48 protein-coding genes and 1 tRNA gene (1 of these 49 only partly in view) are annotated in these 57,444 nt (G+C 54.9%); 9 read left to right on the top strand and 40 right to left on the bottom strand.

Translation table 11 applies throughout. From position 1 onward, the window contains the following. From VNZ60_RS03505 to epsL, 17 genes are all read right to left on the bottom strand, one after another. A partial coding sequence (locus VNZ60_RS03505) for a phosphomannomutase/phosphoglucomutase (RefSeq protein WP_325657025.1) occupies nt 1–1,119 on the bottom strand: 1,119 nt, incomplete at its 3' end. Nucleotides 1,120–1,193: 74 nt separating this feature from the next. Continuing rightward, nucleotides 1,194–2,630: a mannose-1-phosphate guanylyltransferase/mannose-6-phosphate isomerase gene (locus VNZ60_RS03500; RefSeq protein WP_325657024.1), complete on the bottom strand. Its 1,437-nt coding sequence runs from the start codon at nt 2,628–2,630 to the stop codon at nt 1,194–1,196. Next, nucleotides 2,627–3,793 carry a nucleotidyltransferase family protein gene (locus VNZ60_RS03495; protein WP_325657023.1) on the bottom strand — a complete coding sequence of 389 codons (1,167 nt, stop codon included), beginning with the start codon at nt 3,791–3,793 and terminating at the stop codon, nt 2,627–2,629. The genes VNZ60_RS03500 and VNZ60_RS03495 overlap by 4 nt, the downstream gene beginning before the upstream one ends. Before the next feature lie 100 nt (nt 3,794–3,893). Continuing rightward, nucleotides 3,894–4,640 carry a WecB/TagA/CpsF family glycosyltransferase gene (locus tag VNZ60_RS03490; RefSeq protein WP_325657022.1) on the bottom strand — a complete coding sequence of 249 codons (747 nt, stop codon included), beginning with the start codon at nt 4,638–4,640 and terminating at the stop codon, nt 3,894–3,896. Between the two features lie 95 nt (nt 4,641–4,735). Next, nucleotides 4,736–6,217: a lipopolysaccharide biosynthesis protein gene (locus VNZ60_RS03485; RefSeq protein WP_325657021.1), complete on the bottom strand. Its 1,482-nt coding sequence runs from the start codon at nt 6,215–6,217 to the stop codon at nt 4,736–4,738. 70 nt (nt 6,218–6,287) lie between these two features. Beyond that, entirely contained in the window at nt 6,288–7,124 is an 837-nt protein-coding gene (locus VNZ60_RS03480; RefSeq protein ID WP_325657020.1) for a glycosyltransferase family 2 protein, read from the bottom strand. Between the two features lie 53 nt (nt 7,125–7,177). Continuing rightward, the gene (locus VNZ60_RS03475) at nt 7,178–8,257 is read right to left on the bottom strand and encodes a glycoside hydrolase family 5 protein (RefSeq protein ID WP_325657019.1); all 1,080 of its coding nucleotides are present in this window, start codon (nt 8,255–8,257) and stop codon (nt 7,178–7,180) included. Then, entirely contained in the window at nt 8,254–9,348 is a 1,095-nt protein-coding gene (locus tag VNZ60_RS03470) for an acyltransferase family protein (RefSeq protein WP_325657018.1), read from the bottom strand. Before VNZ60_RS03470 ends, VNZ60_RS03475 begins: the two co-directional genes overlap by 4 nt. A gap of 61 nt (nt 9,349–9,409) precedes the next feature. After that, nucleotides 9,410–10,531 carry a glycosyltransferase family 4 protein gene (locus VNZ60_RS03465; RefSeq protein WP_325657017.1) on the bottom strand — a complete coding sequence of 374 codons (1,122 nt, stop codon included), beginning with the start codon at nt 10,529–10,531 and terminating at the stop codon, nt 9,410–9,412. A gap of 13 nt (nt 10,532–10,544) precedes the next feature. Continuing rightward, nucleotides 10,545–11,828 (bottom strand): polysaccharide polymerase, encoded by a 1,284-nt coding sequence (locus VNZ60_RS03460; RefSeq protein WP_325657016.1) that lies wholly within the window; start codon nt 11,826–11,828, stop codon nt 10,545–10,547. 16 nt (nt 11,829–11,844) lie between these two features. After that, entirely contained in the window at nt 11,845–12,720 is an 876-nt protein-coding gene (gene epsG, locus VNZ60_RS03455) for a chain length determinant protein tyrosine kinase EpsG (protein ID WP_325657015.1), read from the bottom strand. A gap of 28 nt (nt 12,721–12,748) precedes the next feature. After that, nucleotides 12,749–14,140 carry a chain length determinant protein EpsF gene (epsF, locus tag VNZ60_RS03450; protein ID WP_325657014.1) on the bottom strand — a complete coding sequence of 464 codons (1,392 nt, stop codon included), beginning with the start codon at nt 14,138–14,140 and terminating at the stop codon, nt 12,749–12,751. A 103-nt stretch (nt 14,141–14,243) separates the two neighbouring features. Next, nucleotides 14,244–14,981 (bottom strand): polysaccharide export protein EpsE, encoded by a 738-nt coding sequence (gene epsE / locus VNZ60_RS03445; RefSeq protein ID WP_325657013.1) that lies wholly within the window; start codon nt 14,979–14,981, stop codon nt 14,244–14,246. Between the two features lie 101 nt (nt 14,982–15,082). Continuing rightward, nucleotides 15,083–16,051, bottom strand: coding sequence for an EpsD family peptidyl-prolyl cis-trans isomerase (locus VNZ60_RS03440; RefSeq protein WP_325657012.1), 969 nt, complete (start codon nt 16,049–16,051; stop codon nt 15,083–15,085). Between the two features lie 122 nt (nt 16,052–16,173). Beyond that, nucleotides 16,174–16,707, bottom strand: coding sequence for a hypothetical protein (locus VNZ60_RS03435; RefSeq protein WP_325657011.1), 534 nt, complete (start codon nt 16,705–16,707; stop codon nt 16,174–16,176). A gap of 40 nt (nt 16,708–16,747) precedes the next feature. Then, entirely contained in the window at nt 16,748–18,130 is a 1,383-nt protein-coding gene (locus tag VNZ60_RS03430; RefSeq protein WP_325657010.1) for an undecaprenyl-phosphate glucose phosphotransferase, read from the bottom strand. 11 nt (nt 18,131–18,141) lie between these two features. Next, a complete protein-coding gene (gene epsL, locus VNZ60_RS03425) occupies nt 18,142–19,368 on the bottom strand; it encodes an XrtB/PEP-CTERM-associated polysaccharide biosynthesis outer membrane protein EpsL (protein WP_325657009.1) in 1,227 nt (408 codons plus the stop codon). Between the two features lie 1,616 nt (nt 19,369–20,984). On the opposite strand from epsL, the gene VNZ60_RS03420 reads away from it, so the two are divergent. Beyond that, nucleotides 20,985–21,668: a phosphatase PAP2 family protein gene (locus VNZ60_RS03420; RefSeq protein WP_473964749.1), complete on the top strand. Its 684-nt coding sequence runs from the start codon at nt 20,985–20,987 to the stop codon at nt 21,666–21,668. Nucleotides 21,669–21,782: 114 nt separating this feature from the next. Here VNZ60_RS03420 and VNZ60_RS03415 read toward each other — a convergent pair whose 3' ends face one another. After that, nucleotides 21,783–22,199 carry a 4-oxalocrotonate tautomerase gene (locus VNZ60_RS03415; RefSeq protein WP_325657007.1) on the bottom strand — a complete coding sequence of 139 codons (417 nt, stop codon included), beginning with the start codon at nt 22,197–22,199 and terminating at the stop codon, nt 21,783–21,785. A gap of 184 nt (nt 22,200–22,383) precedes the next feature. On the opposite strand from VNZ60_RS03415, the gene VNZ60_RS03410 reads away from it, so the two are divergent. Then, nucleotides 22,384–22,965 (top strand): TetR/AcrR family transcriptional regulator, encoded by a 582-nt coding sequence (locus tag VNZ60_RS03410; RefSeq protein ID WP_325657006.1) that lies wholly within the window; start codon nt 22,384–22,386, stop codon nt 22,963–22,965. 33 nt (nt 22,966–22,998) lie between these two features. On the opposite strand, the gene VNZ60_RS03405 is transcribed toward VNZ60_RS03410, so the two are convergent. Further along, nucleotides 22,999–23,718 carry an SDR family oxidoreductase gene (locus VNZ60_RS03405; protein ID WP_325657005.1) on the bottom strand — a complete coding sequence of 240 codons (720 nt, stop codon included), beginning with the start codon at nt 23,716–23,718 and terminating at the stop codon, nt 22,999–23,001. A gap of 164 nt (nt 23,719–23,882) precedes the next feature. On the opposite strand from VNZ60_RS03405, the gene VNZ60_RS03400 reads away from it, so the two are divergent. After that, complete coding sequence (locus VNZ60_RS03400; RefSeq protein WP_325657004.1) at nt 23,883–24,836, top strand: LysR family transcriptional regulator; 954 nt, start codon at nt 23,883–23,885, stop codon at nt 24,834–24,836. A 241-nt stretch (nt 24,837–25,077) separates the two neighbouring features. Here VNZ60_RS03400 and VNZ60_RS03395 read toward each other — a convergent pair whose 3' ends face one another. Together VNZ60_RS03395 and VNZ60_RS03390 are read right to left on the bottom strand one after the other, a co-directional pair. After that, on the bottom strand, nt 25,078–25,623 hold the full coding sequence (locus VNZ60_RS03395; protein WP_325657037.1) for a TetR/AcrR family transcriptional regulator: 546 nt from the start codon (nt 25,621–25,623) through the stop codon (nt 25,078–25,080). Between the two features lie 431 nt (nt 25,624–26,054). Next, entirely contained in the window at nt 26,055–26,741 is a 687-nt protein-coding gene (locus VNZ60_RS03390; RefSeq protein WP_325657003.1) for a DUF2076 domain-containing protein, read from the bottom strand. Between the two features lie 345 nt (nt 26,742–27,086). Here VNZ60_RS03390 and VNZ60_RS03385 point away from each other — a divergent pair, with 345 nt between their 5' ends. Continuing rightward, entirely contained in the window at nt 27,087–28,400 is a 1,314-nt protein-coding gene (locus tag VNZ60_RS03385; RefSeq protein ID WP_325657036.1) for a glycerophosphodiester phosphodiesterase family protein, read from the top strand. Between the two features lie 144 nt (nt 28,401–28,544). Here VNZ60_RS03385 and VNZ60_RS03380 read toward each other — a convergent pair whose 3' ends face one another. The 10 genes from VNZ60_RS03380 to VNZ60_RS03335 all read right to left on the bottom strand — a co-directional run bounded on the left by VNZ60_RS03380 (nt 28,545) and on the right by VNZ60_RS03335 (nt 44,456). Next, complete coding sequence (locus VNZ60_RS03380; RefSeq protein WP_325657002.1) at nt 28,545–30,950, bottom strand: TonB-dependent receptor; 2,406 nt, start codon at nt 30,948–30,950, stop codon at nt 28,545–28,547. Between the two features lie 360 nt (nt 30,951–31,310). After that, nucleotides 31,311–32,915 carry a flavin monoamine oxidase family protein gene (locus tag VNZ60_RS03375; RefSeq protein ID WP_325657001.1) on the bottom strand — a complete coding sequence of 535 codons (1,605 nt, stop codon included), beginning with the start codon at nt 32,913–32,915 and terminating at the stop codon, nt 31,311–31,313. Nucleotides 32,916–33,028: 113 nt separating this feature from the next. Next, a complete protein-coding gene (locus tag VNZ60_RS03370) occupies nt 33,029–34,966 on the bottom strand; it encodes a thiamine pyrophosphate-binding protein (protein WP_325657000.1) in 1,938 nt (645 codons plus the stop codon). Nucleotides 34,967–35,437: 471 nt separating this feature from the next. Further along, nucleotides 35,438–35,695, bottom strand: a complete 258-nt coding sequence (locus tag VNZ60_RS03365; protein WP_325656999.1) for a PAAR domain-containing protein — start codon at nt 35,693–35,695, stop codon at nt 35,438–35,440. Between the two features lie 21 nt (nt 35,696–35,716). Beyond that, nucleotides 35,717–36,793, bottom strand: a complete 1,077-nt coding sequence (locus VNZ60_RS03360; protein ID WP_325656998.1) for a DUF6708 domain-containing protein — start codon at nt 36,791–36,793, stop codon at nt 35,717–35,719. Nucleotides 36,794–36,812: 19 nt separating this feature from the next. Further along, nucleotides 36,813–37,880 carry a DUF6708 domain-containing protein gene (locus tag VNZ60_RS03355; protein ID WP_325656997.1) on the bottom strand — a complete coding sequence of 356 codons (1,068 nt, stop codon included), beginning with the start codon at nt 37,878–37,880 and terminating at the stop codon, nt 36,813–36,815. A 3-nt stretch (nt 37,881–37,883) separates the two neighbouring features. Beyond that, nucleotides 37,884–40,376 (bottom strand): T6SS effector BTH_I2691 family protein, encoded by a 2,493-nt coding sequence (locus tag VNZ60_RS03350; RefSeq protein ID WP_325656996.1) that lies wholly within the window; start codon nt 40,374–40,376, stop codon nt 37,884–37,886. Continuing rightward, nucleotides 40,376–41,275, bottom strand: coding sequence for a DUF4123 domain-containing protein (locus tag VNZ60_RS03345; RefSeq protein ID WP_325656995.1), 900 nt, complete (start codon nt 41,273–41,275; stop codon nt 40,376–40,378). The genes VNZ60_RS03350 and VNZ60_RS03345 overlap by 1 nt, the downstream gene beginning before the upstream one ends. A gap of 28 nt (nt 41,276–41,303) precedes the next feature. Continuing rightward, on the bottom strand, nt 41,304–43,784 hold the full coding sequence (locus VNZ60_RS03340) for a type VI secretion system Vgr family protein (protein ID WP_325656994.1): 2,481 nt from the start codon (nt 43,782–43,784) through the stop codon (nt 41,304–41,306). A 180-nt stretch (nt 43,785–43,964) separates the two neighbouring features. After that, nucleotides 43,965–44,456: an Hcp family type VI secretion system effector gene (locus VNZ60_RS03335; RefSeq protein ID WP_325656993.1), complete on the bottom strand. Its 492-nt coding sequence runs from the start codon at nt 44,454–44,456 to the stop codon at nt 43,965–43,967. 578 nt (nt 44,457–45,034) lie between these two features. Between VNZ60_RS03335 and VNZ60_RS03330 the strand changes: the two genes are divergently transcribed. Beyond that, nucleotides 45,035–45,313, top strand: a complete 279-nt coding sequence (locus VNZ60_RS03330) for a type II toxin-antitoxin system Phd/YefM family antitoxin (RefSeq protein WP_325656992.1) — start codon at nt 45,035–45,037, stop codon at nt 45,311–45,313. Continuing rightward, nucleotides 45,313–45,633, top strand: a complete 321-nt coding sequence (locus VNZ60_RS03325) for a type II toxin-antitoxin system RelE/ParE family toxin (protein ID WP_325656991.1) — start codon at nt 45,313–45,315, stop codon at nt 45,631–45,633. Before VNZ60_RS03330 ends, VNZ60_RS03325 begins: the two co-directional genes overlap by 1 nt. 118 nt (nt 45,634–45,751) lie before the next feature. On the opposite strand, the gene VNZ60_RS03320 is transcribed toward VNZ60_RS03325, so the two are convergent. The 9 genes from VNZ60_RS03320 to VNZ60_RS03280 all read right to left on the bottom strand — a co-directional run bounded on the left by VNZ60_RS03320 (nt 45,752) and on the right by VNZ60_RS03280 (nt 55,445). Then, a tRNA-Ser gene (locus tag VNZ60_RS03320) sits at nt 45,752–45,841 on the bottom strand. A gap of 147 nt (nt 45,842–45,988) precedes the next feature. Continuing rightward, entirely contained in the window at nt 45,989–47,290 is a 1,302-nt protein-coding gene (gene serS, locus VNZ60_RS03315; protein WP_325656990.1) for a serine--tRNA ligase, read from the bottom strand. 106 nt (nt 47,291–47,396) lie between these two features. After that, nucleotides 47,397–48,401: a peptide ABC transporter ATP-binding protein gene (locus VNZ60_RS03310; RefSeq protein WP_325656989.1), complete on the bottom strand. Its 1,005-nt coding sequence runs from the start codon at nt 48,399–48,401 to the stop codon at nt 47,397–47,399. Further along, nucleotides 48,398–49,435 carry a dipeptide ABC transporter ATP-binding protein gene (dppD, locus tag VNZ60_RS03305; protein ID WP_325656988.1) on the bottom strand — a complete coding sequence of 346 codons (1,038 nt, stop codon included), beginning with the start codon at nt 49,433–49,435 and terminating at the stop codon, nt 48,398–48,400. Before dppD ends, VNZ60_RS03310 begins: the two co-directional genes overlap by 4 nt. An 11-nt stretch (nt 49,436–49,446) precedes the next feature. After that, nucleotides 49,447–50,376 (bottom strand): ABC transporter permease subunit, encoded by a 930-nt coding sequence (locus tag VNZ60_RS03300; RefSeq protein ID WP_325656987.1) that lies wholly within the window; start codon nt 50,374–50,376, stop codon nt 49,447–49,449. Next, nucleotides 50,373–51,383, bottom strand: coding sequence for an ABC transporter permease subunit (locus tag VNZ60_RS03295; protein ID WP_325656986.1), 1,011 nt, complete (start codon nt 51,381–51,383; stop codon nt 50,373–50,375). Before VNZ60_RS03295 ends, VNZ60_RS03300 begins: the two co-directional genes overlap by 4 nt. A gap of 140 nt (nt 51,384–51,523) precedes the next feature. Further along, a complete protein-coding gene (locus tag VNZ60_RS03290) occupies nt 51,524–53,131 on the bottom strand; it encodes an ABC transporter substrate-binding protein (RefSeq protein WP_414648766.1) in 1,608 nt (535 codons plus the stop codon). Nucleotides 53,132–53,256: 125 nt separating this feature from the next. Further along, complete coding sequence (locus VNZ60_RS03285; RefSeq protein ID WP_325656985.1) at nt 53,257–54,645, bottom strand: aminopeptidase P family protein; 1,389 nt, start codon at nt 54,643–54,645, stop codon at nt 53,257–53,259. Between the two features lie 185 nt (nt 54,646–54,830). Then, nucleotides 54,831–55,445, bottom strand: coding sequence for a helix-turn-helix domain-containing protein (locus VNZ60_RS03280; RefSeq protein WP_325656984.1), 615 nt, complete (start codon nt 55,443–55,445; stop codon nt 54,831–54,833). A gap of 367 nt (nt 55,446–55,812) precedes the next feature. On the opposite strand from VNZ60_RS03280, the gene VNZ60_RS03275 reads away from it, so the two are divergent. The 3 genes in view from VNZ60_RS03275 to VNZ60_RS03265 are tightly spaced (at most 48 nt apart) and all read left to right on the top strand, a layout consistent with a single transcriptional unit that may run on beyond the window. Continuing rightward, a complete protein-coding gene (locus tag VNZ60_RS03275) occupies nt 55,813–56,649 on the top strand; it encodes a transporter substrate-binding domain-containing protein (RefSeq protein WP_325656983.1) in 837 nt (278 codons plus the stop codon). Nucleotides 56,650–56,697: 48 nt separating this feature from the next. After that, complete coding sequence (locus tag VNZ60_RS03270; protein WP_325656982.1) at nt 56,698–57,366, top strand: amino acid ABC transporter permease; 669 nt, start codon at nt 56,698–56,700, stop codon at nt 57,364–57,366. A gap of 2 nt (nt 57,367–57,368) precedes the next feature. Then, a protein-coding gene (locus tag VNZ60_RS03265; RefSeq protein WP_325656981.1) for an amino acid ABC transporter ATP-binding protein crosses the window boundary here: on the top strand, nt 57,369–57,444 show its start. The gene runs 695 nt beyond the window's last position; the window shows 76 of its 771 coding nt (coding positions 1–76); its start codon is at nt 57,369–57,371; its stop codon lies off the right edge, out of view.

Genomic DNA, 57,444 nt, shown 5'->3' with positions numbered 1-57,444 from the left:
CAATTCGGGCGTACTGATCGATTGCGGTAATGCATTGAGCAGCGCCGACGGATCGCTTTCGCGGCTCAGCAGCTCCAGCAGACGGACGCCTGCATACAAGCCATCGTCAAAGCCGTACCAGCGATCCTTGAAAAACACGTGCCCGCTCATCTCGCCGCCTAGCGGCGCTGCGGTCTCACGCATCTTGGCCTTCACCAGCGAATGGCCGGTCTTCCACATCAACGGCTTGCCGCCGTGTTTGGCAATCCATGGCGCCAGATGGCGAGTGCATTTGACGTCGTACAGGATTTGCTGGCCAGGATGGCGGGTCAGCACGTCGGCGGCAAACAACATCAGCTGACGATCCGGATAAATGATCTGGCCGTCTTTGGTGACCACGCCGAGGCGATCGCCGTCGCCATCGAAGGCCAGGCCAAGTTCAGCATCGCTGGTTTGCAGGGCGCGAATCACATCCTGCAGATTCTCGGGATGGGCCGGGTCGGGATGATGGTTGGGAAACGTCCCGTCGACTTCACAAAACAACTCTTGCACCTCGCATCCAAGTGCGCGATACAAGTCTCCCGCAAAAGCGCCGGCGACACCGTTACCGCAATCCAGCACGATCTTCATGGGCCGCGCCAGTTTGACGTCGCTCAGGATGCGTTCGAGATAAGCATTCCTGATGTCGTGAGTCCGGTAGGTTCCAGCCTGAGCCAGCGTCGGCCCGGCGCTGGCATTGACGATTTCCTGATATAGCGCCTGTATCGTCTCGCCATGAATCGCTTCGCCAGCCAACACCATTTTGAAGCCGTTGTAGTCAGGTGGATTATGGCTGCCAGTCACCATCACGCCAGATTGGGCGCCAAGCACATGGGTAGCAAAATAAACCATCGGCGTGGCGAGCATTCCCAGATCGATCACATCGACACCGGCTTGCAGCAACCCGTCTGCCAGTGCGGCCGCCAGTTCGGGTCCGGACAAACGTCCGTCGCGGCCGATGACCACCGTGTTTTCGCCTTTAGCGCGGGCAGCAATCCCGAAAGCGCGGCCGATTTGATGCGCAATACCGGTATCTAGCGAAGTGCCGACAACGCCGCGGATGTCATAAGCCTTGAATATGGATTTTTGAAGTGGGAGCATGGTTTTAATCTGAGTGAGAAATAAATTTATCGGGGCTCGCCTTGGTTGCGCCTTGGTTACGCCTTGGTTGCACCTTAGTTGCGTTTGTATATATCGTCGAAACGCACGATATCGTCCTCTCCCAGATAACCACCTGACTGCACTTCGATCAGATGCAGCGGCATTTTTCCGGGATTTTCCAGGCGATGCTTGACCCCGATCGGTATATAGGTGGATTCATTCTCGGTAAGCAGTTTTTCCTCGTCACCGCAAGTAATCCGCGCGGTTCCGGTGACCACTACCCAGTGCTCGGCGCGGTGATGATGCATTTGCAGCGATAATTTGCCGCCGGGATTAACCGTAATGCGCTTGACCTGGAAGCGGTCGCCGGCATCGATGCCTTCATAATTGCCCCAAGGCCGATACACCCGCATATGATCCATGTGCTCGGTGCGGCTGTTTTTCTTGAGGTCTTCGACGATTTTCTTGACGCCCTGCACCTGGTCTTTGTGCACCACCAATACCGCATCCTTGGTTTCCACCACCACCAGGTCATCGACGCCGATCACCGCGACGAAACGATTTTCTGCCCGAATCATCGAATTCTGGACATTGTCCGTATACACGTCGCCGCGCAATACATTACCGTCGGCGTCGCCCTCTTCGCCCTTCAGTACCTGCCACAGCGCAGACCAGGAACCGACATCGCTCCAGCCGATGTCGGCCGGCACCACCACTGCGTGCCGGGTATGCTCCATCACGGCGTAATCGATCGATTCCGCGGGGCAGACGGCAAAGGAAGCTTCGTCCAGGCGGCAAAAATCGAGATCGTGATAAGCGCCGTCGAAAGCCTTTTGGCAGCTGTCTGCAATCGCCGGGCGAAACTCGCGCAATTCCTCAAGGTAACGCTGCGCCTGGAATAAAAACATGCCGCTGTTCCAGCTATATGCCTTATCTGCGACAAAAACCTCCGCAGTAGCGCGATCAGGTTTTTCGACGAATTTTTCGACCGCATAACAGCCATCGCCGCCTGCTCCTGGCACGGCCAGCTTACCCCGGCGGATATAGCCGTAGCCGGTTTCAGGGCCGGACGGCACGATGCCGAATGTCACCAGCGAGCCGTTCTCGGCGGCCTGGATCGCGCGCTGAACGGCGGCATGGAAGGCTTCCACATCGCCGATCACATGATCGGCCGGCAGCACCAGCATCACCGCGTCTTTATCCTGCTGCAATAAATAATGCGCCGCCACCGCCACCGTCGGCGCGGTATTCCTACCCTCAGGCTCCAGCAAAATACCGAGCGGGGCGACGCCGATGGCGCGCAATTGTTCTGCCACCAGGAAACGATGTTCGTTGCCGCAGGTCAGCAGCGGCGGCATTAGTTCGGGCCAATCCGCCAGGCGCAGCAACGCTTCTTGCAACATCGAACGGTCTGAGCATAGCGGCAGCAGTTGTTTCGGCAATGCCTCGCGTGACAGCGGCCACAAGCGCGTGCCGGAACCTCCGGCAAGGATAACGGGATATATTTTCATAGGTTGCTCAATGCTAAAGATGCTGCGCGTTCAGGGTCACTTTCCGAATCTCTTTCCGGCAGACGATCGCGGGCATCGCCCCAGTCATCGCTGCCGGCATCCGGCAATTTGCGCATGTTGCCGGCGCGGTCCACGCTATATTCCTTGACCACAATCATTTCATCCAGGTGGGCGTTTTCGTGTATCCGGGTATATTCAAACAGCACGCTGCGCACCACTTCAGCGCCGGCGCACAGATGGCTGCCATGTCCGATCCAGGTCGGGCCGACGATTTTGCAACCGGCCTCGATCTTGCATCCGGAACCGATATACACCGGGCCTTCGATGGTCGTCCCGTCCCAGTCGATGCTGGTGTTAAGACCAACCCACAGCCCATCGGCGATTTGCGTGCCGGGAACTTCCAGTTGCGCTACCTCACCCAGCAATACGCTTTGCAGGACACTCCAGAAATCGGTCACGGTGCCGATGTCGATCCAGTTGAAAAATCGTTGTTGCGCATAAAACGGCAGGCCTTTTTGCGCCATCAGGGGAAACAACTCGGAACCGATGTCGAACGTGGTGTCGGCAGGAATCAGGTCGATGACTTCCGGTTCGAAGATATAAATGCCGGTGCTGGCAAAATTGGATAGCGCCACATCCTTGCTCGGCTTTTCCTGGAACGATTGCACCCGTCCATCCTGATCCGTCACGACTACACCGTAGTTGTGCACTTTGTCCCACGGCACTTCTTTGGTAATGACACTCGCCAGCGCCCCTTTGCGCTTGTGTTCGAACAAGGCGGAGGTGAGATCGAGATCGATCAGGGCGTCGCCGCATATCACGATGGTGGTTTCATCGAAGAAATTCGCAAACTGCTGGATCTTCTTGATGCCGCCAGCCGAACCCAAGGGCTCCGGCACCACTTCGCCGCTGTCATTGACATAGCCTTCGAAGGAATAGCCGATCTGTACGCCGAACTGATTGCCGTCGCCGAAATATTCTTCGATTTTGTGATGCAGGTAACTGACATTCACCATGATGTCGCGCACCCCGTAGCTGGCGAGATACTCGACCAGGTAAGCCATTACCGGCTTGCCCAGGATTGGAATCATCGGCTTCGGCAGATCGTAGGTCAATGGCTGGACACGGGTGCCCTTGCCGGCGGCTAAAATCATTGCTTTCATGTTTCCTACCTCATAAGAATTAGTCAAAAATAAGTAATCAAAAGTAAGGTCGGGCGCCGCAGCCTGTCGTCGTTCGCCAGCGGGCACCCGATCGGCGGCCTCAGTTCTGCCGGTTTCCTTCGCGATACTTGTTGCACAAAACCAGGAATGCCATGATATCGACGGTGTAGCGGCGCAATAATCGGCGCGGCTCAAGGCATAGCCGGTACAGCCATTCGAGCCGGGCACGCTGCACCAGAAGCGGCGCACGCGGCTTGTCGCCACTCCAGAAATCGAACAGGGCGCCGACGCCGATAACCACATTTGCATTCAGCGCTTCGCGATTGGCGAGTATCCATTCTTCCTGGATCGGGTTGCCAAGCGCCACCAGCACAACCTCTGCCTGTGAGCGATTGATCGATTCAACCAGTGTTGCGCGATTGAGCGCCATGCCATCGTAACCGTCGCAACTGCCGACCACTGTCTGTTGCAGCACATTGGAGACGTGATCTGCGGATTTTTTTAATACCGCCGGCTTGCCGCCCAGCATAAACACGCGCATCGGCATCCTCGCGCCGGAAAATAACTGTGGTATGAAATCGGTGCCATTCAAATTTTCCTTGAATGCTTCCCGGCGAAACAGGAACGCCGCGATATCCATGCCGACGCCGTCGTTCACAATCGTCACGGCGCCTCTCTTGATCTTGTCAAGCAGATGACGGCATTGAACAATGAAATTGGTATTAGCAAAGAACAATGTTGCCTTGTGATTGGCCCGCACCGTTCGCAACAGATACCTGCTCAACACCGGCGAAGTGGTTTTGACCACTGGAAAACCAGCGATCGGAATGATATTTTCTGCATTCATGGACAACTCCTTCTTAACAGCAATACCTAAATAAAAGATGCAAAAATCTTGGTCGGCGCATGTTTGACCTCGAACCGTCATGCCGCCACCGCAACTCATCGCGCAAAGAAGCGGCGACGCAGCCGATCCACCGACAGCAACAACGCCTGCCAGGAACCATTCACCGCTCTGACGCGCCAGCCTGTGACGATCACCATGAACGGATACAGCAGGCAGGCAACAAAAATCCCGCCGCCGACCAGGGTCACATTGGTGAAATGCTGCGGCATCAACCACAGATAAGCGCCTAAACCCAGAAACAGAATGACGCTACCCACCACCGGCGGCGCCAGCGCATACCACACCATGCGCAGGCTCAAGCCAAGCGCCCGGTTCAGCAGCATTTGCGAGACCGGAAACACCAGCAGGTAAGCAGCGCAAAACGACAGGCTCATGCCGAGCAGGCCGAAGCGGTAGAAAATCGCAGCCAGCCCGGTTGCCAGCGTCAGTTGCGCGATGCCAAGCAGCACCGGAACGCGGTTTCTTCCCAGCGCGAAAAACAAGTAATCATTCAATTGCACAATCGACGAGATCAGGTACAGCAGCGCCAGGGCGCCGACCGTAGGTGCTGCGGGCAACCATTTTTCGCCGAAAACAGTGACTACCAAAGGCGTTGCCAGTACCGCCTGAAAACACAGCAAGGGAGCGACGCAAAACAGCGTGATGCCGAGGATTTTCAAATAACCGCGACGCAGCGCCGCCAGATCCGTCCCGGCGTTGGAGAACACCGGCAACGCAACCCTGTGCATCGAGGCGGAGATGACCAGATACACGGATGAAGTCACACGCTTTGCCAGGTTGTACAAGCCGGTGGCGTACGGCCCCAGAAAAATGCCGACCAACAGGGAGTCGCCATTGGTGTTGGCAAATCCCAGCACGCCGGTCAACCCCACTTGCCGGATATCGTTCCAGTATTTGCGCGTCAGAACGCCGTCAAAAACCACGCGCGGCAGCCAACGGCTCTGCATTACGACCAGCAGCAACGCCAGGCCCGACGCTGTGACCTGCTGCACCACCAGGGACATCGCACCCCAGCCGCTGGCGGCAAGCACGATGCCGATAGCGCCACCGATGGTGACCGAAAAAATCGAACGGATGGCCAACTGCCGGAACATCATGTTGCGCACCAGCCGCGCCTCATAGGCGCGCACCATGCCAAAGAACAGAACCGAAACGCTCATGCCCTGCAACACCGTTTTCAGCTCCGGTGCACGAAACAGCGAGGAAACCGCTCCCGCAGAAAAAAACATCGCCCCGGCCAGCAGCAAGCCGACAGTCGTGCAACACGTGAATACCCAGGAATAGAGCCGGTCGTCTGGTATGGCGGTGCGGACGACGGGCATGGCAATGGCGTCGAATACCACCAGCCGGGTAAACAAAATGAACAGGTGTGCAATCGTCAGCAAGCCAAATGCGTCCGGCGTCAGAAAGCGCGCCAGAACCGCAAACACCGCGAATGACAAGACTTGCTGCGCGAGGTTATCCACGATCGACCAGATCGATCCGGATGCCAGGCCACCGCCGCTGTTCTGACTCATTGCGCTCCCATTCTTGTAAAAAATTCAAGCATGAACATTTCCTTCAATCGCATCGGAGGTTATGCCGAGCTCAGCCACGCCAGCCCTGCACCCGTGCCAGCACGCTGGCGTATTTGAAGCGCGCCTTCGGCAAATCACCCTTCGCCATAGCAATCAAAATGCCGACGCAAGTGCGCAGGCAAGTGCTCGGAAAATACCAGAGCGGATAGTCGTTGATCCGCATCACGTGGCCGATGCCAGTCTCATATTTCTGCTGGCGGTCGCAGGCGCTGGCGTCGAAATTGCTGGTCTTCACCGGATGGTGCAAGACCATGTCGCTCATGAATTTCAACTTGAAACCATGGCGCAGACTGCGCAGCAGATAATCGGTACCCTCCGCCGCTCCCCACACCGTGCCGGCGCCGACTCCCAGCGATTCGTTGAACTGGCCGATGGTGTCGACCACGCGGCGGCGCAGGAAAATACTGAACTCAATCGCTCCGCGCCATACGTTATAGCGGTTCAGCAAGGCGCTGTTTTGCAGCCAGCGCCCTTCGGTGCGGCCGTCGCCATCGGTAAAACGTCCGGTAATACCATCCAGTTCCGGATGGTTCTGCAATACAGTGGCGACCTTTTGCAACAAGCCGTCCGGGTACCAGCAATCGTCGTCGGGAAAGGCAATCACGTCGCCATCCGCGAGTTCCAGGCCGCGATTGCGCGCGCGCGACACGCCACGCGCTGCCGAGCGCACATGCACCAGCGAAAATTTCTGGCGATACGAGGTCAACATCGGCACCAGCCTGTCGTCGCTGTTTTGATCGACCACGATCAATTCGAAGTTCCGATAATCTTGCGCGTCCAGCGATGCTAAAAGCCGGGCCACTTCGTCAGAGCGCCCTACCGTGGCCAACACCAGTGAAAATTTCATTTACTTTTCCTTTTACTCATCTTGCACATCGGGTCCATCACGCAATGTGGCTTTCAAGGCGTCATGTAATTTTTCAAAATCGCCATTTGCGGCTTGTCGCCGTTGTCGTCTGGCTCGAGACTGTACGGATAGCCACCCAGCCACTTACCGGCGGTCCAATAAGTCCAACCGCCCCAGGCGCCACTGCCTTTCATGCCATCCATGATTGCTGTAAGCGCCTTCATGCAAGGGTCATTGACGGCCACACCGAATTCGCCGAGAAACAAGCGTTGACGGGTCTGGTTGGCCCATAGCGTGACGTTGGCCATGATCGTGCTCAAGCGCGCGGGATCGATGCAGGTGTTGGCGGTTCCGGAGAAATCAGAGTCGGCGTATTGATGCACTTCAATCATGTAATTGTTTGCAGGATCGCGAAACGAGCGGAACGCATCCGCGTTCGAGACGCCGTTATCTTTGGCGTCCCAGGAATGGGCGCCGCTCCAGCTGCCGCCGGCAACCAGGATCAGATGTTTCGAGCCGCGCCTGCGCAGCACGCGCAGCGTTTCCTGCGCAGTTGAGGCCCAGGCCGCCACTGTCATTTTGGCGGGTTCATTCATCAGGTCGAACGCGGTATTGGCCGGGTCCTTGAACTCCGCCAGCAAGCGTTCCCACAAATCGACAAACGCCGCACGCGGCACCGCGGACGAACCGATAGGATTGCCACGATATTGACCGAAATTGTGAACATCGAGAACAATGCAGACACCCAACGATTGGGCGGCGGCGACACTATCTTTCATTCTTTGCAATTCCGCCGTATCAAGTGCGCCGAATAATTGCGGTTGTATCCGCTCCCATAGGAATGGCATGCGAAAGGTATTCATGCCGAGCGATTGAAAATGGCGCATGTCGGCCAGATCGGGATAGACGTAATCCCTGAAGATAGTCCCTGGCAATTTATCCGCAGCAAATTCAGCGCCGCTCAGATTGACGCCGACCATGCGTTTGCCGTCCAGGCAATTGGCAGCCGCCAGATCACTAAACAGCAGGCATCCGGCAGCCAGCGCAATGGCTAGCGCCCGGCGCCAGATTCTCGGGGGCCGATGGGCGCGGCCAGGCGCCGGGCTTAGCAAGGAAGGCAGGAAGTTAGTCATCTGGTTTCACTTTCAACGGAGAGAGGTTGGGCGCTGGGCGCCAGCGGAAAGAGCGGAATGAATTTCCGTTTGAATGCACTGCCGATGGATTTGATCAGCCGCGCTCCGGGCTTTTCAACCAGTTGATAGTTGAGCCACGAAAACAGCAGCACAAGAAGCACAAAGGGAGGCAGGAAGGCCAGCTGGAACAGGGGCGTGGACAGCGGTGGGAAGAATTTGTGACAGAGATAAATAATCGGCATGTGCAGCAAATAGATCGAAAAACTGCATTCGCCGCATAAAACGATCAGCCTGTTGCCGAAGAAAAATTTGCCAAGCGCGGATGGAAACGAAAAACCGAATACCAGGAAGGAGCCGAAAACGGCTGTCAAAATACTGTCATAAAAATCCTTGTTGCTGGAAAAAGGAAGGCTTACCCACCCGCTTTCCATCAACACCATCGAGACCAGCAGCAAGCCATGCAGGATGGTGAGCGAATTGCGACCCTGGTTTTCGGTCTTGACTCTCGAACGAATGATTCCGGCAATCACGCCAAATAAAAAATAATGAAGTTTGGCGCCGACGAAGGTACCTGGAAATACATCTCGGTACGACAAGACAATCAGGCTGCCGAAGGTCAGGAATACCAGGCCGACGATATCCGAACGGGTCAGGTAGCGGCTGCTTGCGGCCCAGGCCAGGACGAACAGAAAATAGAATTCGACTTCGGGCGTGATGCTCCAGAACACCGATACATTGCCGGAGAACAGAATGTGGCGCAGGATGTTTTGGCTCGAAATGCCATACACGAAGTTCGGGTCGATGCTGGTATAGATGAAATAGGAAAACAAGAGGATGACGAGATAGGCCGGTGCAATCCTTGAAAACCGGGATATCGCATAGTCGGTCACGCTCAGGAGCGAGAATTTCTTTCCAAGATAAAGATAAGCCATGAGAAAACCGCTCAATGAAAAGAAAATCATCACGCCGATCTCACCGGAAAAATTGATTTTCCAGGGCAGAGAAAACCATGTCACCGAATGGCCGTACACAACCAGCAGCGCCGCCAGTCCGCGCAAGCCTGTGATTGCATCGATTCTTGTTTTTTCCATGACCCGTATCAACTATTCTTAAGAATGACTATCAATGTGTGTATCCTCTTTTCCGTCAAAACTAAGCCATCAGTCTTTTGTAGACATCGACATATTTGTCCGCAATATGACGCCAGTTATAGCGATCCGCGAACTGCTGCAGCTGCACCCGTCTGTGCGCATATTCCGCTTGCGTCTCTTCATGCAATTTCAGCAGGCCAGCTATATTTCCTTCGAGATTTTCCGCCTCCAGCAGAAGCCCGATCCGTGATTGCTCGATCAGATGGCGAAATGGCGGGATGTCGCTCAACACTGGCGTCAGCCCGGCGCTCATGGCTTCAATCGGCGCGATGCCAAAACCCTCATGCCTGGACAAACAAATGAAATAACTGGATTGCCCGATCAGGCCCGCCAGTTCGTGATCGGAAGGGTTCGGCACGATTTGCACCGAGCCGGCAAGCTGCTGCTGAGCCACCACGGTACGCAGTTCCTCTGCCGTGTGATCGTATTCACGACCGGCGATGATCAGTTTCCAGGCTGGTTCGCGCGCGACCAGTTGCTTGAATAAGGCCAGCGTTTCCAGCAGGCCTTTATTGATCGACCAACGGCCGAAATAGATCAGCGTCCGGGTCGGCGCGGATGCCGCCAGGTCACTGTATTTTTCGACATTGACGCCGTTTTCAATCACGGCCAGTTTCGGCGGCTTGACGATCTTTTTAAAAATATCGCCATCGTTGTCGCTGGTGGCAATGATCTTGTCATAGGCCATGGACGAGGCACGGGTTACCGTATTGAAGTAGATCTTTTTAAGATTCGACGCGAACTTGGTATGAAAAAATCCACCGTGGGTAGAAGCAACCAGGGGCCGCCGATGCACTGGCTTGGTGAGCGCCAGATAGTCGAAAAAGAAATCAACGCCATGCACATGAATCACATCGGCGTCCGCGACATGTTGCAGCACTTGCGGACAAAGCGGGTATCTGCTGGTGCCGTGGAACGGCAGCCGCACCACGCCAACGCCGTTGATCTGCGCTTGCGGGGCGAGAAATTCGGCAGAGTTCCTGAACAGCCGGTTGAGCGTGACGATCTTGGGAATCTGATCATGGTGCTCGCGCTGCTGCCTGGCGATATTCTGCACCACATCTTCCATGCCGCCTATGGACGGCGAATACTGGCGCACAATGTGCACGACTTTAATAGACATTTGTTGTTTCCTTTCAGGTAGCGGATGGCTGTGAGGCGGTGACCGGCGACGGCGCCGGCACATCCTTCGGGCGACCTGCGTAACAGCCCACCAGGAACCACAGAACACCGGCGGTTTTCAACGCAAACAGAGAAGTGCCGCTGACGCACAGGATGAGAGACATGTACAGCGTGATGTAAGCGCGGAAGCGGTCGCCTCTCTCGTCCGCCATTTTCAGCATCCAGAATGCGCCCCAAAGAAAAATGCATAACAGCAGGCCAAGCCGCGTTAGCAGAGAGGGATAGCCCATGTCGCCGTAGCTGGTATTGAATCCGTCCAGGCCGAATATCATTCCCAGATCCAGATTCGACAATGTCTTGCCGCTCACGAACAGCCGGCCGAGGACGCTGTCACTGTAGTGACCGCCAAACACCGTCGCCAGCAACAGCAGCAGCGCCACACTGAGCAATGGCAACACCATCGCCCAGGCGTTGGTTCTGCCAAGCGGCAGGCAGCGCAGCACGACCAGCGCGGCAACCGTGATCATGCCGTAGCGCGAATCGCTCAAGGCGATCATGATGGCGGCGGCCAGCACGAAAAAAACCATTTCCTTGATCTCGTCGCGCCGCTTGGATAAGCCCCAGGCCGCGATGATGACTGCAAAGTTGCCGAGTGAAACGGGCTCCAGGAAAATCGACGATATCCGGTGGTTGCCAATCAGCGAAGGCAGAATCGTGCGTCCGATCCCTTCCGGTCGTATCCCGTTCAACCCCAGCACGCTATCTTTGGCCCAGTTCGACCCGGCAGCCAGGCCACCCTGGTTGACGTAATAGGAAAAAATATTGAAAACCCGTGAAAACCAATCCAGGAAGAACAATTCAAAAAATCCGAAAGCCAGCACCACCAGCACCATCAGCTTAAGCAGGCGATCGGTGTATTTAACATCGCCGATTTCCCGCCCCAGTCCGTAGAACAGGATAGGAATCATCACGTCGCGGAACCCTTTCGGATCCAGCTGATTGCGCAAGATCGCCATCAGCAACAGATAGGCGACGACCACGGTTGCGACGGCAAGGAATTCAAGCCGGATGCGTTTGATCAAAACGCTAATGCAGGCGAGGTAGATGGCGGCTTCGGTGAGTCCCACGCCGGCAACGGAAATCGCATGGACATTCGTATGAATCGCGCATAAGACCGCCTGATACACCAGCGCCACCATCAGAATCCAGAACGCCATCCGTCCGTCTGGCACCGACGAACCGGCTTGATCAGCTCGGCCAGGGAAAATGAAATTCTTGATGTTGGCAAAAAATTGCATACGACTTATATCTCCATCAGAAACTGACCATCACCGAGCCGACAACTTCAGTGCCGCTGCGCCGCAGCTGATCGCTAAAGGCGGTGAGATCAGCGACCCGGGTATGATCCTTGCGGACCACCAGCAGCACGCCGCCGGCGCGCGAGGCAATGGTCAAGGCATCCGCTGCGCTTGAGAACGCCGGCGTGTCATACAAGATGATGTCGAAACGGTCGCACAGGGTTGCATTCATAGCGACGAAGCTGCCGCGATTAATCAGCTCCTGAGGATTAGGCACCAGCGATCCAGCCGGCAATAACGTCAGGTCAATGAACGATTCGGCCATCGCCAGCATGTCCAGACCGGCACGCCCGGCCAGCACATCGGCCAGCCCGTTGCTGGCGGCCAGATTGAATATCTTGTGCTGGCTCGGATTGCGCAAATTTGCATCGACCAGCAGCGTCTGCTCACCGAGTTGCGAAAACACGACGGCCAGATTGGCCGCCAGCAAACTGGTGCCGTCGCCCGGGTTGACACTGGCAATCGCCAAGGTCTTGCGCCCGGGACGGAACCAGCGCAGCATCAACTCACTGCGTACCGAGCGCAGCATTTCAACTTCCGCGCTGAAAGGCTGATAGGCAGCCATGAGCGTCGTCGGGTAATTTCCACCGCCCGCCTGCAGGTAAGGGTAATCAAACTGACGCGCCAGCACCTGTTGAATATCGGCCTCGGTAACCAGGCCCAGGCGTTGTGCCGCCTCGCCGAAGCGGAGTCCCTCTTCTTTTTGCAGATGCCGTACGCTTTCCACCTGCTCCAGCGTCAGCTTGCCCTGCTCGACCAGCATGCGGCCCATGTTGGCGTCCTTGCGGGACGCCGCGCCGGCACTGGCGATAGAACTTACGGTCTTACTCATTTGCTTGGCCTTTCCAGCTTGTACGGAATCACCGCGATAGAAACAGATTGGAGAACGTAGATCTTCGCGCGGGTTTGCCCCAGGTGATCGTGCCGAGTACCGGCGCCTTCAGCACGTTGACCAGATCGAGGCTGGATCGGACGCGGCGATTTGCCAGTTCCGCCAATACCGCCAAGGCCAGTCCAAGCATGGCGCCGAGCAGAATCGACAGCACTATGTTTAGCCGCACATTGGGGCTGGCGGGAAACATCGGCGCCACCGCCGGATTGAGCACCGAGACATCCGATTGATTCGATTGCCCTTCAAGCTCGGTCTGCGTCAGGCGCAGATTGGCGGCGTCGTATGCCTTCTGCGCACTTTCCGCATCTTTGACCAGTACCGACATTTCATCGCGGGCGCGGTTGAGTTGCAGCACCTTGGCAGTCTGCGCCGCCAGCGCAGCGCGCATCGTCGCTTCGCGCTGGCGCAAGATGCGGCCGTTGTTGGCGGCGCCGTTGTTGGTTGCGCTGATATTACTGTTGAGCTCGGCACGCAGGCGGTCGACCTCGGCTTTGGCGGCCTGGTACTGCGGATGATTTACATCCAGGTTCTTAGACAGCTGGGCAAACTTTCCTTCCGCTAGCGCCAACGACGATTTCAGATTTTGAACCAGCATGTTCGAGATCACATCCGGCGAATCCCGGCCGCCGCTGCCCATCGCCTGACTGCCGCGCGACGATGCTTCCGCCGCCTGTCCTTGCGCCAGCACCAGTTGGCTGGACAGATCGTTCAAACGCGCCGATTCGACGTCGAGATGGTTGTCGGTACTGACCAGGCCATGCTCTTGCTGGTATTTGGATAGCTTGTTCTGCGCCTGTTCCAGATCGACCCGCAAGGTTTTGACTTGCTCGGTGAAATACTTGGCTGCCTGCTGCAAGGGCTGAACCTTGATTTGCAGATTGAGTTGCTGGTAAGCTGCAGCAAAACCGTTGGCAACCTGGGCGACGAATGCAGGATCGTTGCCCTTAGCGGTGATTTCGATCATGCTGCTTTCGCGCGACGGCGACACTTCTACCATCTTCAGCAAGGAATCGGCCAGCCATTCGCGGATCGAGCCGTTGCCATTGGTGAGCTTCTGGAAGCGCTGCTTAAAGGCTGGCTGTTCCGCCAACCCAAGATTGTCGACCGTTTTCAAGGCGACGCGCCTGCTGGTGACGATATCGATCTGGGTTGCCATGTAGCCAGACACCAGCTGGGCCGGCAAGATCTGGCCGGACACCGGATCGGCGCCTTTGTAATTGAGCAGTACCGTGGTCGAGGTCTTATACACTTTCGGCAGTACTAGACTGACGGCAGCGGTGACGGCTACCGTGACCAGCAAGGCCCATACAATGACCTTGTAGCGCGCCCGCAGAATCGTGAGAAGCTGAGAAAAAGTCATGGGAACACCCCTTCAACAGTGGCGTGAAAAAACGCCAGCACATTAACAACAACAGCAGCAGTATCGGTAGCGGCGGCCGCAGAATCAGCCTGATTCAGATAGATCAAAACAGGCTCTCTTTCACGTACACGACATCGTCCGCCTGCAGCGTTTCGTCCTGCTTCGCATCTATTTCCTGCAAGTTTCCCTTGGCGTCGCGGCGCTTGATGCGCATGCCGCGCTGGGTTCCGCGCGGTGTCAGGCCGCCGCCGATCGACAGCGCCTGAATCACGGTCATATTGCGCTCCAGCTTGTAGCCGCCGGGATGCTGCACTTCGCCGTAGATATAAAACTTGGGAGCGCGCTCCACGTAAACCACGTCGCCATTGCTCAGTTCCAGATTCGTTTTCATGTCGGCGGACTGAATCATCTCGACCAGATTGACGACTTGCTTGGTGGTTTTTCCATTGCGGATACGCACGATGGTGGCGGTATCGCCGCCTTCAGGGCCAACGCCGCCGGCTACCGCCAGCATATCGGTCACGCTGCGCTTGCCGCTGACCGGATAGCGGCCCGGATGCAGCACCTGGCCAAGTATCGACACCTGCTGGCTTTGCAGTTCGGTGACCAGGATATTGACTTCGGCCTTGCGCAGAAAGCCGCCCCCTGTCAGCAGACCGGAGATTTTTTTCTCTGCGTCCGCGGTGGACAAGCCGCCGATGTTGACGTCACCGATGAGCGGGAAGGTAATGCTGCCCGCTTCGCTGACTTTGGTTTCCAGGCTCAAATCGGGGTTGCCGAACACGGAGATTTTCAAAGCATCCCCCGCCCCCAATGGCGTATCGGCAGCAATTGCGGACATTCCGTAAATTGCCAGCAACGTCGCCAACAAGCATGCGTAGACTCGTTTCATCATTATCGTCATCCTGTTAAATTATTTTTCCTGCCACATCTTCATCTTGCTCATTTGACTTCCGCCATTTCGCGCGTGCGATTCTGGCTCCCTGCGACGGCCGCTTGCTTGCCGCTCAAATTGGCGGCACCGGGGACCGGCGCTTCTTCTGCAACCACTCCAGCGCTCTTATCGACGTATTCGAGCTTCGCCGAAGAACGCAAACGGGCGATTTCTGCCGCTGCAACTTCTTGCATCTTCTTATTCAGCAGATAGCGCTCGATCTGCGCGCTAGCGATATCCCCGGTTACCGGGCTATCTCTTAATTCAGTCAGTGCGCAGAGCAGATTCTGTTGGCCGTCCTGCAAGACAAATAAATGATTCCTGCCCAGCTTCTTGATTTGTCCGATGATCTGCGCCGGCAGGTCGGCGCTGGAGTAGGTAAGCTGGGTTTTCACATAGGCGATCTTGTGCTGCTCCAGCCAGGCCGCCATTTGATTGAGCGAGGTTGCCGTATCCATCTGCGCTTTGAGCGGCTCGCTAAAATCTTGCGCGGCTATGGCCAATTGTTCGATATCAAGAACTTTGCGATGGGCGAATAATTCCGGGTGATCCTGAAAATAGGCATCGATCTCCGCTTTGGAAGGTTTAGCCAGACTCTCCCCTTTTGACTCCAGATAAGCTTGCACAATCGCTTGCGTCTTGAAGCGCTCGATAATCTGCAGCAATTTAGGATCGCGATCGATTTTTTCCCGCATCGCTTCCCCCAGCAAAACCTGACGATCAATCAACGCTTCCAGAGCCTGTTTGCGCACAGCTGGCGGCTGCATGCGGTTTTCTTCCGCTACGCCGCCTGCATGCTGCAACTCAGCTTCCAGTTGAAGCGTCGTGATTTCATCGCCGTTGACACGGGCCAGTATCTTGCCGGCCTTTTTCTTCTGGTCACCGCAGCCAGACAGGCTGATTGCAGCAAGCAACATCAGGATGCCGACGTTTTTTCCGCGCAACACGTCACTAAACGCGCCACCGATTGCAGACAAATAGTCGAATCGTTCAGAGCAACTCAAAATTCGACTCCTATAAATAAATCAGATTTCATCAATACACTTTTTATGCTGCAAGCCGCAGCAGAACCGCAGCAGAACGGCTACCTGGCCAGGCATCAGGCACTAAGATGTCCGAGCTGTCTCGACGCAGAAAAGAAACCAATAGATGTACGCATGGGACGACGGCGTACCTGATACAGCACGAAGCAGAGTCCGACCAGGAGCAGCGCCCAGCGCCCTGGTTTTTGCGGCGGTTGCGCCCGGAAATCCTTCAGGAAATAAAACAGCAAGTCATCCGGATTGCTCAAGCTGGAAGATATTTTTTTAGCGCGGCTGCCGTCATCGGTAGCAGGTGAAAAAGTCACCGGGGTGGGAATGAGGCTGGCGCCGCGCCAGGTCTCGCTCGCCTCTCCGCTTGAGCTGAAAACAACCGGAACCGCCGAAGCAGGCCGCGCCGGATGGGACGCAAGTGCGCCGGACATCGTCGCAACCGGATCGACGCGCCCGGCGTTTGATGGATAGGCATCGATTGCCAGCAGACGCTGCGTACCGGCCTCGGGCGTATTGACTTGAAACACCGGCGTTACCGCTGACGCAGCATTGCAAGAAACTACTAATGCAAAACTCATCAACAACATGGTTCTTTGCATGATATTTCTCCCGAAAAAACATTGAATAAACTTGAGTGAACTAATACGCGCTGTCTTTTTTCAGCACTTCCTTGACCGTACGAACGATGATCCATAGATCCAGCGCCAATGACCAGTTACGCAAATATTCCAGATCGAATTCGATGCGCGAACGCATTTTGTCCAAGGTATCGGTCTCTCCGCGGTATCCATTCACCTGCGCCCATCCGGTAATTCCCGGTTTCACCTTATGCCGCAACATGTAGCCTTGAATCAGCTTGCGATACATTTCGTTATGGGCGACAGCGTGCGGCCGCGGGCCGACGATACTCATGCGGCCTTGCAATACATTAAAAAACTGCGGCAGTTCGTCAAGCGAGGTACGTCGTAGAAAACCGCCGAATTTCGTCACGCGGGCATCATTTTTCTTAGCCTGATTGACCACGGCGCCATCCTCGGTGACGGCCATCGAGCGAAATTTGTAGACCACGATTTCCTCGCCGTTCAAGCCGTACCGGCGCTGGGAAAAAATGATGCGGCCCGGCGAAGAAAGCTTTACCCCTATCGCAATCGCCAGCATGACCGGCAGCAGCAGGATCTGAATCAACAACGCCAGGACAATGTCACTGCCGCGCTTCACTACGCCGCGCAGACCCGTGAATGGCGTTTCGCAGATGCCGATTACCGGGATGCCGCCGACATGGTCGAGACGCGCCTGTATCAGTCCGAAGGTATAAATGTCGGGCACGAAGTAGACCGACGCTGTGGTATCCCGCAACTCGTCCATCAAGGCCAGCACTCTCGGTTGCGCCGACATTGGCAAGCAGATGAAGATCGTCTTGATCTTATGCTCGCGTACATAAGATCCAACCTCTGCGATAGGGCCCAGGTACGGACTAGTCAGGTCAGAGGGCCGATTGGTTTGATCGCGATCGTCAAAGAACCCGCGTAAATCGATGCCAGCGTTGCTACCCGACATCAGGGACTTGTGAATATCGCTCCCAGGTTCGTTGGAACCGACGATTACCGCCGAGCGGACTTCAACTTTCTTGCCGAAATTGAACGCCAGCTTATGTGCGGTCAAACGACTCAGCAGCAGCGCGAAAGGGGCCAGCGCAAACCAGGTCCATATGACGCTGTCGGAAAATTCATAGCGCAATCCTGTCACCTGCCCCATCAACGCCAGGACTGCAACGATGATCATCCAGCCAAAGAAAATATCGCCCGCGTAACCAAGTTGCTTGACAACGTGCAAGGTGCGATACAAGTCGATCTGTTCGTAGATATACGAGGAAATGAAGAAAGCGATAATCATCAGCACCAGGTAATTACCGGTGAACACCTCGTCCTTTGCCACGATGACCAGATACAAGGAGCCAAGAATAATAGCCGGGTCAAGCAGGCGCTTGAAGAAGGAAACTAGCGGGATGTCATTCTCGGTCATTTTTCCCTACCTCAAAATGCATAGCGTGTATTCAGCATCACGCCGTTATTCACAAAGCCGCCTGGCGTACTGGTTAAAGCGCGTGTGCTGCGGATGCCAGACAACTGGACTTGCCAATGCAGCGTCGGGTTGTAAATCATGGTCAGCGCCGTGTTGCGCAGTACATCGTTTTGATTCGGCGAGCCGGGGGTGCCGGTCTCTATCGATTGGCTGAAATCTCTTTTCTGATATTTGAATTGCGCTACCAGGCGGATTTTTTCCGAGTACTGCCAAGCCGACGCAATGCTGCCGCCGTGATTCATGGAATAGACAGTAGACAGATCGTCGACGGCGCCGATCTCGCGAAACGCGGCGACAGTGAGATCGATTTTCCCGGTAGGCGACCAGTCTGCGGCGACCCGCGAATTGATGCCGCTGAAATCCCTGATGGACGGGGCATCTTGTTTTCTACTGACCCAGCCGCCTAAAAAGTGCAGCTTGGTCTTGCCGCTCAACATCCAGTCAACCTTGCCCTTGATTTCATCCTGGTTATAACCGTTGAACACCTCCGAACCGGCGATCTGTTCCGGGTTCGGAAAATCGGCGCGGGTATGACGCAGCTGGACACCGACGGTGCTGCCGGTGGCGGCCAGATAGTCGAGCCCCACCTCAGTTTGATTCTGTGAATTATCGGCCGGCCGTTGCGAATCCAGGTCGTACGACAATTTGCTGTGTACCAAGCCGGCGTGTACGCGCCAGCTCGGGTGGAACAGCCAAGAGCCGTCAACATAGGCAGTCTCTTGCGTGCGCAGGTTTTTTTCCAGCAAATGGAAATCGATGAAAGGAGTCAGTCCTTGCGAATAGGTGATGCCGGCATTGCCCTCGACGTGAGGCCCGACATGCCAGTTCCAGTTGGCGGCCAGGTTTTTATCCAGATGATCGAGTTGCTGGAATCTGTCGTAATCGACCTTGGCGACACTCACATTCGCCGTCAGATGCTGTTGGCTGATGCTCTTGTCGATGGCCAGGCCGAACAGCGCCCTGCGCGTGTAATCCGATAGATCGCTGCCTATCCCCATGGCTTGCGCGGCGGCGGAATTTTGCAATCCCAGCAGATTGCTGTCATAGCTGACGCCGTAACCGGCATAGGGCTTGACCGAATCCGGCGCTGCCACAATGACATCGGGCGGCGGCATGACGTCTGTCGGCACCAAGTCGTTGGCGACGGCTAGCAGCGGTACGCCGGAGCATATTGGCAAGAGAAAAATTACCTTACATGACAATTGGAAAAATCCTGCGCGGCGGTTTGTTCTTCTGTTCATTGCATACCTCTTATAGTGCGTTGCTTGCACCAAAAATCTGTTGACTAGACTTCACTGACACTTGAAAAAACTTTCTTCCTTCCAAAAAAATGGCAGGAACAGTCGTTTAAAAAATCAGATCGGCTCGTCGGAAAACCGGTAACTGGCGAAGCATGTATTTTTCAAAAGATGCAAGCCACGGGCGAAAGCTAAACGAAAAGTAAACTAATAAGTCGATCGATTCCGTACGCAAACGTACACAACGCGAGTTATAAGCACCGCTTCTTGTCATCGCAGGATTGAATCGCGCAGTTGCTTGGTGTCAGCTTTTACTTCAACTTTCAGGTCAGCTGTTACAACGGCGGCTACATCAAAGCGCGCTAAAGACAAAACAGAAACGGCAAGAAAAATGATGGATGGAATGCAGGGCGTGTTTGCAGCACATGCAAAGGCCCTTGCGCAATGTTTGTCACACGGGTATCGGCATCAGGCGAACGCTAAGTGCTCGTCTTGTGGGCCGCAGCCGGATGCCTCGTTGTCCTGACGGGATTGCAATATTGATCTGGCGCGTGGCGCATCAGAGAGACGTGTTTTTTGCATGATCTTTCCTTCAACAAAATACTTATCACACCAGGTACTGGCGGATATCAGGAATCTGAGCAAAGTCGGAACTGGCTCCCACGCTCCCCTACCTTTTTTAAATAGGGAAAGAGAAGTTAGCCCGGCTTTTCGACATGAAAAGGAGTTGCGCGGCCTATGCTGCAATACAACATAAGCACGTCACCTAGAGACTGCAATTTATGTCGTGAGTTCATTCAAGGCCCGTTTTTTTACAATTAGTAGCACATCGGTTTTCACATTAACAACTAAGCTGCTGATCGAAAAAAAATGTGGCAGCATCAAGATTGCCAGCATGTCAAACCTTGAGATTTGACTTAGCTGCATGCAAGATATCCGAATATGAATCGTTGTCGAACCCTTACAGAATGGGCATTGCCGACAGGCCACATAATGAAAATAAAAAATTTCGAATACGAAAGATCATAGAAATGTATGAGATATTATTTATCCAATTATCGTATCTCGGCAGCTATGAAATTTCTGCTGGACAATATTTCATTGCGATTTACAAGAGATTCGGATGAATGTTATTAGCCCTTAGTATCGTCCAGATATTTAATTGTGCAAGGCACAAATTCGTTAAATATCCGGCCCATCGAAAATGATTACTCAAGGCAACAAAAATGTGCGCAAAGGCGCCTTCGGCTATTCAAACTTAAGATGAGATCAAAACGGGGGGGTGAAATTTTCTGTCCTGGATTTCAGCAGAACGGCTTGCTTCTCCTGCGCGGTCTGCCGGATAAAATAACGCAGCAAATAACGCAACAAATAACGCAACAACGACCATATGGATTACAGTCACAGCCGGGTTACCCACAACAGATGCTAATGAAAAAAACGAAGAAGACGGCATGCGCTCCGAACGCTGGAGCCTGCCATGCAAACAAAATGCGTAACAGTATGACTAAGGGGAGGCGGCTATCATGTGGAACAATTATCTGAATCTTTCTGTGATGAATTGGCTGGCGCAATTCACATCGATGTCAGCGCCCTTCAACCAGATCGTTCACTACATTTCCGGTTCGGATCTGTTCAAGGGCATACCCTTCATGGGCATACTTTGGTATTTCTGGTTCAGGGATAGCGATCCTAAATCAAAGACCAGGGAAATCATTATCGCCACCCTGATCGGCTGCGTGGTCGCCGTCTTCGTTGCCAGAGCCGCGAACAATATGGGCCCGTATCAGCCGCGCCCGTTTGCCAACACTGCGCTGCCTTATCACACATTCGTCGGACTACCGGTGCCAGAGAGCCAGGCTTTGTATATATGGAATTCCTTCCCTAGCGATCACGCCACTTTATTTTTCAGCCTTGCCACCGGAATTTTTTTGATTTCAAGAATGACTGGAACCCTGCTCTATCTCTATACGTTTATTTTTATTGCCCTGCCACGGGTGTATCTCGGCTTGCACTACCCTACCGATATTCTCGCTGGCGGAATTTTGGGTTTAGCCTGTGTCTGGCTCAGCACGCGGACCAGCGTGATCAAGCTCTATGGCCGGCGCAGCAGCATGCTGCTGGCTCACTACCCTGCGGCCTATCAGGCGGCGCTGTTCATCATCACCTTTGAAATAGCGACGATGTTCGGCGACGTTCGCATGCTGCTTGAAGGAATCGTCAAATACTTTCCACGATAGGATTGAGGTGAAAACTGGCCGGCCACAGATAAAAGCAGAGTTGTGCGCCTGCTTGTATCAGACCGGCCATTCATTGCTTCTGCGGCATGCCCGCCCCGCATCAAAACACCAGGCTCAGCTTCGGGCGACGAGTTCACCCAACTCCGTATTGGTCCGCGCCTTGCCACCTAGATTCCAGGCGCCATCCACGGCGTGAACGACATTGATGTAAATGTTGTCCTTGGGCTGTTTGCCGCCAGACATTTCGTAAATGATATTTGTGGCTTCTTCGAAATAACCCAATTGGACCTCGCGGTTGGTGAAAGCGAAAGACGGTACTTTCCATTCGATGAAGGCGACGGCCGTCTCCTGCATTCCGGTGAACGTCTGCTCTTTGGGTAGAACGTGGATCGAACCAATGACGTTGGGCGTCATCACTTTGTTGCCGCTCAAGCCGTGCCATTTCAACATGGCTTCGGAGAGTCGAGCGAATGCGATTTTTTCCTGGCCCTTGGGTAATACGCCTTCGGTCAGGGTGAGTGTGAGGGGCATGAGTATCTCCAATCGTGAGGTTTGGGGGTCGCCACGGAATGTTGCGTGCGTTGCGTGGCAAAGCGAGGCCGTGATATAACGATCGCTATACATCCTTAAAAATAACGATCGTTATACAATGTTATAAATAACGATCGTTATTTAGTCAAGCCCTAAATCACAAACGATCAGTGCGAGAACCAATATGAAGTACGGACCAGGACAAAAAGAAGAGGCGCGAACCAGGATTCTCGGCGCGGTCGGGCGGGGATTCCGCCGCCTTGGCTATGGCGGCATCGGTGTCGACGGCCTGGCCAAGGAGGCCAGCGTAACCTCGGGCGCGTTCTACGGTCATTTCCCCTCGAAGGCCGAGGCCTTCAAAGCTGCCGCCCTGATCGGCCTGGTCGAGCTGCGCGAGGGGATAGAACATTTGCGCGCCAGCGAAGGCGATGCATGGCTGGCTGCATTCGCTGACTTCTACACTAGCGTAAGGCGCAGCTGCGAACTCGGAGAAAGCTGCGCGCTGCAGAGCCTGACACCGGATGTTGCGCGCGCCGATAGCGACACCAAGATCGCCTATGAGGCAGAATTGCTGAAGGTGGTGGATGCCGTAGCCAACGGCTTGCAGCACGGCACGCTAGCCGCACGTCGCAAGACCGCATGGGCCATCCTATCGGTATTGTCCGGCGGCGTCACGCTAGCACGCTCGGCCGACGACGAGAAGGTCGGCGCGAATATCGCGAATGCCATCAAGAGCGCCGTGCTCATTCTGGCCAAGGCCGGTTAAGGTTTGAGCGCTCCTCGTTTTCCATCCCTTGATTCAGACCAAAACGCCACCGCCATCGATCACGATCACCTGCCCGGTAGCATACGCGTTGTTCATCAGATGGATATAGGTTTGCGCGATATCGTCGGCCTCGCCGACCCGCCCAACCGGCAGCCCCGCACCAGCCTGGCGGTACATCGCTTCGCGTTCACTCTCCGGAACGTTCGACCACAACGGTGTGCGCACGAAACCGGGGCTGACGATGTTTACCCGGATCGGCGCCAGCTCGACCGCGAGTGCACGCATGAAGCCCTCCATCGCGCCGCAAATGCTGGCAACCACCGTCCAGCCTTTCTGCGGCCGCACGCTGGCGATGCCGCTGGTGAGTACTATCGATCCACCGTGCCGGATATTCGGCGCCGCCGCTTGCACCGCGGCAATCGCGCCAAACACGCGCAAATCGAAGGCCTTGCGCGCCACGCTCATGTCCGTACGCGCCAGTTCGTCAAGTTGCAGACTATCGCCAGCCGTATAGACCAGATGATCGAAACTGCCGATGTCGGCAAACAGCTGGCTGACCGAAGCGGCGTCGGTCAAGTCCGCAACCTGGCCGTCGGCACCCGCACCGAGTTCCGCGACCGCCGCCGTCACCTTGTCCTGGCGCGAGGACGATACAAGCACCGTCGCGCCCTGGTTCAGCGCGGCGCGTGCGGTCGCAAATCCGATGCCGGAGCTACCGCCAAATATCACAACTTTCTTGTTTTGCAAGTTCATGCCGATCCTTTGTTGATTGCGTCAAATGACGTGTGCAAATTATGTTTGCATAGTTGAATTTGATAAACGATGATCTATTTACTTCACTCGTAAATATGTCTTTTGAATCCAGATCTTTTGAATCTAAACCTTTTGAATCTAAACTTTTTGAATCAGGCTTCTGAATGGACCGCTTCGTTAGCATGTCGATCTTCGTCCGCGTCATCGAGCGCGGCAGCTTTGCCGCAGCCGCGGAAGGCAGCGGCATGACCCCGACCATGGTCGGCAACCACGTCCGTGCGCTCGAACGCCTGCTTGGCGCGCGCCTTCTCAACCGCACCACGCGACGCCAGAATCTGACTGAAACCGGCCGCAACTACTACGAACAGTGCATCAGCATTTTGGCGCAGCTGCAGTCGGCGGAAATCGATGCGCGCGATATGCGAGCACGGCCGCGCGGGCGCCTGCGCGTGAGTGCACCGATCATCTACGCCACCTGCAAACTTGCACCGGCCATGAGGGACTACCTCGACAGCTATCCCGATGTGCATGTGGAGCTGGCGCTGAACGACCGCGTGGTCGATCTTGCCGATGGCGGTTTCGATGCTGCGATCCGTGTTGGCGCCTTGCCGGATTCGAATCTGATCGCGCGGCCGCTGGCGCCCTCGCCGCGGATCGTCTGCGCGGCGCCCGAGTATCTGTTAAAACACGGAACACCGGCAACACCGAAGGATCTGGAAAATCACCACTGCCTCGCTTTCGGATTTGACAGCGGCCCTGAGCGCGATTGGCGTTTCATCCTCGCTGACGGCTCGCAACAGATGGTGCGCGTGCCTGGCCGCCTCGATGTCGGCGGCGGCCTGGCATTACGTGAAGCCGCGCTCGCCGGCCTCGGCATCATCTTGCAGCCGGAGATGATGCTGGAGCGCGAGATTGCCGAAGGGAGACTTATCCGACTGTTTGCCGACTTGCCGGCGCCGACGTTTCCGGTACATATCGTCTATCTGCCCGAACGCAAGCTGACGGCCAAGCTCGCCAGCTTTGTCGACTTCATGACTGCTCGATTCGGCCCTGGTCCGAATCATGTGGCGCGAACACACGGTGGGCATGGGGTCGCCGCTTACGCTGAAACTTATTGAGTAGGCGGGCGCTTCGTGGTTTTCTTTTTAGTTTGGAGCGGCGCAGTATCGTTATCGCCCTGAACTGAAAGCTGGCCACCGGTTCCTAAGCCGCCCGCTACTGTCTGCTGGCGATAGTTCCTCACGGCGCGCACGATGTTGTTATACGATTTAGCTTTCTGAACCTCTTTCCATTTTTCGCCCTCAATGGGCCGCCTGCGAAACAACTCCCCCGCCGCTTTTATTACGCTGATTACACTGATTACGCTGGGTTTCTGGCCTGATTCAACAGCAGCTCCGCGGCCTGCCAGGCTCGCTCTGCCACCGACGGATCATTGAACGCGCGGGCATCGACCGTGGCGCCGTCGAGCAGCATCATGAAAATGCCGGCCAACTGCTTTGCATTCTTGCTTGGTACTATTTCCAGTAACAGTTCTTCGAACCAGCTGAGCATTTTCACTCTGTAGCGAATGGCAACCTCAGACACGCCGGGATAGGAAGTGCCGAATTCCGCCAGCGCGCGTTCGAACAGACAGCCGGCGAATTCAGGGCTGCGAAACCAGGCTCCGTACCAGTCAAAAATACCTTTGATGCGGGCGCTGGCGTCTGCCATCGGCTCCAGATGCTGGACGAGGCTGTCGATAATGAAAGTGAAGCGCTGTGCCAAGACTTCCCCGATCAGGTCGTTTTTTCCAGCGAAATGACGATACATGGTCATTCTCGCAACGTTAGATTCGTCAATGATCCGATCGACGCCGACCGGATGGAAACCGTGCATGGAGAAAAGCTCAGTCGCCTTTTCCACCATTTGCTGGCGCTTGTCTCTGCCCGCCCTATTTTTGCTGTCCACCACGTACTCTCCTATGAAATGTCAAACTTGCTGCAGCACGTCTGTAAGCAAAACAACAGCATGACAAGACGCTATCTTCTGACGCGAAAACTGCCGCCAATCGCCAGGCAACCGTAAAAATGCTCAGGATTTCAAGCTGACATGTGGAGGAATTGTACAAGACATGGGTAGAACGATCTATATCTTTTAGTGCTTATCGGAAATAAATTTATTGCAGCGGAAAGGCTTCCGGGGTGATGTGAACAGACAGCTCGTCGGCTACCCTTTAGGTAAAGGTTGTTGGCCCACATCGCAGGCTATATCTCTTGGCTGGCGTCGCCGGCACAAACAAAAACGCCCCACCGGCTAAGGTGAGGCGTTGAATCGATTACGACGGCGCGCACTGACGCCTAGATTATCGAGGAATCATCATCTCCACTGGTATCGTCGGCAACCACGTCGTCCGTGCTTGTGCTGTCATCCTTTGCCGTATCGGCGCCGTAATAATTGTTGACGGTGTTGTTCTCCGTCGATGTCGTTGATGGCGTCGAAGGCGCCATGCCGGCTTGATTCATAAATCCGGCGCTGCTGCCGGGATGCATCAGGTGCTCAATTCCCTGGAACAGGAACGCCCCGCCCGCCACGCCTGCAGCCGTAGCCGCAACGGTGCCTAGCGCACTGCCGACGCCGCCGCCAAAGAAGCCCGGCGACGCCACTGGCGCCGGGCTTTGCATAAGAGGGGGCTGCATTGCCGCAGGCATGCTCGCCATCATTGGGGGTGCTGCCGGCGGTGCTACCGGGCGCGATGCTGTAGCCGAAGTGTTACCCCATGCATTGGGATCGAAGAAGCTGCGTGATGGGGTAGTTTGCGCTGCTTGGATCTGGATCTGGCTCTGCAGCGAAGCAATTTGTGTTTTGGCGGTGTTAAGCGCCTGCTCCATCAATAGCGCGCGCTGGACCAGCAGGTACGCTGCGTCCGGTTGCTGTGCGACGGCGCCGGCAATCAAGGCATCGGCTTGTGGATCTTTGGCTATGCCTCGCACCTGGATCAGTTGATTCAGAAAATCTTGTAGTGCTTGGGTTTCTTGCGGACTCATAACGATTGCTCCTATAACAAGGAAGAAGAATTACTCAAGCGAATATTATGCATATGGCCTGCATAACCGCCCCATTGGTTCAACACCACCCTACATGGGGTCTGGCTGCGCAATTTCCGCAATTATTTGTATCTGTTTGAAACGACCGTAATTGGTCAGGCTTGACGGCCGTACTTGCATCGTCACGATTCTGTCATGCGCCTAAGCTATTATCGGTTGCCAGCCATTCCCCACTATCTTGAAAGATTAGCCATGTACACTCGCCTGTGTCCGCCCCTTGTCACAAAATCCCTGGCCCACTTTACCGTTCTTGGATGCGGCCTGCTATTGAGCGCTTGTAACAGTATGAATGGGAGTTCACCTGGCTCCGGGCCAACCGCATCTGCTGCGTTCAACACCCTTGACGGTGCGCCGCCGTTAATTATCGGACATCGCGGCCTGCCGGGACTGTATCCAGAGGAGACCCGCGCTTCTTACGAAAATGCAGCCGATGCCGGCGCCGATTCGCTCGAACTGGATCTGCACATGACCAAAGACTGCGTATTGGTGGCGCGCCACAATCCATGGTTGAGCGACAACACCAACATCAGCGAAGTCGCGCAGACGAATCCCAAAGTTGCAAGCCGTAAGCGCACTGTTCCAGGCGTATTGGTCAATGTCAGATATCCCGCCACGACAGAAAATGGTCCGGCACAGTACCTGAGTGACTTGACCGACCCCACCGATCCGAAATCGGTATTGAAATCATTAATCGTTGATGGCGAAGACCATACCAACGACTGGTCAATCAGCGATTTCACGATGGCCGAACTGAGGCAATGGATAGGCGGTACCACTTACGATGCGCGCGAGCAGCGCCCAACCGAACTTAACGGCAAGTTGCCGATTTTGAGTTTTCAGGAGGTGATCGACATTGCAAAAGCTAAAAGCGCAGCGACAGGTCGCGTCATTACGACCTATCCAGAAAGCAAAAATCCGATCTGGAACAATGCCCAGGCGATTGCCAATGGTTGCGGCACACCGGGCAGCCATCCGTTTGAGGAGGCTTTCCTCAAAGCCCTCAAAGACAACGATCTCAATCGCAAAGAGGCCCCGGTCTTTGTGCAAAGCTTTGACCCGGCCAGCTTGAAATACCTGCGCTCCATCGGCCTGAAATCCAAAGCGGTTCAGCTGGTCGATGGCAACGGCATGAACTTCAAGACCGGCGAAACCATTTTCATCACTGACAAACCCAACACCTTCGTCAGTGGCCGCCCATACAGCTGGACCGTAGCGGGTGATCCGCGCTCCTTTGGCGCCATGCTTACGCCTGCAGGATTGGCCGAGGTCAAAACCTACGCCGACGGCATAGGTCCGTGGAAGCCGCAGGCAATGTCGCTCAGCGCCGCTCCAGCCAGGGATTCGTTGTCCAAAGCCAGCTTGGCCGAGGTCGACAGCGTCACGCCAACCAGCCTGATCAGTGATGCTCACAAGGCCGGTCTATTCGTCCATATATTCACCTTCCGCAACGAGGTGAAATACCTGGCAGGTGCTTATAAGGGGGATCCAAAGACAGAGTACATGGCCTTCTTCCGAGCCGGTGTTGACGGCGTATTTACAGATTTCACGCCTACCGCATTTGCTGCCCGCAATACTTATCTCAAAGAAGTAGCGCGCTAAACGACCGAATCCATACTCATCTGCTTTATTGATTTGATTTCTATAGCACCGCAGGCATGATAAGTGGCTTCACCTGTCCGCCGGCCATCCTGATGGCTGGCGGCGCTAAACTTCGCGTGGCGGCTTATATTTATATGCCAGGCCTCATGAAAAATCGGCCTTCAAGGTCAGGAAACCTTGGCGCGGCGGAATCGGATATGTGTTGTAGGTGCCGCTGGCGGCGCCTACCACCACTTCCAGCGGACCTTGCCGGTTCGCCAGATTCGTCACGTTAAAGTTCCATCGCGGATTTTTCAATATGCTGCCCATGTAAGGTAGCTTGCCGGACAGGTTCAGGCCCATCAGGAAATAGCTGGACACATGGAGATCGTTTGTATAAGTCGCATAGCGCTTGCCGACAAAATCGCCGATTAGCTGTATCTCTACGCCGCTGACGGTGGCAGTGCCGACGAACTTGTTCATCCAGGTTGGCGCACCCGGCACCGTCTTGCCGGCGGTTTGCACCACATTGGTACCCGACGTGTAGTTGCTGTCGTACTGGGATTTGTTGTAAGAGATGGCATCGTAGAAAGAGATATTGCGGCCAAAATGCAAGGTGCCGGCAAGATCGACGCCGTCGGTCTTGACGCTGCCGACGTTGGCCAGGATGGCTGTACCGCCTACGATCGAGCTGATGACGGGCGTCGGACTGATCGACAGCAAGCGGTTGCTGAAATCAACATGGTAGAGATCTATCTGGCCGTCGAAGGCTTTGATCACGCCCCAATCAAGCTTGCGAGAGTCGCGCAGGCCGAGCTCGTAGGTAATTGAAGTTTCCGGCTTCGCCGTCGACTTGAATAAATCAAACGCCTGCTGGCTGGCCAGGCTCCAAGGCGATGCGCCGCCAGCGCCGTAGGTAACGAATTGCCGCATGTTTTTCTGGACGTTGGCGAACACCTGGTCTTGCGGCGACAGATTCCAGCGCACGCCGACACCCGGCAAGAACCAGTTCTTGGTGACGATCTCGCCTACCGGCAACGCCTGCGAACCGTTGCCGATGGCTGCCGGCGCTTCCTGCACCGGGAAGCGGCCGTCAGCGAACTGCAGGCTGGATTTGAAGCCGGCTTGCAGCGTGACATCCGGATGCAGTTTCCATTCATCTTGCAGGTGGAACTGGGCTACCTTGTTGTCGATACCGCTGCCGTACTGAGTGATCAGCGGATTCGACGGACGCGTATATGGCGAGCTTGGATTATTGACGTCCAGGGCATACCAGCGCCGATATGCTTCCGAGCGATTATGCTCAAGCCAGATACCCGATTCTATCTGGTGATTACCGGTCTCCCAGCGCAGCGTCGACAGGTAGCCGTCGCGGTTGATGGTGTATTCGGTAGTGCGTGTAGCGTAACCCGAGTTGCCGAAGATTTGTTTCAGGTTCTGATTCGGATAATAGACGGAGAACAAGGCCGGCAGCCCTGCCGCGCCGATAGGCCCCGCCACCACGCCGACGCCGTCGTTGTGATGGAAGTAGATTTGATTGGTCCAGGTCAGGTTGTCGCTAAGGTTGGCCTCGTATTTGGCGTAAGTCAGGAAATCGGTGCGTTGCGCATCGCTATAGTAGTTGCGGTAGTTGCTGCCGTCTGCGGCCGGTGTGGCGCCGGTTGGCGACAGATAGGCCAGTGCCGCCGGAAAATCCGGATAAAGGAATGGCCGGGTATAGGGTGCGCTTTTTTCACCAGCGACGTGCACGGTGGCATCTTCGTTCGGCTCGGTCTTGTCTGAGTAGTCCGCGTACAGGGTTAACTTCCCGGCGCTGCCACTGTGGACGAATTTTGCATTGATCTGATCGTCGCTCTGGCGGCCCTTGAAATCCCAGGCCCTCGCTTCGTGGTGCAGGCCTGAAATGTAGGCGCTATTGCCATCGCCGAATTCGCCGGTATCGACGCGGATGAAGGTGCGCGAGGTATTGTGGCTGCCGACGGTTTGCTGGAGGTTGACATTGTGCGTCATCAGCGGGTCGCTGGAAAAGGTTTCGATGGCGCCGCCGAGGTTGCTGGTCGATGCCGTACCGAGATCGCCGGCGCCAGTCGACAATACAACCCGGCGCACGTTTTCACTTGTAATGGCGCGCTGCGGCGACAAGCCATTGTAGTTGCCGTATTGCTGATCCCCGAGCGGCACCCCATCCATCGTGTAGCCGAGTTGCTGGCCATTAAAGCCATGCACGAACAGCGACAGATTCTGTTCGTTGTTTCCCCACGGGTCGGCGGTCTGGAAACTTACCCCAGGCAGCGTCTCCAACGCTTTCAGCGGATTCACGCCGGGCAGGATTTTCTGGATTTCATTGCCGCTCATGGATACCGTAGAACGCGTCTTGCGCGTGGAAATTTCGACAGCGGTTACCTGGCCGTTGTCTGCATCCGGCGCAACCGTTGCCGCATCAGGCGCAACCGCCGCGGCCACGGCCTGGGCGTATGCCTGGCCGCCGGCCACGGCGGCGCACAGAGTCGCCACGGCGACAGCGATTTGGGACGCATTGCGGCGCAGCGCCGGATACGAATTCTTGTTCATCAGTAGGCCTTATTGAAAAAATATCGGGATAGTGCAGCAGTGCGAGAGCCTAATGACTTCCCGTTACAGGGCGATGACCAAGAACGCTGGGTTGGCGACATATGTGGCTTTTGCGCTACTAAACGGCGGCGCAGTTTAACTAAACTGCGCCGCAGTCTAAACAGATCAATGTTGATCTATGTACGCTGGGTTTTGAGGAGTCGTAAGAGCGGCGCAGGTCATATCTTCATATTCCGCACGACAAAAAAACACCCCTTCGAGAGGGGTGTCTTAGAGTTTTCCTTAGCTAAACATCCGAACTATGTATGTTTAGTTGGGGGCAAATAACAATTGCCAGGCCTTGTTCCATCGTTGACTGGATTACGGCTTCTTTAATTTCTCCAGCCCGAATTTCTCCAGCATCATATCTGCAGTTTGCAGCGCCCCCTCCACCCAACCCTGGGCATCGGAATAGGCTTCGCCGCAAATATACAAGGGCTGCCGGCCAATCGGCTGGATGATCTTTTGTTTCACTTCCCAGCTTTTAACGCCGATGTTCCAGCTATTCCAGCCACCGCCGAAGGGGTCATCGCCCCAATCGCGGAAACAGGCGTCTTGTACCTTCGGGGTGTAGCTCAAGCCATGCATGGTGCCCAGCTGACGCGCCACTTCGGTAACCATGCGGTATGGCGCCTGGTACTGATCCCAGGCCAGCTCCGGATTTTGTTTGCGGTTTTCAGCCACAAACGGTTCGTTCACTTTGGCAATATGCTGGCCCCTGACCTTGGGTTGATGCCGCTGCGGCCGCAAGCCGTCCCAGAATCCGGTATTGTCGCCATCGTCGTAACTGGCCAATAACATGGCGGGGCCGATTTTGACCGGCGCACCATTGCTTTTGGGCCAGTAGTAGGTTTGCCGCACCGGGATGTCGGTTACGCTGCGTCCCGCCTCTACCGGCACCACGCTGCCGTCAGGCTTGCTATATCCGGCTGCGCGCCACCACGGACTGGCATAGGTGGTGAATAATTTAAACAGCGGACGCGGCGTGACAGAAGAGATCAGAGCGCTGGCTTCCTGCAGGATCGGGCTACTGTCCGCGAGCAGATCCAGCGAGCGGCGCGGCATGGCCAGGATCACGGAACTGGCGCGGATCGACTTGCCGTCAACCTGGAATTGAACTGCACCATCCAGACTTTCAAGCGCCGACACGCTGCTGTTCAAACGTACTTCACCGCCGGCCTCGACGAATAATTGCGCCAGAGCGCGGGGCACTTCCTGGAAGCCTTTGGTGAACCCCTTGTAAACTGGCTGAACCCCGAAATCAGACAAATACCAGGGAATGGCGTCGGCTGCGTTCCAATTGCACATAGTCGAGTCATAGCCGCCCGCATCCATTGAAAATTGATACGATTCGCCGTTAATTACGCGCATCAGCACGTTCCAGAATCCCTGTTGATACAGAGGTTTGCCGGAGAAGATGGCTTGCTGCGCCATTTCGCGACGCTGATCTTCGGTGAGATCCGGGCTGGTAATGCCAGGCACGATCTGCTCAATCGCATTGATCATGATGGAACCGGCGGTTTGCCCGTGATTCGGGAAGCCAAGCCGGTACGGGACCTCATCCGGATTGGTAGTAAAGTCGGACAGGCGCAAATAGGTGCCACGCAGATAGGCGATGTTTTGCGGTTCGTCGACCGGGAACGGATACAGTGTGATTTGCTCGCTATCCGGCAGCAATTTATTCAGCGCATGAATCAGGGTGCTGATCAGCGGTTGTACCTTGGGCAGAATCCGCATGCCGCCCAGTTCCGCCACCATATCGGGAATGCCGGGCGGCGTTACCGACAGCAAGCGCCCGCCAATATGATCGCTGCCTTCGAACACCACGATCTTTTGTTTCGGGTTAGCTTGTTTCAGCCGCCATGCGCTATATACGCCGGAAACGCCGCCGCCGACGATGGCGATATCGATTTTTTCATCTGCCATGATGCGTAATCCCCTTTTATGCAAGTAAGTGGAAGAACCAATCCCTGGAGCCAGCCGGGCAACATGTCGATGCCCGGCAGCACCCAGGGTGCTGCATTTGCTGCCGACGCTGCTTAGAAAATCACCGGGGTGTTCTGATTGTCGCCAGGGCTTGCGGCGGCAAGCAATTGTCCGTTCTGATGGAACAGATTCAAGGCGGGCTGCACCGGCGCTCTTGCGTGTTTTGCTTGTTTTCCGGTGTCGTCATCCGTGCTGGGCGGCGGTGGCGGATTCTGTGCGGTGCGCATATCCAGAATATAAGCTTGCTGATGCTGCAGGACATGATCCATGCCGCGCCGCACGGCCGCCTTGACGTCTTCCGGAGTGCGGACCACCTCGCCGTCGAGACCGCCCAACGCTTTTGCAATGGCGACAAAATCCATCACCGGACTTTGTATGCGCAGATAAGAGGGATCGGTATTGTAGTCTTTGGGGTGCCATTCATAACCTGGCGCGTTTCCGTACGCTGCGACCAGCTGTTGCAAGCCGTTTTGCAGGGTATGGTATTCATGATTATTGGTGATGATGTACAGCACCGCCAAGTTGCGATGCGCCGCGGTCCACCAGGTTTGCGGATAGAACAGCGACGAACCGTCGCCCACCGCCGCCACCACAAACTCGGTATCGATCTGTTGCCAGCCTTGCGGGCTCAACTTAATGCCGAGCGACGCCGGCATCGACCAGCCCAACGAACCGCCGCCAACGCAGTAATAGCTGATCGGAGCGGCGCCTTCGGTACCGAACGGCAGCAGGTACTGGAACGGTGCGGGATCGGAAACCGCCTCGTGCACATAGACAAATTTCCGGTTCAGATTGCGTTGCTTGATTTCTTCACGCAAAGCCTGGGCAATGACTACCGCTAAAATATTCGGCGCCGCCAGCGCTTCAATAAAATACTTATCCCACTGCACTCGCCGCTGCGCCGCGAGCACGGCCAATTTCGCATTGCGCGCGGCGGCCGGCGCAGACGGAGCGCTGCCTACCTGTGCATTAATGAGTGGCAGCGTTGCTTTGATATCGCCAAACACTGCCGCTTCGCCATAATAATTTTTGCCTATATCCCAAATATTATTGCTGAGGTAAAGCTGTCTGACAGCCGGGGGAATCAGAGCACCATCCGAATATTTAAAAATCGTAACCTGTGCCTGGTTGCTAAAGCCGCACAGAAATGCCACGTCATGATCCTTGAATACATTTTGCACGCCGGCTTGGGTACCTGGCAGCTCACCCTGCCAATGGCTATCGTCATTCGGAAAATTCGCCACGGCGCTGAAGGTTTGCAGTAATACGGGCGCGCCGATCAATTCCGCCATTTGCTGCAGTTCCGGCCAGGCGTTGGCATAGCCGACCGCATCGCCGGCGATGATGATGGGATTTCTTGCTTCTTTGAGCGCATTGGCAACCTGGGTAATCGACTCCGGTGCGCCGGTGAAATGCGGCGAAATACGCGTTACGCCTTTGATCTTGTCATTGGCGCCGATTTCGCGCATGGTGAACTCCCACGGAATCGATACGAACACCGGGCCGTTCGGAGCCGCCATCGCCTCTTTAAAGGCCCGTTGCAGTACCAGCGGAAGTTCTTCCGCGGCGCGTACTTCATGCGCCCATTTGGTGTATTGCCTGGCTAAATCAACCAGATTGGATGCCAGCAGCGGTTCCTGGGTAACCAGTTCATTTTGCTGTTGGCAGCATAAAATCACCAGCGGCACCTGCGAGCGCGAAGCATTGAATAAATTGCCGATGCTGTGTGCAATACCCGGTGTGACGTGCACCACCAGCACCCCCGGTAAACCGGTCATGCGCGCAGATCCCATTGCTGCACCGAGTGCGATGTTTTCATGCAGGCACTCAATGTACTCCACCTTATTTTCCGGATAGGAGGTGCCATCGATAATTGGAATTTCATTGGTTCCCGGCACACCGAAAATATAGTGAATGCCGAGTTCGCTCAAGATGTCGAATACATAGTCGCGTGCCCAGCGCGTCGGTGCCTGCCCAAGGTTGTTCGCCATTTGCTCCCCCTATTTAGACTAAGTTATCCAGCTAAAAAATGGTTGTGCATCTATCCATGCCGCTCAAGCGACGACAGCCTGCCCTGCGCCCCTGTCTCAATACCGCGATCAGCGCCAACGGATATTGGCAAAGCATTGCCTGCGCGTTCGTCAACTGCGCCGCTGCGGTTGCAGAGGTGTAGTCAGGCGATGAATGACGGGGATGGGAAGCAATGCAGGCAATTGTAGACCTGTATTTCCACAGAGAAACCTGCTGCAATTAACAGGTGGGAAATTTTTCTTATTCTGCTTACCCGAAGAACAATGACATATAGACAATGATTGCAGCGAGAGAACATGCCGTGACCAAGCTGCTACAAGGGTCTTGCCAGGACAAGCAGAACGCCGGGGGACGGCGTTGGGAGGCAGTGCTTACCCGCCATTTTAGGTTTCTGCTTTATACGCTGCGATTTCCGACCACAACTTCCTGGCTTACAGAGATGAAATGAGTGTCGCCCCGCATGCGGTCGAATCGCCGTGATAGGCGACGGCTTTGCCGTGATGCATGCGAGTGCTGTTCGCCGGCTGGATGGCGAACTTGCCTTTGCATTGAGGGCAAGTCGTCATGTCGCCTTCCAGGGCTACTGCTATTCCCATTGCTTTAAAACTGTCGCTGGCGGTAATCACTTCACCGCCATGCGAGGTCTTGTCGCCTAGGCGGATTACGCCACGGTCGTGTTCGTCTTTCATATCGGTTCCTCTCAAATTCGCTTAGATCTTAGGTGGAACGTCTTCTGCCCAAAGAGAAGCATTAGCCGCGCCATCTTTTTCACCATGCCAGTTGTCCATTTCCATTTTCGGGTCGTAGGGATAGTCGTGCCGCTCCTGTGCCAGAGCAGTTTCTGCCCAGCCAACTGGCGTGTCGCCACGCGGTTGGTTGTAAGCATCATCAATTGCGACGTTGCTGACTTGTTCTACCGATTTTGGCCAGGTGGGTTCGCGACAGGTCCAGAGCGCCATCAGGCGATGACTCGTCAACAATAAAATAAACGGCATCATGATGATGCGATAGGTCGCACTGGCGCGCATGCCGAAGTCGTACATGCAAAACAAAAAGCTTTCGCGGATACTTTCATGCTCGCTAAAAAACAATGCAGGCTTAGGCAGATCTGCCGGCCCCTGCTTCATATACCAGCACCAGTAGTTCCATTGGGACAGCAGTCCTTGCAGATTAGCGCGACCTTGCCATTCCCGGCCTATGGCAAAGGCACTTACCACATTGCCCTTGTCATCGACCGAATAATGGCGAATGTGATAGCAATTACTGTTATTGCTTGATCCTTTGTGTATGCAAAAGATGGATTTTTCATTCCACGGGACTTCCCAGGTAATGTCGCCTTCGCCTGGCTTTGCAAAGAAGCGCCGCCGCCGTATCGTATAGATCTTTTGCTGTTCTCGGTTGAAACGGATCGGGCGGCGCTTGAGCGCGAAAAATTCGTCACGGCCGAATTTGAAGGCGACGTAGCCAAAAGCGATGATTCCCAAAAAAAGAACCAAACAAGGAAAAATCAATCCAGCAACCATTTTTTCTGGAGGATGCCGAAGCATGTATCCCACGAGCCATAAAGGTGCTGCGACGCCCAGGCACGCGGTAAGTACTCCCCCTGCCTGCCATTGCCGATCTCTATACGGTTGATCCGTTACGTCCATGTAAGTCGAATTGATCCGAAAGGTGGTGGCAGTATCTTTACACTCCGGCCCAACTAATTTATCAATAGGCAATCGATGCCACATATCCCATTCGGGAATTGGAAGGCCTGCTTGGTATCGAAATACGCGTTCATCCATGTGAAATTTTCATTGCCACTCAAATTTTCGGTGGTATGTCTTTTGCCCATAACGACGCATTGGCGGCACCATCCTGTTCACCAATCCAGCTACTAATTTCCTTTTTCGGGTCGAAAGGATAGTCGTGACGTTGCTGTGCCAGAGCGGTTTCACCCCAGCCTACCGGAGTGGTGCCACGTGGTTGATTGAACGCATCATCGGCAGCGATATTGCTGACGGTTTTCACTGCATTAGGCCAAACTGGAGCGCGGCAAGTCCAGAGTGCCAATAATCGAAAGCTCGTCATCAGCAGGATGAACGGCATCATAATCATGCGAAACACTGGACTGGCTCGAGTGCCAAAATCGTACATGCAAAACAAAAAACTCTCACGCACACTTTCATTTTCGCTAAAAAATAGTGGTGGTTTGGGAAGGTCAGCAGGGCCTTGGTTCATATACCAGCACCAATAATTCCATTGAGATAATACCCCCTCCAGATTGGCGCTTCCCACCCATTCTCGTCCAATAGAAAACGCGCGTACTACGTTACCATTGTCGTCGACGTCATAGCACCGAATATGATAGCAATTTTGGTTGTTGCCAGATCCTTTATGGATACAGAAGATGGATTTTTCGTTCCAAGGCACGTCCCAGGTGACATCGCCTTCTCCTTGTTTTGCAAAAAAGCGACGCCGCCGTATTGCGAATATTTTTTTCTGTTCCCTATTGAAACGAATGGGGCGACGTTTGAGCGCAAAAAATTCGTCGCGACCGAATCTAAACGCTGCGTAACCGAAAATTAAAATCACTCCTAGACAAAATAAATCACCAAGTAGATCTCCCGCATCTGGGAATATGAATCTTGTTTCATACTCCATCCAAAATCCCATGACAACACCAACCACTGCAATGAGGACCCCTCCCGCTTGCCATTGCCGGCTTCCATGCGGCTGATCCGTCACATCCATGTAGGTCGAATTGATCTGGAAGATGGTACCGGTGTCCTTACACTCTGGTCCGACCGGTTTGTTTATCGGAAGTCGATGCTGCAGATCCCACTCTGGGATTGGTTGACCTACCTTATACAGAAATACGCGTTCGTCCATAGCTTAAGCTCCTACAGCATGGTTATAAGCTTTTAACTCAGCATCAAAGTCGTGGTAGTGTTCACTTTTGCCGAAGTGGCAGCGCGAAATCCATGTTTTGAGGAGCCCACTGCTGACTAGTGCAATCACTATGCCGACTATTACTGATAATATTAACAAAGGCCAGAAAAGTGATCCAATGGCAAGCCATGCGACAAGGGCGATGCCAACACCTAAGACACCATTAAGTCTATATAGCCATCCCAGCGTTTTATTCCCGTCAGAAAACGCATCCGGTGCGTTCTTCAAGATATCAAAGAGTCCGAGAGCCATCCCTGCTGCAGCTCCGATACAACGGGCGGCCTTGGCATATTTTGCCGCATTTTCAACGTCTACCGCCCACTGCTGACGCAGAAACACGGCGAGAGGATGTGTCGCCGATTTTTCGACTGTCGAACCAACGGTGTCGACGATCGTTGCACCCAAGCTGACCACGGCTAGAGCTGCTTTGGTTCGAGTCTCCGTGGCATTGAATTGGTCATTGTTGGCCCAGTCTTGGGTCGCAAATCCCAATGCTACTAGCTGGATCAACGCGGTTACAACGCCAAGATGGAATTCCCGTGGCGCGGAAGAGCCGAGCCATTTTTGGGTCGCATCGATACCAGGTAATTTTATAGATTTGATGCTCCCGGATGCAATTCGCCCCTCCTGCTCGAGTTTCGCAATGTCCAATTCATAGGCTAGTAGCTTGTCATCAGTGGGGAGTTTTTTAACGTTGCTCTTTGCTTCCTTGTATGCGTCGGCCCTAGTTTGCGTTCTATTGGTATCAAGATCAATGTGCTGAGTTTTGGCTTGTTCAATCGCCCATTTTGCAAGATCACTTGCGCTCATATTACTGGCTTTGATAGTGACACCGCCGAGCATACTGAGGTGTACCAAGGCCAATTGCCGCGCGACTGTATAAGTACTTCGATTAATTGCTCTGATGACGACATTTCCTGTAGCTAGCGCCAATCGGTCAATTAACTTTAAAGTGTATTTTGGGTCTAACCGCTCCAACGCTCGCTTGTATAAATTGAGGACATTTTCAAATTGGAAATCGCTACCTTTGAGGTGTGGTTCTGTTGCCGCAATGATGTCGTTCTGGTTAAATAACAATCCTCTGCTATACAAGTTGCGAATATCTGATAACTTCGGACTATTAAGCCAGAACAAAAGCTGGTCTTTGCATAGATCGGTTGAGACGCCCTTTCCAATACATTGAGCAACTGACTCACTGTAAGCATAACCACTGCATATATCGTTTTTGTCATGCACACCGTCCATCCACTTTCCTAATTGATCACTTTTGAGCCAATCGACATGCGCTTTGATCAATTTATCTAAAGTAGGTTTGAAAACTTCAATGGCGGCGTCGTATTGTGCCGGAAATGTCTTTTTCCACTGATTCTCGTCAAGGAGCGCTTTACCGTTCTCGGTCGTTAATTCTTCCCAAGCCTTATCCTCGGCTTCCTTTTGACGGCCAGGTAATTTCTGCTGGCGGAGTTCCTCTTCACGCTTATGTTTTTCTTCGACGCGGCGCGAGCCTCCCTTGGTGAACAAAGCGGTGAACATATCTGAGTACGCCGTACCTTCGGCGGTATAGGCATCTGCCGTTCTATCGTCGTCGATAATGCTGTTCCGAGCTTTCGTGCGCACACTTTGCTCCGTCCCCTCTAGCAAATCAGCCACCATTTTTGCTTGATACATTTTCTCGTCGAATCCGGAGTCAAGGCCAGGTAAAGTCAATTCGCTTAGATCGTTGGTAATGCCGACTGGATCATTGACTGCGACGATAAAGCCTTTTTTATGGGGCTCCTGTGTCCCCATGATGTCGGCCATCTTTGGCCCTAATTTATGTTGTCGAGCTTCCGCAATGGTCGGCGTATTGCTATACGCAAAAGCTTTGCGCATAGCGTCGGAATTTATGCCGAAGTGCGCAACTTTACTGTAATTCGCTTTGAATTCTGCTGCATGCGCGGCCTTTTCTTCTAGCATCGCTGGCACGTTGACACATTGCATGTGGGTTTTGCGCCAGTTGGGATCCTCTGCATTTTTAATTAGAGCAGGAGTCCATACAACGCTTGTCCAGCCGATCCATAAGTTAGTTGCCAAGTCGCCGGGTGAATGGACAATATCGACACATTTAGCGCGTACAACTTCACCGGTGTCGACGCATGAGAATGGCACCATTTCTGGCTTCGGCGGGAGGTGTTCAATAGGGAAGTTCCAAAGATATCCCGATGCCGTCACCATATAAGCTTTCAAGCGCTTACGTTTCTCGTCATAGGTGTACAGGTAGCCAGCCCGCACGGCGCGCAACGTATATTTAGCCGTCCCTATATCTTGCGGTGCGCCTTCTATCTTGAAATTACCAGATAAGGCTGGCACACCGGAGGCGCCGGCGGGGCAAGCGACTGCATAACGGACCGGGTAGATCAACAAACCTTTTCGGTCACAAAAATCACATTTAAGCATTAAGCTGCTCCGGTTGGTAGTTGGGTCCACTGAGATTGTTGGTTCAGCACCCTGTGATCGTCGGAATCAAGGAGGGCTTGGAGATCCGACCAGGAGATTTTTCCATGCACAAGGTCAGTCCATGCTGTGTCGAGTTTTGGATGACGCAGGAAGGCATCGCCGTAGCGCACGCTGTACAGTGCGTATTCGGCCAATTCATCGGCATCCGTCAGCTTCAAATGCTGTTCACCGTTTATCAGAGCAATATCAATCCCCCTCTGGCAACGCAGACACTCTGAGGGAAGCATGGCACTCTGTTTGTTTGACACTATTTGCATTTGCAAAAGGACGTGCGCTACAAGTCGACTATGATTGAGACTGTTCCATTGCTTTCCGGTTGGCCAGGCTGATTTGCATCCGCCCAGCGGATCGATTTCGCGTCCAGGTCCAGATACGCTCCACCAGTGTTCGCACCATGGGAATCTCCAGCTGGTAATCGGTCCTAACAAAGCTTCTTTTTGTACCGGTGAAAACAATGTCATCGCTAGTGAAAATACACGTGGGTCGTAGTAACGCCAGAAGACGAAATCACCTTCAGAGTCAGGGCCAACGAGAAAGCGAGCAACATGACGTGCCAGTGCATCGATATCTGTGGAGCTGTCCAGCCACGCACAGATGACGGGTGGCCTGTTACCGGTGGTCTCACGCAGTAATGCCAAAGTCACGTCATCCTGCTGCTCTGGTGAGAGTGACGCCACATCGATCAATCGAGGCATGAGGTCGTCCGCGTTTGACAGCAATCCCGGCGTGCAGCGCAGCATCGGCAACGGTTCTGCAAACGTTTCATCGTCGATATTGGATGCATCGATCAGCAGATAGCCGTTGCGGATGACTTCGCCTGGGGGAGAGATACTTTGCATTAGCGCATTTCGTAAGCAGATTGATCGATCAAGCCAGCGGCACGGAAGCAGCGCCAGACTGTGCTGCGCCCGCCGTTTGCGAAGGGCATAGCTTGGAGCCGGGGAATTGCGCAGGTTTGCTTTGCGGGCCCATGGTCTGGTGGTTGGCGGCATGGACCTCGTGCGCACCGCTGGTAAATCCGGTGATGCCGTCGCTGATCACGAATTCGCTGCCGCCGCCGTTCAGGCGTATGCCTTTTTTCGCCTTGAGATTGATCCAGTCCTGCGTACTGATGATATCGACCACCTTCTGCGCCAGCAATTCCATGCTGTCGTTTTGCGCCTGGATCTGTACCTTGCCGCTGGCAGCGATGAGCTTGATACCGAGCTTGTAAGCGAGGATGGAGACTTTTTCGGCGACGCTGACGAAGAACGATTTTCCCGCCGCCACGGACACGTGACTGCCCGCCGTCAGCGCTGTATGTTCCGCGCTGGCGATATGGGTGGAGGCGCCCGAAGTGGCTTCGATGCCGCTCGGACTTGCCAGCACCAGGTGCGGTTCTGACAGCTCGGGGAATTTATCTGCGCCGCCACTGCCCTTGATCGCATCATTCTGCGATTTGATGGCCTTGGCGACGTCGCTCTGGTCCGCACCTTTGTCTTGCGCCTGGTGTTCTTGCGCCAGGTTAGCCAGGCTTTCCTGCGTGCTGCGGGCCTGGGTCAGGCGCGACACGGTCTCGCCCATGTCGGTGATGTGGGCGGCCGCCTTCGGTCTTGCTTCAGTGGTGAGCAGTAATCCTTCGGCAGATCTCACTACGCCATGGCCGTCAGTTCTCAGCTCAAACCCGTTTCCGCGCGCGTCCTGGCGGCCGGCATTGTTTTCAATGCGAGTGATGCTGCCTAAGGAAATTTGGCTGTCCAGATGATCGCTGCGGAGCTGCGTTTGTATTTTCGCATTGGAGTCGTCGAAAATCAGGTGCCCGCTTCTGCCGCCCGGTGTATTGCCGCCATTGGGTGTCAATTCCCGGCTACGGATGCCGGACAGCGCACTTTGCGTAGGCAAGGCCCACGATGGCATGTTGTTCTGGCTGGCCACAGAGCCGGTGATGATGGGCCGATCGCAATTGCCATCCAGCCATTGCACGATCACTAGCTGACCGATGCGCGGAATGGCGACGAAGCCCTGATCGGCGCCGGCCCAGCCGCTGGCAACCCGGATCCAGGCGGAACTGTCCTGGTCGTTCTTGCCGACGCGGTCCCAGTGGAACTGGACTTTCACGCGGCCAAAATTGTCGACGTGCAGATTCTCGCCTGAAGGGCCAACTACGGTGGCCGTCTGCAAACCATAGATGCGAGTTTCTTCGCTGTTGTAGCCGCGCCCCGGGCACCAGGGAATTTTCTTGCGGATGCATGTCAGCCGGTTCGAATAGGCTGGCGCGGCATCGGCGTTTTGCAGGTAGTTATTGGTAGCGCTGTGCTCGACGCTGATGATCAGGAATTCATGATCCTGTTCTCCGCTCTGTTTATCGTTGTGTGGCGACCAGTCTTCGGAAAAGTGCCCAGTCAGCCGGAAAGTCCGCCCGGGTTGCGCGTAACGGTTGTTGCCGGCGCCATCGAAAGTTTTTGCAATGGCTTCCTGTTCTTCCATTCTCACGCGACTGAGGCGATCGCCATCCTGGCCGTTGGCGAAACCATAAGCGCCCGCATATTCGTAGGACTCCACTGCCGGTACCGCCCCCTGCTTGTTGAGCGTAGGGACGCTGGCTTCTTGTGGACGCGGGTTCTTGAAGTCAAAACTTCTGACGGCAACCGTCGATATGGAAAACTGTCGCACCGGCGACCAGTCGGAAATAGCGTCTTCCTCGATTGCGCCGGCGTGGCGCTGAAATGGAATTTCGGCCTTGCCGTCTATTGGTTCGGCATAGGTAGAGTCATCCGACAGCTTTAAGGTGTGGCCTTTAGCTGTATGCTCAAAGTGATAATGCCAGCCTAGATTTTCCCAGTGGCGATGGACAAAGTTACTGTCGCTTTCGTCGAACTGAAATATTTCGGTAACGACTGCGTCAGCATGATTCAGCTTGCAATCCCATGCGGCATACGCGCCATAATCGGCAAACACGTGGGCGCTTAAATCCTGCAGAGACAACTGATGAAAAATGTAATTGTCTTTGCGCGATTTCAGATACGTCAGCCACGGCACCAGATGCGCCTCGTAAAAGGCGAAGCTGCCGTCGGTACGCTTGAAGCGGAAACTCTCGACGTAGCCGGTGAAGAAACGGGTGCTGCCGTCCCCCCGTACCAGTTCTACGCAAAGCAATTTCCCCATCATCGATTTCAGAGGGATGTTTGCGTCATCGCTCAATAGCTCAACGGTGTAGGAAAAATCGCGGCTCAGGGCTTCGCTGGCATCCAGGCGATTGACTAACAGCTCAGCTTTCGGGGCGTCATTATTCGCAAACGAGAGGCGCAAAATTCGGTTGTGCTGGCGATTCTGGGCCAAGCTTCGCAGCGTTTTAATGGCGTCAGCCATGCAGATCCTTTACACACGACATTGCCACATAGCAAAACCATGTAAGTTTAACAAATAATGCGGGGGAGCAGTTGATAGATCGCAGTGATGGCGCAGGACGGTAGCGTACAGTCAAAATGATCATTGCTAAAAAGAACCGCAGCGTCGAAACGCCACGGCTCTTCTTATCGGCGCAGCGAGTTACACGACCTTGTTGGTCGACAAATCCCATCCGCCAGAGGTATTGCCGCCTGAGCCACCACCGATTTTCTGTTGTACGTATTTCCATTTGACCTGGGAGTATTTCAGGCTCACGCTTTCGGTCATGACACTGCCTTCTGTCACCGATGGCGTCACATCGGAGATCAGCAGGTTGGTCAGTTCGATTGTGAAATATGTGATGCGGTCACCCTTACCATCAGCGCGTAAAAACTCAAACGTCGCCTTAGGAATGGTCTTGCCTGATGAGCAGTTTTGCAGCAACAGTGGTGTCGCCAAATCCGCAATCTTGGTAATCACAATGTCCTTGTGCTCACAACGCTCGGCAGTGTGGCCGCCTCCGGTGGATGCAGTAGCCGACTTCGGCTGCAGCACTTCCCATTGGACCGATTTGCACTCGATCCAATCCTTGTGAGCGCTGTCTGTAGATTCGCCCTTAATGCCGTCGATTTGCAGATAAACGTCAATTGCCATAGTGATGCCCTTAATGAAATAAGAAAAATATGATTAACAGTGGAAACGCTGCTGTTAAATGGAGAGAAGACTGAGGGAACGGAATACACTTTTTAAAGTGATACGCACCCTACACGATCGAGCATTGTTGTGTAACTGTCAAAATTGTCAGGTGTCAACAGTAAAAAACACCGTTATCAAACGACAATCTTGCAAACTGGAAACGTGACGCCTAGCGACTCTATCACTAGAGTAGGTGACGAGTATCTCGATGAGAAAAGATTAACGTTTTTTTACATTTAATGTTGTATTGAGGCAACATTCGCTTACCGTGTTCATGCACCTGCCGTTTCCACTCGTAGTTATAATTTTCAGATTTGTAAAAAACCAAGTGCTATGCCATTGAATAAGATCGCTCTCGCTTGCCCGCATAGCAGCGAAGCCGTCAGGCGTGATGCATGACACGCCGTAGTCCCAATATTTTTGGTATCCCTGAATGTGACACCTACTTTATTCCCTCAAGCAGGATAGGCGTCAACTATTGACTCCAACTGAATTAAGCCCTAAATTTGGGTCTACTCATGTAAAGAGAGGTCGTCATGCCGTCCGTCGCCAACATCAAGTCCATCTCTTATCTGAAAAGCCATGCTGCCCAGATTTCCGAAGATCTGGAATTGAATGGAAATCCATTCGTCATCACGCAAAATGGTGAGGCCAGCATGGTGATTGAAAGCGTCAAACATTTTCAGGAAAAAGAAGAGCTCATTGCAGCGCTGAAAATCATCGCCTTGGGTGAAAAAGATCGCCTGCAGAGCAAAGGGATCACCGCAGACAAGTCTCGGGCACAACTTCGTGCTGTCCGTCAAAGCCGCAAATAATGGCCGTCATCATTCTTCCCGATGCGCAAGAGGACTTGCTTTCACTTCAGGAGTACATGCTTGACAAGTGGGGGGAGGTCGAATGGCTGAAGGCCGAGGACGAGATTTTTGAAAAACTTGAAAAGGTTGATGCCAAGAGCTACCCAGGCACTGCTATAAAAGAGTTGGCGTCGGTTGGCATCTTTGAATACCAGAACGTTTTTACATCGCATCACAAGCTCGTCTACCGACGAATTGACGATGACATCTATGTGTACGTCGTCGCAGGGCATAGGCAGGATTTCGCTACTCTGCTGATGAAGCGATTATTGAAAAAGTGATTCTCAATGGGTGTGGAATGATAGGCAGGACATGCAAATTTGAATTTGATGTCGATTTGATGGTTAAAACAAAAAACCCCTTGATTTCATAATGAAATCAAGGGGTTTTTGCTAATATTGGCGGAGAGGGTGGGATTCGAACCCACGGTACGATTTAACGTACGCTTGATTTCGAGTCAAGTACATTCGACCACTCTGCCACCTCTCCGGTTTCGGTCGACTTGCTGTGTTTAATGCAGCAAAGCGCAAGATTATAGCAGACTCTTTTTGACTATGGAACGTCTTTTTATTGACACCATTCTACGAAAAATGCCGACGTCCATATCCTGCAAAATAGTCTTTTCAAATCAGCTACTTATGCACTCAGCCTGGTAATGCCGCCCATGTACGGATGCAGCACCGCCGGGATTTCGACGCTGCCGTCTGCCTGCTGATAATTCTCCAGCAATGCAACCAAGGTGCGTCCGACCGCCAGGCCGGAACCGTTCAGCGTATGCACCAGCTCGGTCTTGCCTTGGGCGTTGCGGAAACGGGCTTGCATGCGGCGCGCCTGGAACGCCTCGACGTTGGAGACCGAGGAAATTTCGCGGTAGGTATTTTGCGCCGGCAGCCATACTTCCAGATCGTAGGTCTTGGCTGCGCCGAAACCCATGTCGCCGGTGCACAAGGACACCACGCGATACGGCAGGCCGAGTTTTTTCAGGATATTTTCGGCGTGGCCGACCATTTCTTCCAGTGCTTCGTATGATTTTTCCGGATGCACGATTTGCACCATTTCGACTTTGTCGAACTGATGCTGGCGAATCATGCCGCGGGTGTCGCGGCCGTAGCTGCCGGCTTCCGAACGGAAACACGGCGAGTGCGCAACCATCTTGATCGGCAACGTTTCACCGGCAACGATTTCGTCGCGCACGATATTGGTGAGCGGCACCTCGGCCGTCGGAATCAGGTACAGCGCGGCATGGTCGGCGCCCTGCTCGCCTTCCTGGCCACCTTTTTTCACTGCAAACAAATCTTCTTCAAACTTCGGCAACTGGCCGGTGCCGCGCAGCGAATCGGCGTTGACGATGTAGGGTGTATAGCATTCGGTATAGCCGTGTTCGGCGCCGTGGGTGTCCAGCATGAACTGGCCCAGGGCGCGATGCAGGCGGGCGATGCCGCCCTTCATGACGGCAAAACGCGAACCGGTGAGCTTGGCGGCGACGTCGAAATCCAAACCATGCATGGCGCCCACATCGACGTGATCGCGCACTTCAAAATCGAAGCTGCGCGGCGTGCCGACTTTGCGCATTTCGACGTTGCCTGTCTCGTCAGCGCCGACCGGGACTGTTTCGTGCGGAATATTCGGCACCGCCAGCAAGAAGGTGCTGACCTGCTCTTGCACCTGGTCCAGCTTGGTTGCGGACGCCTTCAATTCATCGCCGATACCGGCCACTTCCGCCATCACGGCCGAAGCGTCTTCGCCGTTGCCTTTCAGCATGCCGATTTGCTTGGACAGCGAGTTGCGCTGCATTTGCAATTCTTCAGTACGGGTCTGGATTTGCTTGCGCTCGGCTTCCAGCGCGTTGAAGCCGTTGACGTCGAGCTGGAATTTGCGCGCCGCCAAACGGGCGGCGACTGTAGCAATGTCTTTACGAAGAAGTTGGATGTCGATCATGGGCTTAGGAGACTTAGGGTAAATAGACGGAAAATTAAGCCGCCATTGTACCAAGCCCAGCCAGCCGCCGATATGCCCAAAGGCAGATCGGCGGCTAGTCAGCCACTCAGGAGATCTCGGCTACCCGATGGCAAGCCACCAAACGGCCGTCAAACGGCTGCAATAGCGGCACCTCTTGCCGGCAGCGTTCGATCGCATATGGGCAACGATTGTTAAAACTGCAACCAGGCGGCGGCGCCAGCGGCGACGGCAACTCCCCCGGCAACATCATTTTTTGCTGGCGCTGGGCCGGATCGATGCGTGGCGTACTGGCCAGTAAAGCCTTGGTGTAAGGATGCAGCGGCCGGCTGAACACTTGCTGCTTGCTGCCGTGTTCGACGGTTTTTCCGAGATACATCACCAGCACGTCGTCGGCAATATGTTCGACTACTGACAGATTGTGCGAGATAAACAGATAGGCAACGCCGCTGGCTTGCTGCAAATCCATCAGCAGGTTCAGCACCTGGGCCTGGATCGAGACGTCGAGCGCGGACACCGGTTCATCGGCCACGATCACCTTGGGGTCCAGCATCAAGGCGCGCGCGATCGCCACCCGTTGCCGCTGACCGCCGGAAAACATATGCGGATAACGGCCGTAGTGCTCCGGCCGCAAACCGACCTTGGCCATCATCGCCTGCGCCTTTTCGGCGCGCTGACTGTGATTCAATCCGGTATTGATGATCAGCGGCTCTTCCAGCATCTGGCCGACTTTCTTGCGCGGATTCAAGCTGGCATAGGGATTTTGAAACACCATCTGCACCAGCGGCCGCACCCGTTTCAACGTAGCGCGATCGGCATCGGCGATGTTGGCGCCATCCATCCACAATTCGCCGCCGGTGGGCGGTTCGATCATGGTGATCTGACGCGCCAGGGTCGATTTGCCGCAACCGGATTCACCCACTACTGCCAGCGTCCTGCCCGGTTCAAGCTGGAAGGAAACGCCGTCCAGCGCACGCGCCGTCGCTTTCGGCTTGAACAAACCTTGCGATACGCTGTAGTGCTTGACCAGGCTTTTTGCTTCGAGCAAAACCACGCGGTTGGCGATTTCGTTGATAGTTGAACTCTTCATCATGCAACCCCACTGCTGAGCATTGGATCGGGTGTTTTGCGGGATATTTCTGACCAGCCGTTAGTCGGCTGACCGGCATGATCTAGCGGAAAATGGCAGCGCACTTGCTGCTGCGCCACGCCCAGCAACTCGGGCCGGACCTGGCGGCAACGGTCTTGCGCATAGGCGCAGCGCGGGCTGAGCAGGCAACCGCTGGGCCGGTCGTACTGGCCGGGCACCACGCCAGGAATGGTTTGCAAACGTGCACGGCCGATATTGTGTTCCGGCAGCGCCGCCAGCAACGCCTGTGTATAAGGATGCTTGGGGGCGTTGAAAATATCCGGCACGCGGCCGGTCTCCACTACCTGCCCGGCATACATCACCATCACCCGCTGCGCAGTCTGGGCGACGACGCTCAGATCATGGGTGATCAGCATCAAGGCCATGCCGCGGTCGCGCTGCAGTTGCAGCAACAGCTCCAGCATTTGCGCCTGCACCGTGACATCCAAAGCGGTGGTCGGCTCATCGGCAATCAACAAGCGCGGATTGCAGGCGATCGCGATCGCCACCATCACCCGTTGGCTCATGCCGCCCGATAATTGATGCGGATAGGCGTCCAGGCGCCGCTCCGGATCGGGGATATCGACTTGCTTCAAGAGCGCCAGCGCTTTCGCCCGCAACGCCTTGCCGGAGCCGCCCTGGTGCACGCGCAGGGTTTCCATCAATTGATAGGCCACCGTGTAAGACGGATTCAGGCTGGTCATCGGATCCTGGAAGATCATCGCGATATCCTTACCCAGCAAGCCGCGCCTTTCCTTGTCCGGCATGGTCAACAGATCGCGGCCATCGAAAGCCATGCGCTCGCCCTTGACCCGGCCCGGGTAGTCGATCAAACCCATCAAGGCCAGCGAGGTGACGCTCTTGCCGGAGCCTGACTCGCCGACGATGCCGATCACTTCGCCGGCCTCGACTTCAAGGTCGAGGCCGTCGACGGCGGTGAATGGTGCTGCCGTCGAGCCGAATTCGACTCTCAGGTTTTTAATTTCTAGCAATGCCATGTGGGTACGCTCTATCGTTTCAGTTTAGGGTCAAGCGCGTCGCGCAAGCCATCGCCCATCAGGTTGAACGCCAATACCGAGATCAGGATCGCCAGCCCGGGGAAAGTCACTACCCACCAGGCGCTCTGGATGAACTCCATGGCGCTGGCCAGCATCGAACCCCATTCAGGCGTCGGCGGCTGCGCGCCCAGCCCCAGGAAGCCCAGTGCGGCGGCGTCCAGGATCGCTTCGGAAAAGCCGAGAGTGGCCTGCACGATCAAGGGCGCCAGGCAGTTCGGCAAGACGCAATTGAACATGATGCGCAAGGGACCGGCGCCGGCGATGCGCGAGGCGTTGACATAGTCGCGCGACATTTCGCCGATGACGGCGGCGCGGGTCTGGCGCGCATAGTGCGGCATCATCACGATCGCAATCGCATACATCGCATTCATCAGGCCAGGCCCCAGAATCGCCACCACCGCTACTGCCAGCAGCAGGCTCGGCAAGGCCAGCATGACGTCCATCAGGCGCATGATCGCAGTCTCGACCACGCCACGGAAGTAGCCGGCCGCCAGCCCTAGCAAAATACCGATGGCGAGCGAAAGCGTGACCGACACCAGGCCGATGATCAGCGACAGCCGGGCGCCGTGGATCAGACGCGACAGCATGTCGCGCCCGACCGGGTCGGTGCCGAGCAGGAATTTGCTGCTGCCGCCCACCTGCCAGGCCGGCGGCACCAAGGTCGCATCGCGGAATTGTTCGATCGGCGAATGCGGTGCGATAAAGTCAGCGAACAAAGCCGCCAGCACCATCACGATGATGATGGCGAGGCCGATCACCGCACCCCGGTTCTGGCTGAAATACGACCACAGTTCGCGTGCCGGATGCGGTGGCGCGGCAGCGGGGGTAGCCGGTGCGTTGACCGAGGCCGGACTTGTTTGAGTAGGATTGACGTTATTCATGAGCCATGCCGGATACGAGGATTGATCACGCCGTACAACAGATCGACGATCAGATTGACAACGATGATGATGGTGGCCGACAGCAGAATCCCGCCCTGCACTACCGGATAATCGCGGCGTTGGATTGCCGCCACCAGCCATTTGCCGATGCCGGGCCAGGAAAAGATGGTCTCAGTCAGGATCGCGCCGGCCAGCATCACGCCAACCTGCAAGCCGATCACCGTGATCACCGGGATCAGCGCATTGCGCAAGGCATGCACCACTACCACCCGGCTGCGCGACAAGCCTTTGGCGCGCGCGGTACGGACATAGTCTTCGCGCAGCACTTCCAGCATCGCCGAACGCGTCATGCGGGCAATCACCGCCAGCGGGATGGTGCCGAGCGCAATCGTCGGCAGGATCAGATGCGAGACCGCGGATTTGAAGACGCCGCTATCGTCGGCCAGCAGACTGTCGATCAGCATGAAGCCGGTTACCGGCGGCACGTCGAACAGGATATCGATGCGACCGGAAACCGGAGTCCAGCCCAGCGTCACCGAAAACAGCAGGATCAGCAGCAAGGCCCACCAGAATACCGGCATCGAATAACCGGTAAGCGACACGCCCATGACTGAATAGTCGAACACGGTATTGCGTTTCAGCGCCGCCAGGATACCGGCCGGCACGCCGATTATCAGCGCAAACAGCATCGCGCAAAAAGACAGTTCCAGGGTTGCCGGAAACAGGGTCTTGAATTCGCTCAGGACCGAAGTATGGGTCATGATGGAGACGCCCAGGTCGCCCTTGAAGACATTGCCCAGATAATTGAAATACTGCATGTAAAGCGACTGATCGAGGCCCAGCTCATGCGCCATTTGCGCATAACGCGCAGGGTCCATGCCGCGCTCGCCGGTCATGGCTTCGACCGCGTTGCCCGGGATCAGATGTATCAATAAAAACACCAGCAGCGTGATGCCGAGAAAGGTCGGAATGACCAGACCGACACGGCGCAGGAGAAATCCAAACATTGGCGCGTACCTGTTCGAAGAAAGATGACAGCAACATGATTGCCGTCGGTTGTTTTGATATCTATTGATATCGGTAAATTTAAGCCGCCCCTACACGCAGTAGCGGCGGCCTAAGATCAGAACAAAAATCAGACCATGGCTTACTTGGCCAGATCGACCTTCTCAAAGTGATGGTGAGCAAACACCGCCATCTTGAAGCCGACTACCTCTTTACGCACCGGCGTGAAGCGAACCGAGTGCGCCAGATCGATCCAAGGCGCTTCTTCGTGCACGATGACCTGTGCCTGTTCATACAACTTGGCGCGTTCATCCTGCTTCGGCGTCAGCTTGGCTTTCTGGATCAGCGCTTCGTAATCCTTGTTGCACCAGCGCGCCGTATTGCCACCGCCTTTGACGCCTTCGCAGCTCAGCAATGGTCCGAAGAAATTATCCGGATCGCCGTTGTCGCCGGACCAGCCGAACATCATCGAATGCTGGTCGCCCTGCTTGCTGCGCTTCAGGTATTCGGTCCATTCGTAGGTGGTGAGCTTGGTCTTGACGCCGATTTTTGCCCAGTCAGCCTGGATCAGCTCAGCCATGCGCTTGCCGTCCGGATTGTAGGGACGGGTGACCGGCAGATACCACATTTCCACTTCAACGCCATTTGGATAACCAGCCTTGGTCAACAACTCCTTGGCCTTGACCGGATCGTAGACGTAGTCCTTGATCTTGTCGTTATAGCCCCACAGGGTTGGCGGAATCGGGTTCTTTGCTGCCTGGCCTGCGCCTTGGTAAACCGTCTTCAGAATGGTTTGCTTATCCACCGCCATATTCAGCGCCTGGCGCACCAGCTTGTTATCGAACGGTTTTTTCTCGACATTGAAGGAGATGTAGCCGATGTTCAAGCCTTCCTTGGTCATCATCTTGATCGACGGATCGGCTTTCATCAATTCGATGTCAGCCGGTTTCGGGTACGCCATGACCTGGCATTCGTTAGCCTTGAGCTTGGCGTAACGTACCGAGGCGTCAGGCGTGATGGCGTAAATCAGGCTGTCCAGCTTGGGACGGCCGTCCCAGTAGGCGTCGAACGCCTTGTAGCGTATCACCGCGTCTTTTTGGTAGGACACGAACTGGAACGGACCGGTGCCGATCGGCTCACGGTCGATCACTTCCGGCGTGCCGGCCTTCTTCATCGTGTCGGCATATTCGGCCGACAGGATAGAGGCGAAATCCATGCCCAGGTTGGCGATAAACGCGGCTTCCGGATGCTTCAGCTTGAACACCACGGTGCTGTCATCGGTTTTCTCAACCTTGTCGACGATCTTGTCCATACCCATGTCGAGGTAGTAGCCGAAACTCTGGCCGGCGGCTAGCTTATGGAAGGGATGATTGGCGTCGCCCATGCGGTTGAACGAAAACAGCACATCGTCGGCGTTGAAATCGCGGGTCGGCTTGAATTTTGCGCTGCTGTGGAATTTGACGCCCTTGCGCAGCTTGAAGGTATAAGTCATACCATCGTCGGAGACGGTCCAGGATTCTGCCAGGCCGGGCAGGATCTTGGTGGTGCCCAGTTCGAATTCGACCAGGCGGTTATACATAGGCACCGACGACGCATCGAAGGTGGTGCCGGTAGTGTACAGCTGGGGGTTGAAACCTTCCGGGCTGCCTTCCGAGCAAAACACCAGGGTCTTGGCCGCTGTCGCGTAACCGGCAGTGGCGCACAAGACGGCGAGCAGCGCGGCCTTGGCAATCATTTTTCTTTTCATCATAGGTCTCTTTCCTTAGGTTATGGTGAAACTGATCCATTTAACAACAATTCACAAGGTCAACACAAGCTTGAATGTACAACGTCTATGGCCGCTTGCAACATCCGTTTGCAATATCGCTATTTACTTCAAGCCGACATCAACGCCTCGATCTCGGCACAGGTTTTAGGAATCGCCGGCCCCAGCACTCTTGCCCCTGAACTGGTCACCAGCACATCGTCTTCGATGCGGATGCCGCCAAAACCCATGTGCTCGACAAACTTTTCATAGTTGATCAAGCTGCTGTGGCGCGCTTCCGCCTGCCAGCGCTGGATCAAGGCTGGAATGAAATACATGCCTGGCTCCACCGTCACCACCATGCCTGCGCGCAAAGGTTTTGCCAGGCGCAGATTGCGCAGGCCAAACAGTTCGCTACGGCTGACACTGGCGTCGTAACCAACCCGGGTTTCGCCCAAGCCTTCCATATCGTGCACGTCCAACCCCATCTGATGACCCAAGCCATGCGGGAAGCAGATGGCGTAGGCGCCGGATTCGACCACCTGCTCCGGGCTGCCATAAAAAAATCCAAGCTTGGACATCGCCGCGACCATGTGCCCGGCGGCTAGTTTATGTACCTCGAGATAGGAGACACCCGGCCGCATGGCGGCAATCGCCAGCTGCTGTGCGGCCAGCACTATTTCGTACAGGTTGCGCTGGCGTTCGCTGAAACGGCCGCCGACCGGAAAGGTGCGCGTAATGTCGCTGGCATAACCCAAAGCGCTGGAAGCGCCGGAATCGTTCACCACCAGATCGCCCGCCTGCAAACGATTCTTGTGATCGCGGTTATGCAAAATCTCGCCGCTGCGGGAAAAAATCATCGGATAGGCGTTTTGCAGATCATGGCTGCGCATGACGCCCTCCATCGCCGCCACCACCTGGTATTCAAAGACATCCGCCTTGGCCAATTGCATGGCGGAGATATGCATGTCGCGCGTCACGCTAAGGGCGTTTTCGATTTCTTCGATTTCTTCTTCGCCCTTGATTTCACGCAGCGCAATCACAGCTGCCATCAGGCTTTCGGAAGCGCCGGCCTTACATTGCTCTGGGGTGCAATCCAGCAGGCTGGCCAGTTCAAGCACGGTTTCGCCGCGATACGGCGGCAGGTAATGAATCGTACGGCCCTGGCGACGCGCCTGCGCCAGTACTTCGGCCAGTTGCCGATACGGCTGCACCGATGTGATGCCTACTGTCTCGGCGCGCTGCGCCAAAGAAGAAGTCGGCCCGACCCAGATCACATCGTCGAGGCTGGGATCGTCGCCGAACAGGATCTCGCTATCGGCGTCGATATCGATCAGCGCCGCCAGTTCAGGCTGGTTCAAACCGAAGAAATAAGAAAACGATGAATCCTGGCGAAACCAGTAATGGTTATGCAAATAGTTCATGGAGACATCGGTATTGCCGGGCAACAGCAGCAGGCCGGAAGCAAAGCGCTGCTTCAGCTGGCCTCGGCGCTGGGCGTAGATGGCGGGCTTAAACATGTTGCTCCACACGGGACATTTGCTTGATTATGATTTGATCCATCGCTTGCTCCATCCCTACTCCGTTGCGCTGTCATTACTGACACCATTGTTCAAGTTCACTGCTCAGCTTCACGACAGCACCAGCAAGCGTCGCGTTTTGCAAATGCAAAAATCATGCCATACGCCAACATCCATTCGGCGCATCAAAAAAATTCGGTCCCGCGCAACAGCTGCTCCTGCTCCTCGGATAGCGGCGATTGCGGACCGTCGAACAGCGCCACGGTGCCGACCCAGATCACCTCCGCCACTTCATTTTCGTGCGGTAGCGATTCAATGCTGTGCGGGATATTGGCGTCGAAATGCAGGCTGTCGCCAACATTCAGTACATAGCTGTCTTTACCTACCGTGTAGCCGATTTGTCCGCTCAGCACAAAGATCATTTCATCGCCTTCGTGCGAGACCATCTCCGATTTGTAACCGGATGGCATGGTGAACTTCACCGAATGCACCTGGCTGCCGGGGAATACCGTCGATAGTCTTTCGTATTTGACGCGGCCGCTGGCGACCGAATACGGTTGCCGCTGGCTGCGATAGGTGTCTGGCCGCAATTGCGCAGGTTGTTTGATCAGATCGCCAATGGCCACGCCCAGCGCCTTGGCGATCACCACCAGCGAGGTAATCGAGGGACTGGTCTGGCCGCGCTCAAGCTGCGAAATAAATCCTGCGGTCAATCCGGTTTCGGTCGCGACTTGCACCAGCGTCTTCTTGATAGCATGACGCCGCGCGCGGATCGACCTCCCCAGCTGTGGCATTTCCATTGTTTCTGTCTCCGGCCTGTACCAGGTCGTTTCTTGTATTTATTACTTCCAAATCGATCAGCGCGATCTTGGTCGCATTGATTCAAGAGTAATTTTTTAATATTTAGCTTTATTACGGCGGCCATTAGCGCCGCGACTTCATTGGTTGAGCGTCGGAAATTATAGTCACACTACAATTTGAGTCAAGCTACTTTTTCAGATTAGCTTAGAACGTGGAGTGAAGCCGATCTCTCCATACCGCGCACAATGGGCCTCAATCTTGCTTAGGAATGACAGGCGGCAGATGCATTTTCGGGTGACTTTACACTTCAAACCGAGTATTTTCAGATGTAGTTTTCCCAGCCAACCTCAACTCAAGAAGACAGACATGCATATCAATCGACGCAACTTCATCGCTCAAACCATTGCTGTTGGCTCATTGGCAGCAGTCGGTTCGACCTTTGCCCAGGAACCGGAGTCAACCGCCGCCAGGATCAAGCGCACCGGCAAGCTGCGCATGGGGGCGATTAACGGCGCCTCGCCGTATTTCACCAAGGACCTGGCGACCAGTGAATGGCGCGGCTTCATGGTGGACCTGGGGCGCGATCTTGCCAAGTATCTGAAAGCTGAGGTTGAATGGGTTGAAACAACCTGGGGCAACGCCGTGCTGGACGTACAGACCAATAAAATCGATTGCCAGCTGGGCATGGCGCCCTCCCCGGCGCGGCGCGAAGTGGTTGATTTTTCTAATCCGATTTTCCAGAACTACAACACGGTGGTCGCCAAGAAGGGCTTTAATTTTGAACACTGGGAACAGCTCAACTCACCCAACGTCAAGGTAGCGGTCGATGTCGGTTCGAGCCACGATCAGCTGGTTACCAGGATCTTGCCAAAGGCGAATATCCTGCGCTTTGAAACTTCCGCCGCCGCCACCATGGCGCTGCAATCCGGCCGGGTCGATTGCCAGGTACTGGTGATTCTGCTGTCGACCGCGCTGCTGACCAAGCTGCCTAACATCGGCCATATCGTCTTCCCCACCCCGGACGAAACCAATCCAACCAATGTCGGCATCCGCAAACAATCCGACCAGACTTTCACCAAGGCCGTGAATGCCTGGCTGGAGCAAGCCAGGGCCTCAGGAAAGGTGAAAAACGCCATCCTCTCCAATATGCAAACCCTGGTCGGCGTACCGCCGAGCGCTTTTCCATCCCAAGTTCATTTTTAAGCTGAGTTAGTTAAGCCGAATCAAGTTGAATTAAGCTGAGGGGCAGGCATGTATCAATGGGATTTCCATACGCTTTGGCAGTACCGGAACATCATTTTCATAGGTTTTGGTTACACAGTAGGCTACACCGTCATCGTCGTCATATTGGGGTTGCTGGTTGGCCTCATTGCGGGCCTGTGCCGGCTGTCGCCGAAGGTCTACATATCCGGGCCGTTTCGGGCTTATGTAGAACTGTTCAGGTGCACGCCGGTACTTGTGCAACTGATCTGGTTTTACTATGCGCTGCCTATCTTGACCGGCATCGAACTGACGCCAGGCATGGCGGCAGTGCTGGCGTTGACCTTATATGGAGGCGCCTTCTATTCCGAGATCATCCGCGGCGGCGTGATTTCCATCGACCCCGGGCAATCGGAAGCTGGCATGGCGTTGGGAATGACGCAATTCCAGCTGATGCGGCGCGTAGTGCTGCCGCAAGCGTTCAAGCGGATGACGCCGCCCTTGGTCAGCCAATCCATCATGCAGTTGAAAAACACCTCGCTGCTTTCAGTTCTGGCGGTACCCGACCTGCTCTATCAAGGGCAAATCATCGCCCACGATACCTATCGGCCGCTGGAAATCTACTCGCTGATCGCCGCCCTGTATTTTGCGATCCTGCTGCCGGCAACAATCCTGGCCAAGCGGCTTGAAGTAAAAATGTCTGATGGGCGGGGAGCTTAGCAATGGGCAGTGAAATGATTTCAATCCAGAATCTTAAAAAATGTTTTGGCGATAACGTCGTCTTGAAAGATATCTCCT

The organism is Collimonas sp., from assembly GCF_035566375.1.
In the GTDB taxonomy this organism is placed as follows: domain Bacteria; phylum Pseudomonadota; class Gammaproteobacteria; order Burkholderiales; family Burkholderiaceae_D; genus Collimonas.
Note: the sequence above shows the minus strand (reverse complement) of the source record. Positions and strands in the feature narration are given on the sequence as shown.

Coding starts and splice junctions, on each gene's coding strand:
- VNZ60_RS03270 (WP_325656982.1), top strand. CDS start 56,698: ATGTATCAATGGGATTTCCATACGCTTTGGCAGTACCGGAACATCATT.
- VNZ60_RS03285 (WP_325656985.1), bottom strand. CDS start 54,645: ATGTTTAAGCCCGCCATCTACGCCCAGCGCCGAGGCCAGCTGAAGCAG.
- VNZ60_RS03415 (WP_325657007.1), bottom strand. CDS start 22,199: ATGCCCCTCACACTCACCCTGACCGAAGGCGTATTACCCAAGGGCCAG.
- VNZ60_RS03465 (WP_325657017.1), bottom strand. CDS start 10,531: ATGTCTATTAAAGTCGTGCACATTGTGCGCCAGTATTCGCCGTCCATA.
- VNZ60_RS03345 (WP_325656995.1), bottom strand. CDS start 41,275: ATGCAAAGTATCTCTCCCCCAGGCGAAGTCATCCGCAACGGCTATCTG.
- VNZ60_RS03400 (WP_325657004.1), top strand. CDS start 23,883: ATGGACCGCTTCGTTAGCATGTCGATCTTCGTCCGCGTCATCGAGCGC.
- VNZ60_RS03330 (WP_325656992.1), top strand. CDS start 45,035: ATGCCGTCCGTCGCCAACATCAAGTCCATCTCTTATCTGAAAAGCCAT.
- VNZ60_RS03290 (WP_414648766.1), bottom strand. CDS start 53,131: ATGATGAAAAGAAAAATGATTGCCAAGGCCGCGCTGCTCGCCGTCTTG.
- VNZ60_RS03500 (WP_325657024.1), bottom strand. CDS start 2,630: ATGAAAATATATCCCGTTATCCTTGCCGGAGGTTCCGGCACGCGCTTG.
- VNZ60_RS03475 (WP_325657019.1), bottom strand. CDS start 8,257: ATGACTAACTTCCTGCCTTCCTTGCTAAGCCCGGCGCCTGGCCGCGCC.
- VNZ60_RS03410 (WP_325657006.1), top strand. CDS start 22,384: ATGAAGTACGGACCAGGACAAAAAGAAGAGGCGCGAACCAGGATTCTC.
- VNZ60_RS03295 (WP_325656986.1), bottom strand. CDS start 51,383: ATGTTTGGATTTCTCCTGCGCCGTGTCGGTCTGGTCATTCCGACCTTT.
- VNZ60_RS03275 (WP_325656983.1), top strand. CDS start 55,813: ATGCATATCAATCGACGCAACTTCATCGCTCAAACCATTGCTGTTGGC.
- VNZ60_RS03395 (WP_325657037.1), bottom strand. CDS start 25,623: ATGGTGGAAAAGGCGACTGAGCTTTTCTCCATGCACGGTTTCCATCCG.
- VNZ60_RS03280 (WP_325656984.1), bottom strand. CDS start 55,445: ATGGAAATGCCACAGCTGGGGAGGTCGATCCGCGCGCGGCGTCATGCT.
- epsG (WP_325657015.1), bottom strand. CDS start 12,720: ATGAGTAAGACCGTAAGTTCTATCGCCAGTGCCGGCGCGGCGTCCCGC.
- VNZ60_RS03405 (WP_325657005.1), bottom strand. CDS start 23,718: ATGAACTTGCAAAACAAGAAAGTTGTGATATTTGGCGGTAGCTCCGGC.
- VNZ60_RS03485 (WP_325657021.1), bottom strand. CDS start 6,217: ATGAGTCAGAACAGCGGCGGTGGCCTGGCATCCGGATCGATCTGGTCG.
- VNZ60_RS03325 (WP_325656991.1), top strand. CDS start 45,313: ATGGCCGTCATCATTCTTCCCGATGCGCAAGAGGACTTGCTTTCACTT.
- VNZ60_RS03365 (WP_325656999.1), bottom strand. CDS start 35,695: ATGAAAGACGAACACGACCGTGGCGTAATCCGCCTAGGCGACAAGACC.
- VNZ60_RS03435 (WP_325657011.1), bottom strand. CDS start 16,707: ATGCAAAGAACCATGTTGTTGATGAGTTTTGCATTAGTAGTTTCTTGC.
- VNZ60_RS03310 (WP_325656989.1), bottom strand. CDS start 48,401: ATGATGAAGAGTTCAACTATCAACGAAATCGCCAACCGCGTGGTTTTG.
- VNZ60_RS03300 (WP_325656987.1), bottom strand. CDS start 50,376: ATGAATAACGTCAATCCTACTCAAACAAGTCCGGCCTCGGTCAACGCA.
- VNZ60_RS03480 (WP_325657020.1), bottom strand. CDS start 7,124: ATGAAATTTTCACTGGTGTTGGCCACGGTAGGGCGCTCTGACGAAGTG.
- VNZ60_RS03335 (WP_325656993.1), bottom strand. CDS start 44,456: ATGGCAATTGACGTTTATCTGCAAATCGACGGCATTAAGGGCGAATCT.
- epsE (WP_325657013.1), bottom strand. CDS start 14,981: ATGTCCGCAATTGCTGCCGATACGCCATTGGGGGCGGGGGATGCTTTG.
- VNZ60_RS03460 (WP_325657016.1), bottom strand. CDS start 11,828: ATGCAATTTTTTGCCAACATCAAGAATTTCATTTTCCCTGGCCGAGCT.
- VNZ60_RS03340 (WP_325656994.1), bottom strand. CDS start 43,784: ATGGCTGACGCCATTAAAACGCTGCGAAGCTTGGCCCAGAATCGCCAG.
- epsF (WP_325657014.1), bottom strand. CDS start 14,140: ATGACTTTTTCTCAGCTTCTCACGATTCTGCGGGCGCGCTACAAGGTC.
- dppD (WP_325656988.1), bottom strand. CDS start 49,435: ATGGCATTGCTAGAAATTAAAAACCTGAGAGTCGAATTCGGCTCGACG.
- VNZ60_RS03470 (WP_325657018.1), bottom strand. CDS start 9,348: ATGGAAAAAACAAGAATCGATGCAATCACAGGCTTGCGCGGACTGGCG.
- VNZ60_RS03360 (WP_325656998.1), bottom strand. CDS start 36,793: ATGGATGAACGCGTATTTCGATACCAAGCAGGCCTTCCAATTCCCGAA.
- VNZ60_RS03380 (WP_325657002.1), bottom strand. CDS start 30,950: ATGAACAAGAATTCGTATCCGGCGCTGCGCCGCAATGCGTCCCAAATC.
- VNZ60_RS03350 (WP_325656996.1), bottom strand. CDS start 40,376: ATGCTTAAATGTGATTTTTGTGACCGAAAAGGTTTGTTGATCTACCCG.
- VNZ60_RS03430 (WP_325657010.1), bottom strand. CDS start 18,130: ATGACCGAGAATGACATCCCGCTAGTTTCCTTCTTCAAGCGCCTGCTT.
- VNZ60_RS03490 (WP_325657022.1), bottom strand. CDS start 4,640: ATGAATGCAGAAAATATCATTCCGATCGCTGGTTTTCCAGTGGTCAAA.
- VNZ60_RS03355 (WP_325656997.1), bottom strand. CDS start 37,880: ATGGACGAACGCGTATTTCTGTATAAGGTAGGTCAACCAATCCCAGAG.
- VNZ60_RS03375 (WP_325657001.1), bottom strand. CDS start 32,915: ATGGCAGATGAAAAAATCGATATCGCCATCGTCGGCGGCGGCGTTTCC.
- VNZ60_RS03420 (WP_473964749.1), top strand. CDS start 20,985: ATGAATTGGCTGGCGCAATTCACATCGATGTCAGCGCCCTTCAACCAG.
- VNZ60_RS03385 (WP_325657036.1), top strand. CDS start 27,087: ATGAATGGGAGTTCACCTGGCTCCGGGCCAACCGCATCTGCTGCGTTC.
- VNZ60_RS03390 (WP_325657003.1), bottom strand. CDS start 26,741: ATGAGTCCGCAAGAAACCCAAGCACTACAAGATTTTCTGAATCAACTG.
- VNZ60_RS03370 (WP_325657000.1), bottom strand. CDS start 34,966: ATGGCGAACAACCTTGGGCAGGCACCGACGCGCTGGGCACGCGACTAT.
- VNZ60_RS03495 (WP_325657023.1), bottom strand. CDS start 3,793: ATGAAAGCAATGATTTTAGCCGCCGGCAAGGGCACCCGTGTCCAGCCA.
- serS (WP_325656990.1), bottom strand. CDS start 47,290: ATGATCGACATCCAACTTCTTCGTAAAGACATTGCTACAGTCGCCGCC.